The sequence below is a fragment of the Kitasatospora sp. NPDC005856 genome, assembly GCF_040629945.1.
GTDB lineage: Bacteria > Actinomycetota > Actinomycetes > Streptomycetales > Streptomycetaceae > Kitasatospora.
In genome coordinates this window covers 57,672-114,570 of the sequence record NZ_JBEXWT010000018.1, presented here as the reverse complement: position 1 = coordinate 114,570, position 56,899 = coordinate 57,672, and the positions used below count along the sequence as shown (strand labels likewise).

Sequence of the window (56,899 nt, the reverse complement as noted above, 5' to 3'; positions counted from 1 at the left end):
CCTGGTAGCGCTCGGTCAGGATGGAGCGCGGCTCGTCCGGGCCGACCCCGTGGCCGCTCTGACCGATCACCGAGTGCAGGACCACCTCGTTGCCGTGCTCGTCGACGCCGGCGGCGTCGCAGCCGAGGATCATCGGCAGCTTCTCGGCGGGCAGGCCGACGCCGCGCAGCGACCACAGGTCGTGGTGGTTGAGGCTGGCGGCCCGGACCGTCACCACGCTCCACCCGGGACGGGCCTGCGGCTCGGGGAGGTCGCCCAGCTCCAGCCCGCTCAGCGGGTCGGCGGCGTCGATACGTGCGGCGTAGGCAGCGAACATGCCCCGGACGATAGCCGCGACGGCCGGGGCCGGGAACCACGCGGAGGTGTGACGCGTGTCCCGGCCCCGGGCCGTTCGGCTGGTTCCGGCCGGATCGTCAGATCCGCGCCACGCCCTCGGCCCGGGCGGCCTCGGCGACGGCCTTGGTGACCGCCGGCGCGACCCGCTCGTCGAACGGGGAGGGGATGACCTTCTGCGGCGTCAGCTCGTCGGCCACGACGCCGGCCAGTGCCTTGGCGGCGGCCAGCTTCATGCCCTCGGTGATCCGGGAGGCGCGGACCTGGAGGGCACCCGCGAAGATGCCCGGGAAGGCCAGCACGTTGTTGATCTGGTTCGGGAAGTCGCTGCGGCCGGTGGCGACCACGGCGGCGTACTTGTGCGCGACCTCGGGGTGGATCTCCGGGGTGGGGTTGGCCATCGCGAAGACGAACGCGCCCTCGGCCATGGTCGCGACGACCTCCTCCGGCACGGTGCCGCCGGAGACGCCGATGAACACGTCGGCGCCGGCCAGCGCGTCGGCCAGCGAGCCCTTGAGGCCGGTGCGGTTGGTCCGCGCGGCGATCTCGGCCTTGACGTCGGTGAGGTCGCCGCGGCCCTCGTGGACCACGCCCTTGCGGTCGCAGACGGCCACGTCGCCGATGCCGGCCGCGACCAGCATCTTGGCGATGGCGATGCCGGCCGCGCCGGCGCCGGAGATGACGGCCCGCAGCGAGCCGATCTCACGGCCGGTCACCTTGGCGGCGTTCCACAGGGCGGCGGTGGTGACGATCGCGGTGCCGTGCTGGTCGTCGTGGAAGACCGGGATGTCCAGGGCCTCCTGGAGCCGGCGCTCGATCTCGAAGCAGCGGGGCGCGGAGATGTCCTCCAGGTTGACGCCGCCGAAGGAGGGCGCCAGCCGGACCACGGTCTCGACGATCTCGTCGACCCCGGTGCAGGCGAGCGCGATCGGCACCGCGTCCACGCCGCCGAACTGCTTGAACAGGATCGCCTTGCCCTCCATCACGGGCAACGAGGCCTGCGGGCCGATGTCGCCGAGGCCCAGCACCGCGGTGCCGTCGGTGACCACCGCGACGGTGTTGGACTTCCAGGTGTAGTCGTTGACGAGCTCCGGCTGCTCGGCGATGGCCGTGCAGACCCGGGCGACACCGGGGGTGTAGGCGAGGGACAGGTCGTCCGCGTCGCGCACCGGGACGGTCGCCCGGATCTCCATCTTGCCGCCCCGGTGGAGCGCGAAAACCGCGTCGACCGGATCGTCGGTGTCCTGGGTGCTGCTGATGATCTCCGCTGCCACGATGACCTCTTCGTCATTGATCTGGCGAGGACGCGCGGCCGACGGGCGGGACGACCCGGCCGGAGACCGGAAACCGGGTACGCCGAAGCGGACCCGGGGTCAGGGTCGGGGCGCTGCCGTCGGGCGGCGCCCTCGGATGAGGGTTTTTATGGGGCTTGTGTTGTCCGTGTTGTGCTTGCGGGCCGAGCGTAGGTCGGACGGAGGCATCGCACCTATGCCTTTTCGTCCTCGTCACGTACGGTTCATCGCCGCGCTGTCGCGTCACGGGGCCCGGCGTCACGAGGACCGGGTTCCGGCAGCGGCAACGGCATGAGCGCACGCGCACCCGTAGGAGTGAACGCAGAGCCGAGGGGATTCGGTGCCCCGGATACGGAGCCGCGTGAGGACTTCCGTTCCCGAGCACCCCGAGCCTGTCGGGGCTCGCCGGTCTGGTTCGAGCGTTCGGGGGTCACCCGGTAACGAATTCTGACACACCCGCTGCCGGGCCCGGCAGGCCGGGATGGCAGGATCGCTTGTCCGCCATTTCGCGTACACCCGCGCGTCACCGTGGCGGCCGCTCGTCCCTCCCCCAGGAGCCACCCTCATGCTTCACGTCCGCCACGCCCGTCGTCCGATCCCGGCAGCCGCCGCCCTGGCCACCGCCGGAGCCCTGCTGCTGACCGGCTGCGGCGGCGGGCAGGCCCCCCAGGACGACCCGGTCAAGGACCTCCGCGGCAAGCTGCCGAAGGCCCAGCGGTCGGCCGGGACGCTGCGGGTGGGCATGGACATCAACTACGCCCCGGTGGAGTTCCGCGGCCCGGACGGCGTGCCGACCGGCCTGGACCCGGAGCTCGCCGCCGCCCTGGGCCGGATCCTCGACGTGCGGGTCGAGCTCGTCGACACCCCCTTCGACAAGCTGATACCGAACCTCCAGGCCAAGCAGTACGACATGGCGATGTCGGCGCTCAGCGACACCCGTCGGCGCCGCGACGCCCTGGACGAGAACGGCAAGCAGGCCGGCCCGGGCGTGGACTTCGTGGACTACTTCATCGCCGGCACCTCGATCGTCGTCCCGAAGGGCAACCCCAAGGGGATCAAGACCCTGGACGACCTGTGCGGCAGGACCGTCGCGCTCCAGCAGGGCACCACCCAGGACGAGGTCATCACCCGCCAGGCGGCCGTCTGCGTCCGGGCCGGCCGCCCGCTGACCCCCCACAAGCTGGACACCGACGCCAAGGCGCTGGCCGAGGTCGCCTCCGGCGCCGCCGCGGCGGGCCTGAACGACTTCCCGGTGGCCGCCTACGCGGCGAAGACCACCGACGGCGGCGGCCGCTTCGAGGTGACCGGCGGGCAGTCCACCTCCAACCCGTACGGGATCGCACTGCGCAGGGACGACGACCAGCTGCGCGACGTGCTGGCCAAGGCGATCGACCAGCTGATCCGCAGCGGCGAGTACGACAAGATCCTGGCCAAGTGGAACGTGAGCGCGGGCGCGGCGCAGAACGCGGTGGTCAACGGGGGCATCTGAGCGGGCGGGGCGGGGGCCCGGAACGGCACGGACCGGTCCGCATACCTATGCGCAGAGTGACAGGGCCACGGAATACGTCCGAATAGCGGACAGTGCGACCCCTCGTTATCCGATTTTGATCTGGATGACGGCCATCTGACTGTCATCAGATGGCAGGATTCCCCCCATCTCGGATCGAGTCGGCCGCTGGTCGAGGCCGTCCGGTCAACGTCCACCTCGGCGGAGGGTGGCGGAAGCAGTACCTCGTACAACCCCGGGCGGCTCACCCGCGCCCGGCCACTGCACGACCCGGCCCGCACGTACGACGACGTACGGCGACACGCACCCGTACCGAGCCGCGCGGCTCGCCGTTCCGGTGCGCCGCTCCCGCGGCGCGCTCCGCCCGACCTCTCTCCCCCAGGATGGAGATCCCCCTCATGACCACCCGTATCCAGCGCAGCCGGCTCCTCGCAGCCGGTGTGGTCGCCGCCTCGGTCTCCCTCGTGCTGACCGGTTGCAGCAGCAGCAAGAACGACGGCGGCGGCGCCCCCAACGCCTCCGCCACCGTCAACGAGGTCAAGGCCGACCCCAAGCTCGCCGCGCTCGTCCCGGACGACGTCAAGTCCGCCGGCAAGCTCGTGGTGGGTGCGGACGCCTCGTACGCCCCGGACGAGTTCAAGGACGACAGCGGCAAGATCATCGGCATGGACGTCGACCTGGCCAACGCCATCGCCGCCAAGCTCGGGCTGAAGGCCGAGGTCCAGGACTCCGGCTTCACCGCGATCATCCCCGGCATCCAGTCGAACAAGTTCCAGCTCGGCATGTCGTCCTTCACGGACAACAAGGAGCGCGAGCAGATCGTCGACATGGTCACCTACTTCAACTCCGGCAGCGCCGTCGCGGTGAAGAAGGGCAACCCGGAGAAGATCGACCCCAAGGACCTCTGCGGCAAGAAGGTCGCCGTCCAGACCGGCACCACCCAGGCCGACGAGATCAAGGACACCCGCGACCCGGACTGCGCCAAGGCCGGCAAGCCGGGCGTCCAGAACGGGGGCGACAAGTTCGACCTCCAGACGGACGTCACCAACGCCGTGGTCTCCGGGCGCGACCAGGCCATGATGGCCGACTCCCAGGTCGTGGACTACGCGATCAAGCAGTCCGGCGGCCAGCTGGAGAAGGTCGGCGAGACCTACGGCGTGGCCCCCTACGGTGTCGCCCTGGCCAAGGGCTCCAAGCTCTCCCCGGCCATCCAGGGCGCCGTCCAGTCGCTGATCGACGACGGCACCTACAAGCAGATCCTCACCAAGTGGGGCGTCGAGGCCGGCGCCCTCGACAAGTCGGTCGTCAACGGCGCCGCCTGATCCCTCGTCCGCTCCATCTTCTCCCCCGAGGCCACACCGTGAACTCTCTGGACAAGGGGACGGCGCAGAAGGGGCGGCCTGAGACCATCAGGGCCGTCCCCGTCCGCCACCCCGGACGCTGGGCGGGCGCCGTCGTCATCGCCGTACTCGCGGCGATGCTGCTGAGCGCCCTCTTCACCAACCCCGCTTTCAAGTGGGACATCGTCGGTCGGTACCTGTTCCACGACAGCATCATGCACGGGCTGCTCGTGACGCTGGAACTGACCGTGCTCGCCATGCTCATGGGTGTGGTCGGCGGCATCGTCCTGGCGGTGATGCGGCTGTCCCCGAACCCGCTGCTGGCCGGCGTCGCCTGGGTCTACATCTGGATCTTCCGCGGCACCCCGGTGCTGGTGCAGCTGGTGTTCTGGAACTTCCTCGGCCTGATCTGGGCCAAGCTGTCGATCGGCGTCCCGTGGGGACCGGAGTTCTGGTCCGAGCAGACCAACGTGCTGATCCCGACCTTCGTCGCCGCGCTGCTGGGCCTCGGCCTCAACGAGGCCGCCTACATGGCGGAGATCGTCCGCGGCGGCATCCAGTCGGTGGACGAGGGCCAGAGCGAGGCCTCGCACGCGCTCGGCATGAGCCGGTTCCAGACCATGCGCCGGATCGTCCTGCCGCAGGCCATGCGGGTGATCATCCCGCCGACCGGCAACGAGACCATCTCGATGCTCAAGACCACCTCGCTGGTCTCCGTGATCTCCCTGGAGGAGATCTTCCGGGCCGGCCAGGTGATCTACTCCCGGAACTACCAGAACATCCCGCTGCTGATCGTGGTCAGCCTCTGGTACCTGTTCTTCACCTCGGTGCTGACCATCGGCCAGTACTACGTCGAGCGCCACTACGCCCGAGGTTCCAACCGCACCCTCCCGCCCACCCCGCTGCAGCGGCTGCGGGGCCTGTTCGCCGGGAAGCCCGCCCCGAAGGCGACGGCCGACGTCGTCCCGGGGCTCGAGGGAGGTGGTCACGTATGACCGATCTGACCAAGACCCCCGACGCCGCGGCCCCCGCCGAACCCATGGTCCGCGCCGAGAACGTGCACAAGTCCTACGGCCCGGTCGAGGTGCTCAAGGGCATCGACCTGGAGGTCAGGCAGGGCGAGGTGTTCTGCCTGATCGGTCCCTCCGGCTCCGGCAAGTCGACCTTCCTGCGGTGCATCAACCACCTGGAGCAGATCAACGGCGGCCGCCTGTGGGTGGACGGCGAGCTGGTCGGCTACCGGCAGAAGGGCGACCGGCTGTACGAGCTCAAGGACCGCGAGGTCGCCCTCAAGCGGCGCGACATCGGCATGGTCTTCCAGCGCTTCAACCTGTTCCCGCACATGACCGCCATCGAGAACGTCATGGAGGCGCCGGTCCAGGTCAAGGGCGAGAGCAAGGCCGAGGCCCGCGAGCGCGGCATGGTCCTGCTGGAGCGGGTCGGCCTCGCCGACAAGGCGAAGAACTACCCCTCGCAGCTCTCCGGCGGCCAGCAGCAGCGCGTGGCGATCGCCCGCGCGCTGGCCATGAAGCCCAAGCTGATGCTCTTCGACGAGCCGACCTCCGCGCTCGACCCGGAGCTGGTCGGCGACGTCCTCGATGTCATGCGCGGCCTCGCCGAGGAGGGCATGACCATGGTGGTCGTCACCCACGAGATGGGCTTCGCCCGCGAGGTCGGCGACGCGCTGGTGTTCATGGACGGCGGTGTGGTGGTCGAGTCCGGCAACCCCCGCGAGGTGCTCACCGACCCGCAGCACGAGCGCACCAGGGCCTTCCTGTCCAAGGTGCTCTGAGCCCGAACCGTCGGCGCCCGGCAGGCCGCTCCTGCCGGGCGCCGACGTTTGCCCCGCCCAGGTAATAGGCTGGAGGCAGTCAGCCCGTTACCAAATCTGGAAGGACCCCTGTGGAGCTCGCCGCCTACGCCGATCTCGCCGTTCGGCTGGTGAACACCGAGGAGCCCGAGCGCGGCACCGACGCGCTGACCTCCGTGGAGGCCGTGCGCGGCCTGTTCTCGGACTCCGCGCGGGCCGCCGCGCTCGCCGACGAATCCGACCTGCCCCGGCTGCGGGCGGTGCGGACCCGCCTGCGCGGCGTCTTCGAGGCCGCCGCCGAGGGGGACGAGACCCGCGGTGTCGACCTGCTGAACAGCCTGCTGATGGAGTACCCCGTCAGCCCGCTGGTCTCCGGCCACGACTACCTGGACGACGCCGGGCGGCCGCGCTGGCACCTGCACCTGGCCGACAACTCCCCCACCGCCACCGCGCACTTCACCGCGGTCGCCTGCATGGGCCTGGCCGTCCACCTCACCGAGCTGGGCGCCGACCGGCTCGGCATCTGCCAGGCCGCGCCCTGCCGCAACGCCTACCTGGACACTTCCACCAACCGCTCCCGCCGCTACTGCTCGGACCGCTGCGCGACCCGTGCCAACGTGGCCGCCTACCGGGCCCGCAAGCGCCAGGAGGCGGAGGCGGCGGCCCGGGACTGACCCCGGGCGCAGGGCCCGGGCGGACCCTAGAGCTCCTCCACCCAGACGCCGAGCCGTCTTGAGAGGCCCGGCACCCGGGCCAGCCGCGGGGTGAGCAGCAGCCGCTCCAGCCGGCGCCCCGGCGCCAGCCAGACCGGGCTCGGGCGCAGCCGCAGCAGCGCCCGGCCGAGCACCAGCTCGTCCGGCACGGCGCCGTAGCTGCGGCTGTCGCTGTCCACCGGACGGTTGTCGGAGAGCATCCACCAACCCGTGGCCCGGCGCCCGACGGCCCGCTTCACCACCAGCAGGTCCTGCTGGAAGGGGTGCCGGAAGAGCACCACCGCACCCGGCCGGACCGGCGCGCCGTAGCGGACCAACAGCTGGTCGCCCTCGCGCAGGGTGGGGACCATCGACGGCCCCGCCACGTCGACCAGCCCGAACGGCAGCGCACCACGGCGCTCGCGCCCCCCGGCTCCGGCGCCCTCCGGTCGCGTGCTCCGCGCCACGACTCCTCCTCCCGATCCGTCCGCCCACAGTCTGCCGTACGGACCGTCACCGGTCCGATGTCCGGATTACCCCGGTTCCTGGTCCGTCTTTCGCCCTAGGCCCACCGCCCGATCGCGAAACCGGGAGGCCGGAAGGGTAATCTCGGGCGCGGGAAGACGATCTAAGGAAGGACTCCCATGTTCTCTCGTCTGTTTGCACCGCGTGCCACCGCCCACGCCCACTGTGACCTGCCCTGCGGCGTGTACGACCCGGCGCAGGCCCGGATCGAGGCCGAGTCGGTCAAGGCCACCCAGGAGAAGTACCAGGCCAACGAGGACCCGCACTTCCGCGCCCGCGCCGTCATCATCAAGGAGCAGCGCGCCGAGGCCGTCAAGCACCACATCTCGGTGCTGTGGAGCGACTACTTCAAGGCCCCGCACTTCGAGAAGTACCCGCAGCTGCACCAGCTGATCAACGACACCCTGAAGGCCGCCTCGGCCGCCAAGGCGTCCACCGACCCGGCCACCGGCCAGGCCCTGCTGGACCTGATCGCCGAGGTCGACAAGATCTTCTGGGAGACCAAGCAGGCCTGAGCCTGACGCGTCGCCACCCGACCGCCCCCGTCCGCACCGCCGGCCGGGGGCGGTCGCGCGTCCACGACCCGCCACGCCCGAACCCGGTAAGGGTTGCCTGCCCTGAGTGGCTGTTATGCTGCCAGGGCGTCCGAGGGGGAAGTCCGGTGTGAATCCGGCGCTGACCCGCAACGGTGAGCACGGCCCGTACCAGCCCGTACGGCCGCGCCAGCCCGATCGCCCTCGGCCGCCGAACTCCCGACAACTCGCCGCGGACTGCGAGGGGAACGGCGCCCCGCCACGCCCGCGGCCGGCGCCCGCCCCGGCGCACCCTCGGCCCGAGGCAAGGCGCACCCGTGAACCGCGCACCCGTCGACCGTGCAGTCGGCCCGCCCGCTCGTCGCATACCCACCGTCCCGCTCGCCGTCGGCCTCGGCGCCGCCCTGCTGCTGTCTCTGGTCTGCGGGGTCGCCCTCGGCTCCTCCGAACTCGGCCTGCCCCGCGTACTGCGACTGCTGGGCGCCGGCCTGACGGGCGGCCGGCTGGACGCGGACGAGGCGTCCGCGTACGCGATCGTCTGGGAGATCCGGCTGCCGCGCACCGTCCTGGCCGCCGTGGTCGGCGCCGGGCTGGCCGCCTGCGGGGTCGCCGTCCAGGCCCTGGTGCGCAACCCGCTGGCCGACCCCTTCGTGCTCGGCATCTCCTCCGGCGCGGCCGTCGGCGCCAACGCCGTCCTGCTGTTCGGCGCCTTCGCCGCGCTCGGGGTGTGGGCGATCTCCGTCTCCGCCTTCGGCTCCGCCCTGGCCGCGATGACGCTCGTCTACCTCGCCGCCCGCACCGCGCACGGGCTCACCCCGCTGCGCCTGGTGCTCACCGGCACCGCCCTGTCCTACGGCTTCTCCGCCGCCACCACCCTGATGGTCTTCGCCGCCGACCGCGGCGAGGCCGCCCGGGACGCCATGATGTGGCTGCTCGGCAGCCTCGGCGGCGCCACCTGGGGCTCGGTGCCGATCGCCGCCGTCACGGTGCTGGCCGGCCTCGCCCACCTGGCCTGCGCCGCCGGGCGGCTGGACGCACTCGCCATGGGCGACGAGACCTCCGCCTCGCTCGGCGTGGACCCGGGCCGGCTGCGCCGCGAGCTGTTCGTGGTGACCGCCGCCGTCACCGGCACCGTGGTCGCGGTCAGCGGGGCGATCGGCTTCGTCGGGCTGCTGGTGCCGCACGTGGCGCGGATGCTGGTCGGCGCCGGGCACCGCCGGGTGCTGGTGATCGCGCCGCTCGCCGGGGCGCTGCTGCTGGTCTGGGTGGACATCGCCTCGCGCACCCTGCTGGCGCCGGCCGAACTGCCCGTCGGGGTGTTCACCGCGGTGCTCGGCGTGCCCGCCTTCCTGCTGATGATGCGCCGCCGCGGCCAGGCCTTCGGAGGTACCCGGTGACCGACGCGACCGACGTGACCGGACCGGTCCCGGCGCGGGGCCAGGACCTCGCCGTCGACGCCGTCTCGGTGGAACTGGCCGGCACCCGGCTGATCCACGAGGTGAGCCTGACGGCCGCCGCCGGGCAGGTGGTCGGGCTGATCGGCCCGAACGGCAGCGGCAAGTCGACCCTGCTGCGCTGCGTCTACCGGGTGCTGAGGCCGGCCGGCGGCGTGGTCCGGCTGGCCGGCGACGACCTGCACGCCCTCACCGCCCGCGACACCGCCCGCCGGGTGGCCGCGCTGACCCAGGAGCACTCCGCCGGGTTCGACTTCACCGTGGCCGAGGTGGTCGCCATGGGCCGGCTGCCGCACCGCCGCGGCTTCGGCGCCCCGTCCGACGGGGACGAGCAGCGCTGCGCCGAGGCACTGCGCAAGGTCGGGGCGGGGCACCTCGCCGAACGGGGCTTCCTCAGCCTGTCCGGGGGTGAGAAGCAGCGGGTGCTGTTCGCCCGCGCGCTGGTCCAGGAGCCGCGCCTGCTGGTGCTGGACGAACCCACCAACCACCTGGACATCGCCCACCAGTTGGAGGTGCTGGCGCTCGCCCGGGAGGCCGGCCCGACGGTGCTCACCGCGCTGCACGACCTCAACCTGGCGGCCGGCCACTGCGACCTGCTCCACGTGCTGCGGGCCGGCCGGATCGTCGCCTCCGGCCCGCCCCACGAGGTGCTCCGCCCCGCCCTGCTGGCCGAGGTGTTCGGCGTCCGCGCCACCCCGGTGCGGCACCCGGAGACCGGCGCCCTCCAGCTGCTGTTCGACCGCCTCCCCTGACCCGACCGACCCCGACCGACTCCGGACGACCCCGAACGACCTCGAACGACCTCGACCGACCCCGACCGACCCCGACCGACCGCGAAGGAACCCCCGTGCGCACCAAGGCCGTTGCCACCGCCGCCCTGCTCGTCCTCGGACTCACCGCCTGCGGCGCCGAGATCGCGCCGAAGGAGAGCGCCACCTCCTCCGCCCACTACCCGGTGACGGTGGAGAACTGCGGCCAGCGGCTCACCTTCGCGCAGAAGCCCGCCCGGGTGGTGACCAACGACGTCAACATCACCGAACTGATGCTCTCGCTCGGCCTCGCCGACCGGATGGCCGGCTACGTGATGCCCGACGACAAGGGGAAGATCGACCAGGTGGCCTGGAAGGACGGCTACCAGCAGACGAAGTGGCTCTCCGAGCAGCGGATCACCAAGGAGATCGCCCTGGACGCCAAGGCCGACCTGGTCTTCGCCGGCTGGCACTACGGCTTCGACGAGGGCACCGGCGTCACCCCCCAGGCCTTCAAGGCGCTCGGTGTCGACTCGTACGTGCTCAGCGAGTCCTGCCGCAGCGGCAGGGGCACCGAGCGCGGCGTGATGGACCCGCTGGAGGCGCTCTACACCGACCTGGCCAACCTCGGCGCGATCTTCGACGTCAAGGACCGCTCCGACAAGCTGATCGCGGACTTCAAGGCGCGGATCGCCGCCGTCCCCCCGCCCGAGCGCCGCCCGTCCGTCTTCCTGTACGACAGCGGGCAGGACAAGCCGTACACCGCCGGGAAGTTCGCCGCCGCCAACGAGATCATCGCCAAGGCGGGCGGGAGCAACATCATGGGCGACCTCGCGGACACCTGGGTCACGGCCGGCTGGGAGGGCGTGGTGGAGCGCGACCCGGAGGTGATCGTGATCAACGACTACGCGACGCCCGGGGCCGAGGAGAAGCGCAGGTTCCTCAAGTCCTTCCCGCCGCTGGCCGGCGTCTCCGCGATCAGGAACGACCGGATCTTCGTCATGGACTACGTCGACCTGGTGGAGAGCCCGCGCAACCCGGCCGCGGTCGGCGCGCTGGCCGCGTACCTGCGCACCGTGCCGCCCCGCTGACCGGACCGCTGACCGGACCGCCGGCCGGCCCCGGCCGGCAGCGATCGCGCCCCTCGGGGTCGGTGGCCGCGGGCGTACGCTCAAGGTACGAGCCGACGGAACCCGACCGGAGGAGCGAGATCATGACCACCATGGCGGCCCCCGCCGCCTTCGACACCCGCGCGCTGCGCGAGGGCATCGAGCGCTGCGACGCCGAGACCCTCCTGGCGCTCTACGCGGAGGACGCCGAACTGCGCATGGTCGATCGCAAGACCCAGCCCAGCCACCCCCTGGTGATGCACGGGCGGGAGGAGATCGGCGCCATGCTGGACGACGTCTACGGCCGCGAGATGACCCACAAGCTGGAACAGGTGGTGGTGCAGGGCGACCACGCCGCGTTCCTGGAGTCCTGCCGGTACCCGGACGGCGTCCGGGTGCTGATGTCCTCGATGGCCGTCCTGCGGGACGGCCGGATCGTCGACCAGACCTCCGTCCAGGCCTGGGACGAGACCGGTCCCGAGCAGTAGGCTCACAGGCATGATCCGCAACGCCGTCGCCACCGACGTTCCCGTCATCCATGCCATGATCCGCGAACTCGCGGACTACGAGAAGGCCCTGCACGAGGCGAAGGCCACCGAGGAGCAGCTGCACGACGCCCTGTTCGGTGAGAACCCGGCCCTGTTCGGGCTGATCGCCGAGGACGACGCCACCGGCGAACCGGTCGGCTTCGCCGTCTGGTTCCGCAACTTCTCGACCTGGCGCGGCACCCACGGGATCTACCTGGAGGACCTGTACGTCCGCCCGCAGTCGCGCGGCGGCGGCCACGGCAAGGCGCTGCTGCTGGAACTCGCCCGGATCGCCGTCGAGCGCGGCTACTCCCGGGTCGAGTGGTCGGTCCTGGACTGGAACCGGCCCTCGATCGACTTCTACAAGTCGATCGGCGCGGTGCCGATGGACGAGTGGACGGTGTACCGGCTCACCGACGGGGCACTGGCCGAGGCCGGCCGGCGCTGAACGGCCGTTCGGAGACCGGGGAAAGGGTCTGCCACCCTGCGTCGCAATGCCTTACCATGAGTAACTCCCGAACCGGGGTGCGGAAGGCAGAGCGTTGGCGGATCCGTGACGCCGGGCCCCCTTCGGGGGTAGCAAGCGGTAACAAGCGGGGTACCAAGAAAGCACAGCGCGTCACCCAGGAGGCAAGGGTGTCCCAGATCGACGGCGATCTCGGTGTTCAGGACTTCGTGGAGGTCCGGCTGCCCGCAGCCGGGGCCTACCTCTCCGTCCTGCGAACGGCGACGGCCGGGCTGGCGGCCCGGCTGGACTTCACGCTCGACGAGATCGAGGACCTGCGGATCGCGGTCGACGAGGCCTGCGCCATCCTGCTCCAGCAGGCGGTGCCCGGCTCCGTGCTGTCCTGCGAGTTCCGGCTGGTCGGCGACTCGTTGAAGGTCACCGTGGCCGCCCCGACCACCGACGGCAAGGCCCCCGAGCGGGACACCTTCGCCTGGACGGTGCTCTCCGCCCTGGCCGGCGAGGTGGACTCCTCGGTCGGCGAGGACAACACCGTGTCGATCAGCCTGAACAAGAAGCGCGGCGGTTCCGCCGCCCACTAGCCGGGCGCCGGACCGAACCGCACGACCCGAGCAGCACCGAGCAGCACCCGCGCAAGGGCCGTCCGCCGCTCCCCCGACCGGGGTCCGACGGACGGCTCCCGGTACCGCCACCCACGCGGTACGACCAACGAGACGATTCCGGGGCCGCCGGCCCCGGTGCTCCCGGAACGGAACGGGGGAATGGCCGTGAGTGATCTGGACCGTACCGGCCTCGCGACGGCGGGACCTGCCGTACCGACCCAGGCGAGCGTTCCCGGCCTCGCCGCCAACGACGAAGCGCACCCGAAGGACGCCCAGCGGATGAGCCACCCCACCGAGCCGACGTCCGAGCCGACGCCTGCCTCCGTGCCCCCGCCGGACCCGGCGGACGCGACGGACCCGGCGGACGGGGCCGAGCCGCACAGCGCCGTGCCCGTCCAGAGCACGCACCGCACCGGCGCCCCGGACCGGGAGGCCGCCCGCGCGCTGTTCGTCCGGCTGTCCGCACTGCCCGAGGGCTCCCCGGAGCGGGTCGAACTGCGCAACCAGCTGGTGCGGATGCACATCCCGCTGGTCGAGCACCTGGCCCGGCGCTTCCGCAACCGGGGCGAGCCGCTGGACGACCTGACCCAGGTCGCCACCATCGGCTTGATCAAGTCGGTGGACCGCTTCGACCACGAGCGCGGGGTCGAGTTCTCCACCTACGCGACGCCGACCATCGTCGGGGAGATCAAGCGGCACTTCCGTGACAAGGGCTGGGCGGTGCGGGTCCCGCGCCGGCTCCAGGAGCTGCGGCTGTCACTCACCACGGCGACCAGCGAGCTCTCCCAGCGGCACGGCCGCTCCCCCACGGTGCACGAGCTGGCCGAGCACCTGGGGATCTCCGAGGAGGACGTCCTGGAGGGCCTGGAGTCCGCCAACGCGTACTCCACGCTCTCCCTGGACGTGCCGGACAGCGACGACGAGTCGCCGGCCGTCGCGGACACCCTGGGCGCGACCGACGAGGCCCTGGAGGGCGTCGAGTACCGCGAGTCGCTCAAGCCGCTGCTGGCCCAACTGCCGCCCCGGGAGCAGAAGATCCTGGTGCTGCGGTTCTTCCGGAACATGACCCAGTCGCAGATCGCCGCCGAGGTGGGGATCTCCCAGATGCACGTGTCCCGGCTGCTCGCCCGGACCTTGGCCCAGCTGCGGGAGAAGCTCCTGGTGGAGGAGTAGGACTGACGGCCGCTCAGCTCGGGCTCGGCGGCCGTACGGCTCTTCGGTGCCCCCGGCCCTGCGCGCCCCTAGTCCTCGGACGGGGCGTACAGGGCCGCCGTCGACTTCGGGTTCAGCAGGGAGCCGATGCCCACCAGGCCGAGCACGCCGACCAGCGCGCCGACCGCGATCATCGCGCCGCCGCTCTCGAACATGTAGTAGGCGACCGGCAGACAGATCGAGTTGGTCAGCACCGCCGGACTGCGGCCCCAGCGGCGCTTCTTGAGCAGCGCGAGGGCGGCCAGCACCGGCAGCACGCCGAGCAGCACGATGACCGCTCCGCCGAACTCGTTCAGGGCCAGCTGCTTGGCCTGGCCGGACAGCGCGGCCACCATGTCCGAGAGGCCGACGACGGCGAGCGCGGCGCCCTCCAGGGCCGTGATGGCGGCGCCCAGGGTCAGGGAGGCCGGGCGGTCGGAGCCGGCCGAGGGTGCGGGTGCGGAGGTTTCTGCGGTCACTCCAGCAGGGTAGCCGCCGGTCGGTCCGTACCGACCCGTAGGCTTTCCCCATGCGCGCTCTCCTGGTCGTGAACCACAAGGCCACCACCACCAGTGGCCGGACCAGGGACGTCCTGATCCACGCCCTGCGCAGCGATCTCAAGCTGGACGTCGCCGAGACCCAGTACCGGGGCCACGCGCGCGACCTGGCCCGCGGGGCGGTGGAGGACGGCGCGGTCGACCTGGTGGTGGCGCTGGGCGGGGACGGCACCGTCAACGAGGTGGTGAACGGGCTGCTGGCGCACGGCCCGGGCGAGAAGGTCCCGCGACTGGCCGTGGTGCCGGGCGGTTCGACCAATGTGTTCGCCCGCGCGCTGGGCCTGCCCAACGACCCGGTCGAGGCCACCGGCGCCCTGCTGGACGCGCTGGAGCACGGCCGGGAGCGGCCGATCGGGCTGGGCAAGGCGATGACCGACGGGCTGCCGGACCGCTGGTTCACCTTCACCGCCGGCCTCGGCTTCGACGCCGGGGTGGTCGGCCGGGTCGAGGAGCAGCGCCGGGCCGGGCGCAAGTCCACCCACGCCCTGTACGTCGGCCAGGCCCTGCGGCACTACTTCACCCAGCGTGAGCAGCGCCGTTCCGGCCCGGTCTCCCTGGAGCTGCCGGGCCACGAGCGGGTTCCGGGCCTGGTCCTGTCGATAGTCAGCAACACCTCGCCCTGGACCTTCCTCGGCAACCGTCCGGTCTACCCCTCGCCGCTCGCCTCCTTCGACACGGACCTGGACGTCTTCGGCATCACCCGGATGACGGCGTTCGGCACGGCTCGAACGGTCCGTCAGATCCTGCGGTCGTACGCGCCTTCGAGTGACGGCGCCCCTCCGAAGGGCCCCTCCGGGAAGCACGTCGTCTCCTATCACGACGTCAGACACTTCACCTTGGTTTCGGAGGAACCGGCCCCGTTCCAGGTCGACGGGGACCATCTTGGAGACAGGAGTCGCGTCAGTTTCACAGGCGTACGGCGGGCACTGCGTGTGATTGTGTGACCGGAAGGGGGGTTCCCCCTTCTTCTCGAACGCACAAGCCCCCTTCACTCCATAGAAGTACTGGCTGTGAGCTAGGCGACACCGAAGAATCCAAAATTCCTCCCCGAAGGGGGTTGTATCCGAGCCCGAGGTTTGCGAACCTCTACATGGCGATCGGGACACATCGCAGCGACGGCGACTCCGGAACCACAGGAGCACCGACCGCGGGGTGTCCCTCGAATCGCCGAATCCCCCCCAGCACAGACCACCCGGGCCCGACGGGCCTTTGGTCTCTTTTGCTGTTGCGGGATTCGTGAAAGCGTTCACATTCACAAGCCATTCGATTATGCCGATCGGGCCACCCCCCGCGGCAGGAGGAGTTGGACGACCATGGACTGGCGCCACCGCGCTGTCTGCCGCGAAGAGGACCCGGAGCTGTTCTTCCCGATCGGGAACACCGGTCCTGCTCTGCTGCAGATCGAGGAAGCCAAGGCCGTGTGCCGCCGCTGTCCGGTGATGGAGCAGTGCCTCCAGTGGGCGCTCGAGACCGGCCAGGACGCCGGCGTCTGGGGCGGCATGAGCGAGGACGAGCGTCGTGCGATGAAGCGCCGCGCCGCCCGCAACCGGGCCCGCACCGCCTGATCGCCCGGCGATCACACGCCGTAGCACCAGCAGTGACCGCAGTACCGATCGACACATGATCAAAGGCTTCCCTGCACCTCCTGGTGAAGCCTTCCGCACAAAGGACCTTGCCCAGCCAGGTCCCGCGACACCGGACCCGCCCGGACACTTGATACTGTTCACTTAGAGCAATATCGTGGAGCTGTGGCGCTCACCGTGTGCAACGCACCGGCGAGGTGTCGCACCACCCAGAGCCCCCGCTCCGGCCGACTCCCCCCGACGGCCGGAACGGGTTGAGAGGCCCTGTCGACCCACCCCCCCCGGTCGACAGGGCCTCGTTTCTGTTTCCGCACTCCTACTCGGCGCCCTGACTCGGAGCGCCGACTCGGAGCCCTGACTCGGCGCTCTGGTGCGCGCTGCAACGCGCACTCTGGTTCCGCGCTCCGGCGCGTGCGGCGCGCACCCGGCGCTTCCGCCGGACACGCGCCCCGCCGCACACCTCCACGCTCTGCCGCACACCTTCACGACCGGCCGCACAGCGGATCCCGGCGGAATCCCGGCCGGCCGGGCCTCAGCGGACGGGGATCTCCAGGATCACCTTGGTCCCGCCGTTCGGCCCGGCCACCATGTCGAAGGTGCCGCCCAGTTCACCGGTGGCCAGCGTCCGGACGATCTGCAGCCCGAGGTTGCCCGCCGTCTTCGGGTCGAACCCCTCCGGCATGCCGCGGCCGTCGTCCTGCACCGTGATCAGCAGGTACTCCTCCGGCCGGGCGCCGCCGTTCCAGCTGTCCGACCAGCCCTTGCCGGTCGCCGGCGCCCGCCCGCGCAGGGCACTGACCTCCAGGTTCCCGGAGGCGGTCGGTCCGAACGCGTGCTCCAGCGCGTTCTGGAGCAGTTCGGTCAGCACCATCGACAGCGGGGTGGCCACCTCGGCGGAGAGGATGCCGAAGCTGCCGGTGCGGCGGGTCGCCACCCGGCCGTCCTGGGACAGTTCCATCACCATCGCCAGCACCCGGTCGGCGATGTCGTCGAAGGCCACCTGCTCGTCCAGCGCCTGGGAGAGCGTCTCGTGCACGATCGCGATCGAGCCGACCCGGCGCACCGCCTCGTCGAGCGCGGCCCGGCCGGACTCCGACTCCATCCGGCGGGACTGCAGCCGCAGCAGGGCCGCGACGGTCTGGAGGTTGTTCTTCACCCGGTGGTGGATCTCCCGGATGGTGGCGTCCTTGGTCATCAGCTCCCGGTCGCGGCGGCGCAGCTCGGTCACGTCCCGGCAGAGCACCAGCGAACCGGTCAGGGTGCCCTTGGGCTTGAGCGGGATCGCCCGCAGGGTCACCACTCCCCCCTGCGCCTCCACCTCGGTCTGCCGGGGTGCCCAGCCGCTCGCCAGCTTCACCAGCGCCTCGTGCACGGCCGAGCGGGACGGCGGGGCGAGGTCGGCGGTGGCCCGGCCGAGGTGGCTGCCGACCAGGTCGGTGGTGAGGCCGAGGCGGTGGTAGGCGGAGAGGGCGTTGGGGCTGGCGTAGGTGACGATGCCGTCCGCATCCAGCCGGATCAGGCCGTCGCCGACCCGGGGGGCGGCGTCCATGTCGGCCTGCTCGACGCCGGGGAAGGGGAAGGAACCGGCCGCGATCATCTGGGCCAGGTCGGAGGCGCTCTGGAGGTAGGTGAGCTCCAGCCGGCTCGGGGTGCGCACGGTCAGCAGGTTGGTGTTGCGCGCGATCACGCCCAGCACCTTGCCCTCCCGTCGGACCGGGATCGACTCGACCCGGACCGGGACCTCCTCGCGCCACTCCGGGTCGCCCTCGCGCACGATCCGGCCCTCGTCGAAGGCGGCGTCCAGCAGCGGGCGGCGGCCGCGCGGGACGAGGTGGCCGACCATGTCGTCCTGGTAGGAGGTGGGCCCGGTGTTGGGCCGCATCTGCGCCACCGAGACGTAGCGGATGCCGTCCCAGGTGGGGATCCACAGCACCAGGTCGGCGAAGGAGAGGTCGGAGAGCAGCTGCCACTCCGAGACCAGGTTGTGGAGCCATTCCACGTCGGCCCCGGTGAGGGTGGTGTGGCGGCGGACGAGTTCGTTCAGCGAGGGCACATGGCGAGGGTAGCGCCGCCGGTCCGGGCGGGGCGCGGCGGACCGGTGGGCGGGCGCGGAGGGTCCGCCCACTCCCCGGAGTTGTTTAGACCAATTTTCCGAGAGACCTGGACAACCGAGATTGGTCTAGTCCACAATGAAAGAGCACCAAGGAGAGGCCCCCGCGCAACTGCCCTGACCGCGCGCGGCCCCTCCTCGGTCGGACGCCGACGAGCGAGGACCCCGCACAGTTCTCGGTCGATCCCGGTGCCCGACGACAGCTCCGGGCTGCGGTGCCGCATGGGTTGAGGGTCCCGTGTCGGCGCCGTGGCCCGTAGTGTTTTCGGCCCCCCGAACCACGTCCGGCCGCTCAGCGATCCGGCCCCGGTCCACAGCCTGTGGACCGGGGCCGGATCGCGTCCGGGGCAGGCCTACCTGGTCTCGGTGACCTTCGCCAGGGCGCGCGGGGCGTCCGGGTCCTGGCCGCGGGCGATGGTGACCTCGTGGGCCAGCAGCTGCAGCGGCAGGATCTCCAGGATCGGCTGCACCTCCTCGGGCACGCCGGCCGGCAGTGCGAAGCCCGCCGAGGCGGCGTCCACCTGCGCCTGCTGGCCGACCACCACCAGGTCCGCGCCGCGCCCGCGCAGCCGGTCCAGCACCGGCTGGAGGGCCTCGCCGCCCTTGCCGTCCGGGACGATCGCGATGACCGGCGAGACGTTGTCCACCATGGCCAGCGGGCCGTGCAGCAGGTCGGCGCCGGAGAACGGGGTGGCCGGGATGTAGGTGGTCTCCATCAGCTTGAGCGCCGCCTCGCGGGCGGTCGGGTAGCCGTAACCGCGCGAGGTGATGACCAGGCGCTGGGCGAAGCGGTAGCGCTCGGCCAGCGCCTTCACCTCGGCCTTGCGAGCCAGCACCCCGGCGGCCAGGCCCGGCAGCTCCTCGGCGGCCGCGCCGTCGCCGCCCCGCAGGCCCTCGACCAGCAGGTAGAGCGCCAGCAGCTCGGCGGTGTAGGTCTTGGTGGCCGGCAGCGCCTTCTCCGGGCCGGCCAGCACGTCGATGTGGAACTCGGAGACCTCGGCCAGCGGCGAGTCGGCGTTGTTGGTCACCGCGAGGGTGACGGCACCGGCCTCGCGGGCGGCCTTGGTGGAGGCCACCAGGTCGGGCGAGCCCCCGGACTGGCTGACGGTGACGACCAGGACGTCGGTGAGGTCCGGCTTGGCACCGTACGCGGTGGTGGTGGACATCGAGGTCAGGCCGGCCGGCTTGCCGAGCAGGATCTCGATCAGGTACTTGGCGTACAGCGCGGCGTTGTCGGAGGTGCCGCGCGCGGTGAGCAGGACGAAACGCGGGTTGCGGGCGGCGATCTGCGCGGCGACCTCGCGGATCTTCGGGGCCCCCTCGTCGAGGATGCGCCGGAGGACGGCCGGCTGCTCGGCCATCTCCGCCGCCATGATCCGGCCGGGCACGGGAACGGTCTGCGGGTCGGACATCTGGGTCTGCCTCCGATGAGACGGTTCGACCCCGCCGGGCGGCTGCCCGGCGGGAACCTCCACGGCGGCGAGTCCGCACACTCGCTGCGGTTCTGCCGCCATCGTACGAGCGGGCCCGGGGCGTGGCACCCGTACGCCCCTCCCCGGAGTGGGCAGGGGCGTACGGGCGCCGGTGTCAGGACGCCTTGTTGATCAGCTGGTCGATCGCGGCGTCGGCCTCCTTGGTGGCCTGGTCCACCGACTTGCCCTTGAGGATCGCGGTCAGCATGTCCGGGATGACCTTCTGCTTCTCGACCGCGCCCCAGCCGGGCGCCAGCGGCGTGAACCAGGCGTCCGGGACGGCGTTGGCCGCGGCGGCGGTGGTCGGCTTGTTCTTCAGCGGGTTCAGCTGGGTCAGGTTGTTCGGCAGGATGTCCTTGTCGGCCAGCGCCTGCTCGGACTTGGTGCTGGTGAACATCCGGATCCAGTCGGTGGCCGGCGTCACCTGCTGGGACTTGGCGGTGACGGCGAGGTCGGAGCCGCCGATGAAGGTCGGCAGCGGCTTGCCGTCGGGGCCGGGCATGGTGGCCACCTTGACGGCGTCCTTGATGCTCGGATCGCCGGTGACCGGGGCGGTGACGCTGGCCGCCTCGTAGCCGTTGCCGTAGAAGGACGCGGCGTGCCCGCGGGCCATCGACTCGTACTGGTTCTGCTCGTTCACCGTCAGGTCGCCCTTGTTGTACTTGCGCACCAGGTCGACGAAGTGGCTGATGCCCTGCTGGGACTTGGCGTCGTGCAGGGTGCCGTGCCAGTTGCCGGAGCCGTCGAACTTGGCGATGCTGCCGCCGTACGCGGCCACGTAGCTCATCGCGGCGTACCAGTAGGGGCCGGGCAGGTAGAGCGGGGAGTAGGTCCTGTCGGCCTTGTTGCGGTCCGCGATCTTGTCCAGCGCGACCAGCAGCTCCGCCTCGGTCTTCGGGAAGTCGGCGCTGCCGGTGGCCTGCTGGAAGGCGGCGGAGTTGTAGATGGCGACCCGGGAGCCGGCGTAGTAGGGCACGCACCAGAGCTTGTCCTGGTAGGTGCAGGTGTTGGCGAGCGCCTTGATCCAGCTGTCGGAGTTGTCGAAGGTGCTGCGGTCCACCGGGGCCAGCGCACCCGAGAGCACGTACTTCATGGTCTCGGTGTTGCCGAGCTCGACGACGTCGGGGGCGTTGCCGTCGGCGATGGCCTTGTCGAGCTTGCCCACCTTGTCGGCCCAACCCTGGTAGACCAGCTTGAGGCTGACGTTCGGGTACTTCGCGGCGAACTCGTCGTTGACCCGCTGGACCAGGTCCGGCCAGTTCTTCTGGGCGTCGTCCATCAGCCAGACGGTGACGGTGCCGCCGGCGGCCTTCGGGTCCGCGGAGCCGCCCGTACCGCCGTCGCCCGCGGGCTTCGCGGTCGAGGAACAGGCTGTCAGGGCGACCGCCAGTGCCATGGTCCCGAGCGTCGACATGAGCTGACGCTTCTTCACGCCATCCTCCGAGGGGTGTAGAGCCGTGTTGCCCGCCGGCAGCGTGATTGGCGCCCGCGGCGGAGAGTCCGGACAGGGGGCGGCGAAGAGCTTCGGGGAGGGCCGATACCACATCCGGCGAGGTTGAATCTCGAACCGGATGACTGGACTCTGGCCTAGACCATAGGTGGTGTCAACGACCAAATGCCCTACTTGGGGCGGCCGTTGCAGAGCTGTTGTACCGCGTGGCGGGCCGTCGCCGTTCCATCACCCTAAGTAGGACTTAAGGTGGATTTAAGGCCCACTTGAGGGAACACCGTCATCCGGAGGATCCGCAGGTAGACGCCGGGGAAACGGAACGGGCCCGCCATGCGACATGCGCATGACGGGCCCGTGGACCGACGCCACCGGACCGGGCCGGTGACGTCTCGTCGAACGGTTCAGCCGACCGCTCCCGGCTGCCCGGTGAGGACCTCCACGGCCGCCAGCCCGCAGACCCGGGCGGCGCCGTGGGTGGCGATGTGGAGGGCGCCGACCGGCTCCGACTGGGGCAGGCCCATCTCGACCACGGCGGCGTCCGGGCGGGCCGCCACCAGACGGCCCAGCGCGGCGGCCATCCACGCGTACCGGTGCGCGTCCCGGACCACCAGCACCAGGCGGCGGCCCTCGGCGCCGGCCAGCACCTCCTGGACCAGCGCGTCCAGCAGCTCCGGCGCGGCCTCGGCCGCCGACACCTCGCGGGTGCGGGTGCCGGGGAAGCGGTCGGCCAGCATGCCGGCCACACCCCACGGGGTGGCGTCGCCGACGGCGATGTTCGGCTCGTCCGAGAACGAGGCCACGTACGGGCGCTCGCTCACCGGCGGCACCGCCAGGCCCGGCGCCCGGACCACCCGCAGCGCCCGGCGCGCGGCCCGCAGGCCGACCGCGAGGTCCGGCTCGCCCCGCTCGCCCTGGGCCGCGATCCGGCCCCAGCTGCCCAGCGCCCGGACCCGGTCGGCGGCGTCCGCCAGCCGCTCCTCGGCGAGCCGGCCGGAGCGCACGCCCGCCACGATGGCGTCGCGCAGCATCAGCACGGTCTCCTCGTCGGCGAGCCCGCCGCCGACGCAGATCGCGTCCGCGCCGGCCACCAGGGCCAGCACGGTGCCCTCGCCCATCCCGAAGGTGTCGGCGATGGCGCCCATCTCGATCGCGTCGCTGACGATCAGGCCCTGGTAGCCGAGGCCGCCGTCGGCCGGGGCCGCGCGCAGCAGGTCGCGCAGCACGGTCGGGCTCAGGGTGGCGGGCAGCTTCGGGTCCAGCGCCGGGATCATGATGTGGGCGGTCATCACGGCCTTGGTGCCGGCCGCGATCGCGGCCTGGAACGGGATCAGGTCGCGGGCCCGCAGCACGTCCAGGTCGACGTCGATGACCGGCAGGCCGTGGTGCGAGTCCACCGCGGTGTCGCCGTGGCCGGGGAAGTGCTTGGAGCAGGCGGCCACGCCGGCCGACTGCAGGCCCTCGACCCAGGCGGCGGTGTGCCGGGCGCACAGCTCGGGGTCGGCGCCGAAGGAGCGGACGCCGATGACCGGGTTGCGCGGGTTGGAGTTGACGTCCGCGGTGGGCGCCCAGTTGTAGTTGACGCCGGCCGCGGCCAGCGCCCGGCCCAGCTCGCGGGCGACGTCCCGGGTCAGCGCCGGGTCGTCGATCGCGCCGAGGGCGAGGTTGCCGGGCCAGGACGAGCCGGAGCCCGCCTCCAGCCGGGTGACGTCGCCGCTCTCCTCGTCGATGGCGATCAGCAGGTCGGGGTTCTCGGCGCGCAGCGCCCCGGTGAGCGCGGACAGCTGGTCGAGGTCGACCACGTTGCGGTCGAACAGCGCGACCGAGCCGAGGCCCGCGGCGAGGTGGCGGCGCAGCCACTCCGGCGGCTCGGTGCCGACGAAGCCGGGCTGGAGGACGGTCAGGGCGTCACGGTGCAGCTGGTCGCTGTCCGCGATGGTGGGAACGAGGATGCTCACGTTGACTCAGCCCTTCACGGCGCCGTCGGTCATTCCGCTGACCGCCTTGCGCTGCAGGAAGATGAACAGGATCAGGATCGGCACGGCGAAGAGGGTGGACGCGGCCATGGTCGCGCCCCAGTCGGTGCCGAACGCGGTCTGGAACGAGGAGAGCCAGAGCGGAAGGGTCTGCGCCATCTCCTTCTTGTTCAGCATGTTGACCAACGGGAACTCGTTCCACGCGGTGATGAAGCCGAACAGCGAGGTCGACATCAGGCCGGGGGCGAGCAGCGGGAAGATCACCTTCACGAAGGCCTGGGTGCGGGTGCAGCCGTCCACCATGGCCGACTCCTCCAGCTCCTTGGGCACGGCGGCGATGAAGCCGCGCAGCGTCCAGATCGTGAAGGGCAGCACCATCATCAGGTAGAAGGCGGTCAGCGGCACCAGGCTGTTGAGCATGTCGTTGTCGCGGACGATCAGGTAGGCCGCGATGACCATGACCTCCCACGGCGCCATCTGGGCGGCCATCACCACCAGGACGAAGCCCTTGCGGCCGCGGAAGCGCATCCGGGCGATCGCGAAGGCGGCCAGGGTGGCGATCACCAGCGAGCCGAGCACCGCGCCGACGGTGACGATCAGGCTGTTGGTGACGTACGTCCAGAAGTGCGGGACGTGCACGGCCCGGTCGAAGTGCTCGAACGTGCCGTCCAGCGGCAGGAAGACCGGGTCCCGGCTGACGATGTCCTTGTTCTGCTTGAACGCCGTCGAGAACATCCAGTAGACGGGGAAGATGAAGAAGACGAAGAGGACGACCGCGATCAGGTTCGGCCAGGTGCGTCCGAAAAGCGAGCGCCTCACAGCTCGTCCTCCTGCTTGAGAATGATGCGGAAGTAGTAGGCCATCAGCGCGGCCAGCATCAGGATGGTGAGCACCGCGATGGCGGAGCCGACGCCGAAGTGCTGGGACCCGATGCCTTCGAGGAAGGCGTGCACCGGCAGGGTGCGGGTCAGGCCGTCCGGTCCGCCCTTGTTGATCAGGTAGACCTGGGTGAAGGCCTTGAACACCCAGATGACTTCGAGGAAGGTCGTGGCCAGGAGGAACGGCTTCATGATCGGGTAGATCACCGAGGTCCAGATCTTGGCCGAGCCGGCGCCGTCCATCCGGGCGGCCTCGTAGAGCTCCTTGGGGATCGTGGTCAGGCCCGCGTACATGTTGAACGCCACGAACGGGACCGACTGCCACACGATCAGCAGGATGATCACGAAGAAGGTGGAGTACTGGCCGCTGGTCCAGTTGAAGTGGGCCATGGAGTGCCAGCCCAGCTTGTCCAGGAACCAGTTGACGACACCGAAGTTCTGGTCGAAGAGCCAGGTGTAGACGGTGGTCGCGGCGACCACCGGCATCGCCCAGGCCAGCAGCAGGCCGACCGAGAGCAGCAGCCGCATCCCCTTGCCGAGGGTGTTGAGCAGCAGGCCGACCAGCGTGCCGAACACCATGATCAGCACGACGTTGACCGCCGTGAAGACCACCGTGCGCAGGGTGATCGTCCAGAACTCCGAGCTGCCGAGCTGGTCGGTGTAGTTGCTGAAGCCCGTCCACTCGGTCAGGTGCTGGATGAACTGCCGCTTGTTGAGGTTCTGGAACGACACCACGGCCGTCTCGACCAACGGCCAGAGCAGCAGGACGAGGGTCGCCGCGATGGCCGGCAGCAGCAGCAGGTAGGGGGCGAACCTGGACGCGACGCTCGGCCCGTCCGACGGTCTGCTCCTCCTCGGGGTGCGCTCGGCACCGGGGGTGGTGGGCCCGTCTGTCGACGCCACCACGGAATTCGTTGGCTCCGGGGACTGTGTCTGCACCCGTTCCGACTGCGCAGCCATCGTTCTCTCTTCCTTGCAAACCCGACCACGACGGAAGGCGTCGCCCACCGGCCCCCCGCCGGGAGCCGGTGAGCGACGCCGCTCGACTGCCTTACTGCTTCTGGTTGAGACGCTTCGCGATCTCGTCGTCGGCCTTCTTGGCCGCGGCGGCGTAGTCGCCGCTCAGCGCGGAGGTCAGGAAGTCCTTGATCGGGTTCGGCTCGTTCTCGACGTTGGTCCAGGTCGGAACGTTCGGGGTGGTCGCACCGTTGGCCGAGGCCGGCAGGGCGGCCTTGGCGAAGTCGCCGGTGACCTTGCTGTTGAGCGAGACCTTGTTCGGGATGAGGCCGGAGGAGGCGACCAGGCCCTCGTTCTTGTCGCTCATGGCGATCTTCAGGAAGCCCTTGGCGAGCTCGGGGTTCTTGCTCTGCTGGGCGATCGCCAGGTTCGAGCCGCCGAGGAAGACGCTGGACGGCTTGTCCGCGGTGGCGCCGGGGAGCGGGAAGTAGCCGATCTTGTCGGCCGCCAGCTCCTCGGGCTTCGGGACCTCCCAGCCGAGGCCGATGATGGTGCCGATGTCACCCTTGGCGAAGACGTCCTTCTGCTGCGGGGTGGCCTCGTCCTTGTCCTTCGGCGCGGAGGTCGAGTGGCTCTGCAGCTTCTTGTAGGTCTCGAACGCCTTCTTGGCCTCGGGGCTCGACAGGCCGCCGACCCACTTGTCGCCGTCCTTCTTGGCGAGCTTGCCGCCCTCGCTGGTCAGCAGGCCGAAGTAGACGTACCACTCCTGGCCGGGCATGTAGAGGGCGTCGTTGACGCCCGGGACGGCCTTGACCTTGTCCAGGTCGGTGTAGAACTCCTCCAGGGTCTTCGGCGGGGTGGTGACGCCGGCCTTGGTCCAGATGTCCTTGTTGTAGGTCACCACGCGGTTGGTGAAGTACCACGGGGCGGCGTACTGCTTGCCGTCGATGATCGAGGACTCGCTCAGGTTGGCGGCCCAGTCGGCGCCGCCCAGCTCGGCCTTGTCCTTGGTGATGTCGAGCAGACCACCGGTGGCCGCGTAACCCGCGGTCTGGGTGTTGCCGATCTCCAGGACGTCCACCGAACCCTCGGAGAGGGCGGCGGTGACCTTCTGGCCGATGCCGTTCCACTTCTGGGTCTGGATCTCGAGCTTGGCACCCGGGTAGGCGGCGGCGAAGTCGGCCTTGACGCCGTCCTCCCAGCCCTTGGGGGCGGAGCCGTCCATCAGCCACACGGTCAGGGTCTTGCCGTCGTAGTTCTTGGCCGCCGAGGACGAGCCGCCCTCGCTCTTCTTGCCGTCCGAGCCACAAGCCGCCAGGCCGACGACCATTGCTGCGACGCCGACCGCCGCGATGAGCTGACGCTTCACGCCATCCTCCTGAGGGATGCCTGGGTTGCCCCCGTCGGGCGGCAGCGGCAGACCCACACAAAGCGGGGGGAAAGGTGCCGCGGACCCCTTCGAACGGGTGGGGGGATTCATAGTTACCGGCCTAGTGGTGTAGACCAGCTGCCTGGAGCTTGGCCTAGACCAATGGGCCTGTCAACGGCTGTTCGACCGATCTCGACCACCCGTTATCAAGCCGACACCGCACATCGTTCATCGCGTGATGAGGTATTCGTTCCGTAGCCATACATGCAACGATGTGAGCCGTTAACGATGTGGCGGGGTCTCCGAGGGCCCCGCGAGAAGCGGGAGAACAGGTCCGATGAGCAGCGACGGGGGATCCACCGCCCAGGTCAACGACCCCGAGGTGAACAGCCTCCCGACGCAGGCCGGCGCCGACCCGACCGCGCGCGTCCCCAAGTACTACGGACTGAAGCGGCACCTGCTGCAGCTCACCGAGACCCAGCCCGCCGGCACCCCGGTCCCGCCCGAGCGCGCACTGGCCGCCCAGTTCGACACCTCGCGCACCACCGTCCGCCAGGCGCTCCAGGAGCTGGTCGTCGAGGGCCGGCTGGAGCGCATCCAGGGCAAGGGCACCTTCGTCGCCAAGCCCAAGGTCGCCCAGGCCCTCCAGCTGACCTCCTACACCGAGGACATGCGGGCCCAGGGTCTGGAGCCCACCTCCCGGCTGATCGAGATCGGCTACATCACCGCCGACGACCGGCTCGCCCCGCTGCTCGACATCAAGCCCGGCGGCCGGGTCCTGCGGATCGAGCGCCTGCGGCTGGCCAACGGCGACCCGATGGCCATCGAGGTCGCCCACCTGTCCGCCAAGCGCTTCCCGGCCCTGCGCCGCAACCTGGCCAAGCACAACTCGCTGTACGCGGCACTGCGCGAGGTGTACGGGGTCACCGTGGCCGAGGCCGAGGAGACCATCGAGACCACCCTGGCCAACCCGCGCGAGGCCGGCCTGCTCGGCTCCGACCTCGGCCTGCCGATGCTCCAGCTCTCCCGGCACTCCTTCGACGCCGAGGGCGATCCGGTGGAATGGGTCCGCTCGATCTACCGCGGCGACCGCTACAAGTTCATCACCCGACTGAAGCGTCCGGAGTAGCCGCACTCCCCCTCCGCACTTCGGGCACCGGCGCGCGCGACCCGCGCGCCGGTGCCTTTTGCGTTCCGCGTTCCGCGTTCTGCTTCTGCTTGCGCTTCTGCTTGCGCTTCCGTCTCCGCCTCCGCTTGCGCTTTCCGTGGGGCCTCTCCCGCCCGGGCGCGGCACCGCGTTTCCGTCGCCCGGGCGGTGAGGATCGGTCGGTTACGTCCGGCAGGTGGGAAGTTGCGCCAATTCCGGTGACATGGATCACCCCATGCTCTAGATTGCGCAGCCGTACGACCTGACTGCCGATCACCGATGGTGCTGCTCGGCGGGCCCGTGCGGCGCTCGTCGCCGACCGGGCTGCGGCGCCGACGGGGAACCCCTCCGGAGCGGAGCCGAAGATGCCGTCTGATCCCCCCACCTTCGAAGATGTCATGCCCGAGCCAGCCGGGAGTCCCGTCCCGGCCGTGACGCCCGAGCGAGTGCTGGCCGGCCTCGCCCTGCTCGTGCCGATCGTCGCGATGCTCTGGGTGTCCTCGTACGACAAGAGCGACCCGGCGGTGGCCGGGATGCCGTTCTTCTACTGGTACCAGCTGCTCTGGGTGCCGGTGTCGGCCGTGTTCACCGTCGCCGCCTACCTGCTGATCACCCGGGACGAGAAGGCCCGCAAGGCGGCCCGGAAGGGCGGTGCGCGATGAAGGACGTCAACGTGCCGGCCCTCGTGGTCTTCGTGCTGTTCTTCGCCCTGGTCACCGTGATGGGCTTCCTCGCCTCGCGCTGGCGCCGCGCGGACGACGCCGCGCACCTGGACGAGTGGGGCCTGGGCGGGCGCAGCTTCGGAACCTGGGTGACCTGGTTCCTGCTCGGCGGCGACCTCTACACCGCGTACACCTTCGTCGCCGTGCCCGCGGCGGTGTACGCGACCGGCGCGGCGGGCTTCTTCGCGGTGCCGTACACGATCATCGCCTACCCGCTGGTCTTCCTCTTCCTGCCCCGGCTCTGGTCGGTCTCCCGGGTGCACGGCTACGTGACCCCGGCCGACTTCGTGCGCGGCCGGTACGGCTCGCGGCCGCTGTCGCTGGTGGTCGCGCTCACCGGCATCCTGGCCACCATGCCGTACATCGCCCTGCAACTCGTCGGCATCCAGGCCGTGTTGGACGTGCTGGGGGTCGGCGGCGGGGAGAACGCCAACTGGTTCGTCAAGGACCTGCCGCTGTTCATCGCCTTCGGCGTGCTGGCCGCCTACACCTACTCCTCCGGCCTGCGCGCCCCGGCGCTGATCGCCTTCGTCAAGGACGCCCTGGTCTACATCGTGATCATCGTCGCGGTGATCTACATCCCGATCCGGCTCGGCGGCTACGGGCACATCTTCGACTCGGCCGCCCAGCACTTCAAGGAGGCCGAGGCCGGCTCGCTGACCATCCCCGAGAACAAGCAGTGGACGTACGCCACGCTCGCCATCGGATCGGCGATGGCGCTGTTCATGTACCCCCACTCGGTGACCGGCGTACTGGCCTCCAAGTCCCGCAAAACCGTTCGCCGCAACATGGCGATCATGCCCGCGTACTCGCTGATGCTGGGCCTGCTCGCGCTGCTCGGCTTCATGGCCCTCGCGGCGGGCGTCGGCAAGGGCGTCAAGGGCTACAACTCCCAGCTGTCGGTGCCGCAGCTGTTCGCGGACATGTTCCCGGACTGGTTCACCGGCGTGGCCTTCGCCGCGATCGGGATCGGCGCGCTGGTGCCGGCCGCCATCATGTCCATCGCGGCGGCCAACCTGTTCACCCGCAACGTCTACAAGGACTGGCTCAAGCCCGCCGCCACCCCCGCCGACGAGACCAGGGTCGCCAAGCTGGTCTCGCTGCTGGTGAAGGTCGGCGCCCTGGTCTTCGTGCTCGGCATGGACAAGCAGGCCGCGATCAACCTCCAGCTGCTGGGCGGCCTGTGGATCCTGCAGACCTTCGTGGCGATCGTCGGCGGCCTGTTCACCCGCTGGTTCCACCACTGGGCGCTGTTCGCCGGCTGGGCGGCCGGCATGGTGTACGGCACCTGGGAGGCGTACGGGATCTCCAGCAAGGCCACCAAGCACTTCGGCGGCAACGCGGCCGAGATCCCCGGCATCGGCGAGATCGGCTACATCGGTGTGACCGCCTTCGCGCTCAACCTGATCGTCGCGGTGGCCCTCACCCTGGTGCTGCGGGCGGTCAAGGCGCCGGTGCTCCCGGACGAGACCAGGCCGTCCGACTACAGCGCCGAGGCCGGTGACGAAGAGCTGGAGAACGCGCCGGAGCCCGTAGCGGCGCACTGATTCGCGCGGTACGCGCCCTGTGATCGCGCCGCCTTCTCCGTGAACACTGGAGAAGGCGGCGCGATCATATGTATGAACAGGCGTGCACGCCGGGCACCACCAGACCGGACCGGCAACCGGCCGGAACCTGATCGACCACGGGGAGCTCGCGGCCATGGCAGAACTCGGTACCACCCTCAACGGCCAGCACCAGTCCACCCAGAGCCAGCACCACCACGTCACCACCCAGGGCCAGCACGCCGGCGGCCAGGCGCAGCACCCCGCCGGTCACGGACAGCCCCCCGGCGGCCACGGCCAGCACGGCGACGCCCACCGCCCGGCGGCGGCCGGACGGCTGCCGTCCCTGCTCATCGCCACCCGGCACGGGGAGTCCACCGCCAACGTCGAGTTCCAGCTGGCCGAGGCCGCCGGGGCGCTCAGTGTCCCGATCAGCTGCCGCGACGCCGACATCCCGCTGTCGCTGAACGGCCGGCGGCAGGCCCAGGCGCTCGGCCACTGGTGGGCCGCCCTGCCCGGCGCGGACCGCCCGCGCAGCGTCTGGTGCTCTCCGTACGTGCGCACCGCCGAGACCGCCCGGATCGCGCTCGCCCAGGCCGCCGGGCTCGGCGCCGTCCCGGTCACCCTGGCCGTCCGCTACGACGAGCGGCTGCGCGACCGCGAGCTCGGCGTCCTGGAGATGCTGCCGAAGGCCGCGATCGAGGCCAAGCACCCGGAGGAGGCGGCCCGGCGGCGCAAGATGGGCGAGCTGTACTACCGCCCGCCGGGCGGCGAGTCCTGGGCCGACGTCGCGCTGCGGGTGCGCAGCCTGCTGCGGGACCTCTGCGAGGAGGAGGCCGGACGGCCCGTCCTGCTGGTCGCGCACGACTGCACGGTGCTGATGCTCCGCTACGCGCTGGACCGGCTCACCGAGGAGCAGCTCACCGCGCTCGGGCCGGTGCACAACTGCTCCACCAGCCTCTGGCGGGCCCAGGACGGGCGGCTGCGGCCGGACGGCTGGAACGGGGTCGGGCACCTGGCGGTCGGGGAGGACTGACGGCCCGCCGGCCCGCCCGCGGGGTCCGGGCCGGCTCGCCGCGCGCCCGGCGGGTGCCCCTCCGCCGGCCGTCCTCCCGGCCCGCGTCCCCCTGCTCGCGTCCCCCTGCTCGCGTCCTCCCGGTCGCGTCCTCCCGGTCCGTTCGACCCCGGAGCACCGCCCCGCGCAGCGCTCCGGCACACTGGCCCGATGGACTTCCTCATCCGCCAGGCCCTTCCCGAGGACCTCACCGACGCCGGCCGGATCACCGTCGACGCCTTCGTCGGCGACGGCTTCACCAAGCCCACGAGCGGCTACGTCGAGCTGCTGCGCGACGCCGGCCGACGGGCCCGGGAGGCCGAACTCCTGGTCGCCGTCGACTCCGCCGGAGCCGGGGTCCTCGGCTGCGTGACCTTCGCCGTCGGCGGCACCGAGTGGGCGGACATAGCCGCCCCCCAGGAGGGCGAGATCCGGATGCTCGCCACCTCCCCCGCCTCCCGCGGCCGCGGCGTCGGCGAGGCCCTGGTCCGCGCCGCCGTCACCCGCAGCCGCGAACTCGGCCTGGCCGGCATGGCCTTCTCCACCCGCCCGGAGATGACCACCGCCCACCGGATCTACGAACGCGTCGGCTTCCTCCGCACCCCCGAGCGCGACTGGGCCCCGTACCCGGGCATGGACCTGATGGTCTACACCATGGCGTTCTGAGCGGGCGGCCCGCCCTGAACGCCCGTCACGGCCTCTTGTCGTACCCGGGTGCCACGTAGACGGTGTACCGGCCGTGCTTCCCGCTCGTCACCACGGTGACCACCCGGTACCCGGCGGCCTTCAGGGTGGGCTGGATCGCCTTGTCGATGGCCCCGGTCTGGGTGAAGTCCAGGACCACGACCTTCCACTCGTGGGCCTGGATGCCGGCCTGGATCGCGGGCACCCCGTTCTGCATCTCACCGGTGGCCGGGTCCCGGCGGAAGACGGCCACCAGGTCGTGCCACTGCTGCCAGTTGGTCTGCTTGCGCAGGTAGTACGCGGGGACGTTGTAGTTCTCGACCAGGTACCGGTCCTCGCCCTTGACGATGTACGGCTCCAGGGCGGCCACGAACTCCTTCGAGTTCGACCACTCGCCGTACATCTCCCGGCCCTGGGCCGAGCCCATCCAGGCGAGCGGGCCGACCACCAGGACGGCGGCCGCCACCCCGGCCACCAGGTGCAGACGGCCCTTCAGCCAGAGCACCGTACGGGCCAGGACCAGACCCACCACGATGCAGGAGAACCAGGCGCCGAAGTCGACGTGCTTCTGCAGGGACAGCCAGGTGTGGATGCGGATCTGGTTCACCGGCGCCATCAGTCCGGCCAGCAGCAGGAGCAGCGCCAGCCAGAACTCGGGCCAGGCCGCACCGCCGCGCCGCCGCGCCCGCACCAGCTGCACCAGCGCCCCGGCCAGCGCCACCACCAGCAGCGGGCCGACCCAGCGGGCGGCCTCCGAGGCCACGTAGGAGTACGAGTCGTGGCCCGGGGCGCGCTTGAGCGTGGTGTGGTTGAAGCCGTTGACGTACTTCTCGCCGGCCGCCAGCGCCGCCGCGCCGACCGCCACCACGAAGGTCAGCAGCACCAGCAGCCCCCGCCGCCAGGCCTCCCAGCTGCGCAGCGACCCGCGCGGCCCGGCCAGCACCGCGATGCCGCACACCACCGGCACCCACAGCAGCGCGGCGTACTTGGTGGCGCCGGCCAGGGCCAGCAGCAGCCCGGAGGCGATCAGGCTCGGGTGGCCGCCGCCCGTGGTCAGCCGCACCGCGAAGTACCCGGCCCAGGCGAGGACCGCCAGCGCCATCGCGTCGTAGGTGGCCAGGCCGCCGAGGAACTGGGTGGGGCCGAGCGCGACGAAGGCCGTCGCCGCGCAGAACGCCGCGAGCGAGCCGTGCAGCCGCCGGGTGGCCAGGTGGACGGCGACGGTGGCGGAGAGCATGAACGCCAGGCTCAGCAGCCGGGCACCGTTCAGCCCGCCGAGGAAGTCCGCGACGGCCACCACCACCGGGTAGATCAGCGGGGAGCCGGAGAAGAAGGTCTCGTACGTCGCCACCGGGGTGCCGTGCCGCAGGTGCGCGATCTCCTGGTAGCCCGCGTAGATGTAGGTGCCCTCATCGATGAAGGCGGTGTTGCTGAGGATCAGGTGGTACGAGAGCGCCGCCTGGACCAGCAGGACGGCCGCCAGCGGCAGCCAGTCGGCCCGCAGCGCCGGCCGGGCCGGGTGCGGCACCCTGGGCAGCCCGGGCTTGCGGCGGCGCCGGTCGGCCGCCGGGTAGGCCTGCGCCGCCCCGGGTGTCGTCCGGTCGCGCTCGCCGAGCGCCGCCCCGGCCGGCCTGGCCCCGCCGAGGACGGGCTTGCGGGTGGACTCGGGCCGGATCCAGCGGCCGTCCGCGCTCATCAGTACTGCTCCTCATCTGGGACTTCGCATCCGGACGGGCCCTGGAGCCCGCGTCCCGGGGCGCGATTCGGCCGCCGCCCCCACTCCCGGGGGCGGCGGCCGGACGTTCACGAGGGCCGGTCGGCCCTGCGGCGGGTCCTGCGGGTCGTGCTCACCGGACCGCGGGACCCGCCACCGGCGGGCTCAGCCGCCGAGCCAGGCGGCGATCGGCGCGATGGACGGCGGCGAGCTCGGGCCGGCGACGATCTTGACGATGTCGGCCTCCGGCAGCACCTGGTCCCACACCTGGATGTCCGCGACGGCACCGTGCCAGGGGTCGGCCCACTGCGAGTTGGAGCTCAGCCGGCCGACCTGGAGGGAGTTGGTGCCGCTCGGCTGCACCCCGGCGGACTTGGCCGAGGACTGCGGAGCGCCGTTGACGTACAGGGTGAGCTGGCCCGACGGGTCGTCGTACACGCCGGTCAGCAGCACCCACTGGTTGACCGTCGCATCGCCCTTGGACCAGGCGATCGCCGAACCGCCGCCCGGCACCTGGACCTTGAAGTACCACTGGTCGTGCCCGTTGTTGCCGGCCCGGCCCAGCGAGTACGAGTAGTACTGGCCGTCACCCTGGCTGACCGCGCTGCGGTTGCCGTTGGGCACGTCGACCAGCACCCTCACGGAGACGGTGAAGCTCTTGTTCACGTCCATGATCGAGGTGGACGTCGAGGCGAACGAGTCCTGGCCGCTGGGCAGTTTGAGGACCTGCCCGGAGAAGCCGGTCATCGTCCCCTGCTTGGCGTCGGCCCCCAGGTTGAGCGCGGCAGAGCCCTTCTTGGCGGGCAGCGTGCCGACGGTCGGCGGGCTGTCGATGCCCTTGACCGGCGGTGCGCTCACCGGCGGGCTCGACGGACCGGGGGACGTCGGGCCCGGCTTGTCGGGCCCCTGGGCCACCGGCTCCTTCTCCTTGCCGTGCTGGAAGTACCAGTACCCGCCGCCACCGGCGGCGGCCACCACGACCACGGCGGTCACCACGCCGATCAGCTTGAGCCGGCGGCCGCGCTTGGCGGACTGCTCGTTCTGCTCGGCCAGCGCCTCCCAGTCCGGTGTGCCGGACTGGGCGACCGGCAGGCCGGACGGGGGGACCGGCGGCTGGAAGCCGCCCTGCTGCTGCCAGTGCGCCACCGGCTGGGCCGACTGCGCGCCCGGCGCAAAGGGCTGCTGGCCGGGCTGCGGCATCGGCGCCTGCGGCTGCGACTGCACGGGCTGCGGCTGGACGGGCTGTGCCTGTTGCGGCGTCACCGGGCCGGCCTGCGGCACGACCGGACCGGGCTGCGGCGTCACCGGGCCGGGCTGCACCGGCCCCGGCGCCAGCGGAGCCGGTCCCCCGCCCGGCTGCGGCACCGGCGGCACCGGCTGCGCGGCCGGATGCGGCGTCGGCTGCTGGGGCTGCGCGGGCGCGGCGGACGGCGGCCCGTAGCCGGACGCGGGGCCGAAGGCTCCGCTCGGGAACTGCGGTGGCACACCGGTGGCCGGAGCGGACCCCCCGGCCGGTGCCTGCTGCGGTGGCGTGGGGGTCTGGCCCGGCTCGCCACTCGGTACCGGTCGATCGCTCATGGCCCGAATGCTAGGGCATCCACCCCGCCACGCCCATGGGGGGTGCGCGGACGAAACGTCAGCGCGGCCGCGGTCTACCGCACGCGACGCCGACTCACGCGACTCCGTTGTACGGCAGCTTCCAGCGCTGCGAGACGGTGTCCGCGCACGGCCTCAGGAGCACCGTCGTACCGTCCGCGAGCGCACCGCCCGCGGTACCCAGGCACAGCCCGGTGTCCTGGTGCTTCAGCCGCTGCCCGGGGGCGGTGACCCAGCGCTGCGCCGTACCGCCGGTGCACTCGGCCAGCGTCACCGAGGAGCGGTCGGCGGCCGGTGCCAGACAGGCCGCTCCGCCGCGCAGCGAACCGTCGTTGCCCACCGTCCACCCGGTCGAGACGGCCTGGTCTCCGCAGGATCCGACGGTCACCGGCGTCCCGGCGATCCCGCCGCCGCCGTGCCGCAGGCAGATCCCCGGAGCGCCCGCCGGGACCTCGCCGGCCGGCAGGCCGACCCGGTTGTGGAAGGCGAAGGAGTTGCTGCGCAGACCGGTCCCGCCGCTCCAGACCTCGAAGCCCGCCTGCACCCGGCACAGGTAGGACCCCTTGGGGACGTACCCGCGCGCCATGGCGTCGGCGGTGAACAGCCGCAGGTTGAGGCCACGGGTGGTGTGGGTCGGCGCCGCGCGGACGTAGCTGATCACACTGTGCGGGCCGGTGATCGGCGCCTGGTAGACGTGGTAGCTGGCGTCGCCGAACGGCAGGGCGTCCGACACCTTGTCACCGGCGGGCCGCACGTTGTCGGTGGCGTCCAGCCAGATCATCACCTCGGCGCTCTCCCCCGGGAGGCAGTTGTCCGGGCTGGAGCCGTACCAGAGGTCGAAGGAGAGGTTGAAGGAGCCGCTCACCCGGCCGTTGGCGTCCCAGTCGGCGGTGGCGTCGCCGAGGGCGCTGACCGGCACCGGCAGTCCGCTCGCGCCCGGGGCGGTGGACACGTTGGGGTAGGCGCCGGGGGCGAGCGGGTTCTTCGGGACGAAGTCGTCGGTCCGGGACAGCGTGAACCCGCTCTCCCCGACCGGGTCCACGCAGACCGTGCCGGCGGTGTTCCACGGGTTCGGTTCGAGGACCTTGGTGCCGCTGTCCAACGCCAGCTTGGGGAAGGGCTCCTGAGCCGTCGAGCAGAGGCCCGGCCCGGACGCCGCCGTCGTGGCGGGCGGCGGCTCCACCGCCCCGACCTCGCCACTGCACCCGGCCAGCAACGCGGCGACCGCACCGAACGCGGCGACCGCCCGCAGGCCGCGCGCCAAGCGCCCGGCCTTGCCGTCCTCGATGATCATCACTCTTCCCCGACCCGTCCTCGACCGTCGAGCGGACAACCGTACACAAGCGCTCCGGCCGCACCCCCGTTCACATCACGATCGGAACTCGATATCGGTTCCGGATGGCCGACGGAAGAGGGGGGAGCGAACTCCGAGCGATCGGTCCCGTACGATCCTGGCGTCCCCTGGTGCCCGAGCGACAACGGCTGCCGCGCGGGGACGGTTCAGACTCAGTACGGCTTCGGGGGAGTAGAGCACGTGACTGTCACCGAGAGCGCGCGACTCGCGGGAGGCGGTCAGCCGCCGGTCTCACGACGCCGGAGCCGGCGCGACCCGGCCGCCCGCAACCGGTGGGGCCTGCTCCCCCAGCCTCCCGACAACACCGAGAAGTACCTCTACGCCCGCACCAACCTGTGGGTGCTGACCTGCTTCTCCCTCATCAGCTTCGTGTGCATGGTGGCCAGCGAGATCGGGCTGCTGAGCGCGACGCCGTGGTTCCTCTTCTTCATACCGCCGCTCGCCTTCACCATCGTCTACTACCTGATCTCCCGTTGGGTGCACGGCTTCAACGAGACCTTCGACCTGTCCGCCCACCGCGCCCTGGTCAAGTCCTGGCAGCCCGAGCGCTATCCGACCGTCGACATCTTCCTGCCCGTCGCCGGCGAGCCGATCGAGGTGCTGCACAACACCTGGACCCACGTGGCCCGGCTGCGCGACCAGTACCCGGGCGAGGTCACCCCGTACGTCCTCGACGACAGCAACAGCCCGCAGCTCGCGCAGATGGCCGTCGACTTCGAGTTCGTCTACGGCACCCGCGACAAGCTCGGCTGGTTCAAGAAGGCCGGCAACCTCCAGTTCGGCTTCCGCAACTCCGACAGCGACTACATCCTCATCCTGGACGCCGACTTCGCGCCCCGGCCGGACCTGCTGAACGAGATGCTCCCCTACATGGAGGCCAACCCGCGCCTCGGCATCGTCCAGTCCCCGCAGTTCTTCCGCATCCTCGACTCGCAGAACTGGATCGAGCGCGGCGCCGGCGCCGTCCAGGAGTTGTTCTACCGGACGGTCCAGGTCTCCCGGCAGCGCAACGACGGCGCCATCTGCGTGGGCAGTTGCGCGGTCTACCGGCGCGAGGCGCTGGAGGAGAACGGCGGCACCACCCTGATCGGCCACTCCGAGGACGTGCACACCGGCTTCGACCTGCGCCGCCTGGGCTGGGACCTCCAGTACATACCCGTCGCGCTGGCCACCGGCGTCTGCCCGGACAACGTCGGCGGCTTCTTCAACCAGCAGTACCGCTGGTGCACCGGCTCGATGAGTCTGCTCGGCAGCAGGAAGTTCTGGCAGACCAAGCTGCGGCCGATCACCCGGGCCTGCTACCTGTCCGGCTTCTTCTACTACATCCACACGGCGCTGTTCACCATCGTCTCCCCCCTCATACCGATCGTCCTGCTGCTCGCCCGACCCGACCTGATCCGCTGGGAGAACACCGCGCTGGTGCTGCCCGGCCTGATCTACGCGACGATCGTCTTCCCGCTCTGGCACCGCAACCCCTACCGGCTGGAGGCCTGGGCCGCCCGCATGATGTACGGCTGGGCGCACGTCTTCGCCATCTGGGACATCGTGCGCCGCAACCGGATGGCCTGGCAGCCGACCGGCTCCAGCGGCGCCAAGTCGAACAAGACCCGCCGGTTCTGGATCGGCGTCATCGCCTGGGGCGGCGGAACGGCCCTGCTCTGGGTGCTGCTGAGCATCTGGCGGATGCTCACCATGGGCCCCCTGAACTTCGCCCTCGTCCTCGCCTCCGGCCTCTTCTACGCCACCATCGTGGGCCGGGTCCTCGTCCAGCCGCGCCCCACGGAAGCAGTGTGATCGCCATGACCGCCCCCCTCCGGCGGGCCGGCCGGCTCCGTCGCCGGCTGGCGCTCCCGCTGCTGACCGCCGCCGGCCTGCTGCTCGTCACCGCGTGCGGCCCCGAGGACCCCGGCTTCGCGATGCAGAAGGACCTCGCCCAGGCCGCCCCCGCCGCGACCCCCGGCGCCGCCGGAAGCACCGCACCGGCGGCGCCCGTCCAGCCCAAGGCCCTGCCGACCGGCGTCCCTTACGACGTCACGCCGCTGCTCAAGCCGAGCCACAAGTACCTCGGCGCCGCCCTGCCCGACGTCCCCGCCACGATGGACGCCCTGCCCGGCTACAGTGCCGCGATCGGCAAGCAGCCCAACATCCTGGAGTACTACGCCCACTGGAAGGGCGGCTTCGACACCTCCGGCGTGCGCCGGATCCACGAGGCCGGGGCACTGCCCTTCATGGCCTGGGAGCCGCACGACCGCTCGCTCGCCTCGATCGCGGCCGGCGACACCGACGACTACGTGCGCGGCGTCGCCAAGTCCGTCGCCAAGCTCAACCTGCCGATCGCCATCAGCATCGCCCACGAGATGAACGGCGACTGGTACCCGTGGGGCCGTCAGGCCGCCACCCCCGAGGACTTCGTGGCCGCCTGGCGCCACGTCCACGACATCTTCGACCAGGCCGGCGCCACCAACGTGATCTGGGTCTGGAGCCCCAACATCACCGTCCCCGCGCCCAACACCCGCCTGGCGCCGTACTACCCCGGCGACACCTACGTCGACTGGGCCGGCATGACCGGCTACTTCACCAACGACGGCCCCAAGACCTTCGAGGCCCTGTACGGCCCGACCATGGCCGAGATCCGCACCTTCTGCAACAAGCCCTTCTTCATCAGCGAGACCGCCGCCGAGCAAGGCAGGCACCAACAGGCCTTCGTCGACCAGCTGTACTCCGGGATGGAGGCGCACGACGACATCGTCGGCTTCATCTGGTTCAACATGATCAAGCGGGCGGACTGGCGGGTCGAGACCGTTCCGGACACCCTCGCCGCCTTCAAGAAGCGGGTGTCCGCCCCCCGCTACGGCTTCGACATCCGGAACCCATGATGAACAGCGACCTCTCCCCCACCCCGGACCACCCCGCCGACCCGGTGTCGGACGTCCCCCCGCCGGACGGCCCGGAACCCCGTACGCGCCGTACGCCCGTGCCCGTCGACAACCCCGGCGGCGTCGAGCTGGCCCCGTACACCATCCCGCAGGTCCCCGCGATCGGCTGGGACCCGGGCGCCAGCCCCCGCCGCCGCCGGATCGCCCTCGGCCTGCTGGGCGCCGTCCTGACCGTCCAGGCCGCGCTCTCGCTGCGCCTGCTGGCCGCCGCGCACCCCGACGAGGCCGCCGCCATGGTCGCCGGGCGCCAGCAGCTGGCCCACCTCCTGCACGGCACCCCCGTCACCACCGACCTGGTCGACCGGGTGCACGGCTCACCCTGGCTCTACCCGCCACTGGCCGGCGCCGCCGCCGACGCCAACGGCATCTGGGGCGCCCGGCTGCTCAGCCTCGGCTTCGCGCTGCTCACCACCGTGCTGCTGTACTCGCTGACCCGGCGGCTGTTCAACGAGCGGGTCGCCATCTGCGCCATCGCCGTGTACGCCGTCCTCCAGTCCACCGTCGTGGTCGGCTTCTACGCCGCGCCCGAGTCCCTCGCCGTCCTGCTGGTCGCCCTCGCGGCCTGGACCACGGTGTTCACCGCGAGACGGCATCCGGCCCTGGCCCTGCTCGCTGCCCCGCCCACGGCGCTGGCCTGCGCCGTGGCCTACTCCGCGGCCTTCGCCGTCCCCGCCCTGGTGGCCCTCGCCTTCGCCTGCGCCCGGCCGTACCACCGGGCCGGGCCGGCCGCCCTGCGCGCGCTGCTGGCGGCCCTCGGCACCTTCGTCCTGTTGCTCCCGTACGGCATCCTCGGCAAGGTCGCCGGATGGTCGCCCTCCCACGGCAACGCCCCCGGCTCGGCCGGCTCGATCCTGCTCGCCACGCTCCGGTGGGCCGGCCTCTTCACCGCCCTCGCAGTGGCCGGCACCATCGCCTACGCGCGCCGCGAACAGATGAACGAGCACGACGCGCCGGAGAAGGACGCCGTCCCCACCACCCGGGGCCTGCGCGCCCTGCTCGGGGCCACCCTGACCGTCACCTCCCTGCTGATCCCCGCCGCCCACCTGTGGACGGGCACCTCCGGCGCGCTGTTCCGCCACCTCGGCTACGGCATGCTGCTCGCCGCCCCGCTCGCCGGGGTCGGCCTGACCCGGCTGGTGGGCGCCCACTTCCGCCATCCCCAGCTCGGCATCCTGGTCTGGGTCGCCCTGCTCGCCCTCGGCCTGGAGCAGTCCGCACTGCGCTACCAGAACGGGCCCGACTCCGGCCGCCTGCTGGCCGTCCTGCGGGCCCACACGCAGCCCCAGGGCCGCTATCTCACCGAGGTCGACGGACTCGCCGAGTACTACCTCGGCAGCGTCTCCAAGCCCGAGCAGTGGGTCTCCGCGCACACCGGCACGGAGTACCGCGACGGGGCCGGCGTCCAGCACCACGGCGACGACGGCAGCGTGGCCGCGATCCGGGACGGCTGGTTCACGATGGTCGTCCTCGACAGCACCGCGCCGAGGGCCACCGACCGGGCCCTGAGCGAGGCCCTGACCACCGCCGGGCACTACCGGCTGGTCGCCCAGTTCACCTCGCCGACCGGCGATTCGAGTACGTACAAGGTCTATCTCAAGCACTGACCCGCCGCCCGGCCCACGCACATCCGCGACACGACAGGCACAACATATGGTGCCGCCGCAGTGAGGCGGCACAACATGTATGCTCGCTTCTGCTGTCGATGCAGGGGAACCCGGTGCGAATCCGGGACTGCCCCGCAGCGGTGTGCGGGCGGCTCCAGCAGCCGTACCGCGAGTCCGATGACCTGCCGAACAGCGTGCGCCACGGCCCTCCCGCAGAGGCCGCGCCGGCACGAGCAGTACCCCTCCGGGCCTCGCGGGCGGGCCGGGGAGTCACCGTCGCGCGACGCCGTCTGCGTTCGTGCCGTGCTCCCCTGCCCCGATCGGCCCGGTGGCCCCCGATCACCGCCGCCGATCGCCGCCAGGAGAGAGCGCCTTGACCATCGCCGCCTCAGCCACCCTGCCCGCCCAGGGCACCGGTACCGCCTTCACCGACCCGACGGTCTCCGACCCCGGCGGTGCCCTGCTGCGGCTGCTCACCGATCGCAGCACCGACCTCACCGAGGTCGACCCCGGCCATGTCGCCGCCGCCGCGCTGCGCGGCCGCCACGCCGGCTCGGACTTCGCCGAGCTGCGCGGGCTGGCCGTGGACGCCGCCGCGTCGATGATCGCCGAGGACCCCCAGTACTCGAAGCTCGCCGCCCGCCTGCTCGCCCTGGAGATCGTCGACGAGGCGAACAGCCAGGGCTCGGTGTCCTTCTCCGCCTCGATCGCCGTCGGCCACGCCGAGGGCCTGATCGGCGACACCACCGCGGCCTTCGTCGCCAAGCACGCCGCCGCCCTGGACGCGCTGATCGACACCGCGGGCGACGACCGCTTCGAGTACTTCGGCCTGCGCACCGTGCAGTCCCGCTATCTGCTGCGCCACCCGATCACCCGCAAGGTGATCGAGACCCCGCAGCACTTCCTGCTCCGCGTCGCGTGCGGCCTGGCGGTCGGCGACAGCGAGCAGTCGGTGCGCGAGGTGGCCGAGCTGTACGGCCTGATGAGCCGCCTGGAGTACCTGACCTCCTCGCCGACGCTCTTCAACTCCGGCACCCGCCACCCGCAGATGTCGAGCTGCTACCTGCTCGACTCGCCGCTGGACAACCTGGACTCGATCTACAACCGCTACGCGCAGATCGCCCGCCTGTCCAAGCACGCCGGCGGCATCGGCCTGTCCTACTCGCGCATCCGCTCGCGCGGCAGCCTGATCCGCGGCACCAACGGCAAGTCCAACGGCATCGTGCCGTTCCTGCGCACCCTCGACTCCTCGGTCGCCGCCGTCAACCAGGGCGGCCGCCGCAAGGGCGCGGCCTGCGTCTACCTGGAGACCTGGCACGCCGACATCGAGGAGTTCCTGGAGCTCCGCGACAACACCGGCGAAGAGGCCCGCCGCACCCACAACCTCAACCTGGCGCACTGGATCCCGGACGAGTTCATGCGCCGGGTCAACGCCGACCAGGACTGGTCGCTGTTCTCCCCGGCCGACGTGCCCGAGCTGGTCGACCTGTGGGGCGAGGAGTTCGACGAGGCCTACCGCAAGGCCGAGCTGGCCGGCAAGGCCGTGCGCACCATCCCGGCGCAGACCCTGTACGCCCGCATGATGCGCACCCTCGCGCAGACCGGCAACGGCTGGATGACCTTCAAGGACGCCTCCAACCGCGCCGCCAACCAGACCGCGCTGCCGGGCCGCACGGTGCACTCCTCCAACCTGTGCACCGAGATCCTGGAGGTCACGGACGACTCCGAGACCGCCGTCTGCAACCTGGGCTCGGTCAACCTGGGCGCCCACGTCGCCCCGGGCGCCTCGGCCGCCGACCTCCTCGGCGCGATGGACTGGGAGCGGCTGGACGCCACCGTGCGCACCGCCGTCACCTTCCTCGACCGCGTGGTGGACATCAACTTCTACCCGACCACCGAGGCCGGGACGTCCAACTCCCGCTGGCGGCCGGTCGGCCTGGGCGTGATGGGCCTGCAGGACGTCTTCTTCAAGCTGCGGATCGACTTCGACTCGGCCGAGGCGAAGGCCCTGTCGACGCTGATCTCCGAGCGCATCATGCTCACCGCGTACGAGCGCTCCGCCGACCTGGCCGAGCAGCTGGGCCGCCACGAGGCGTACGGCGAGACCCGCGCCGCCCGCGGCGAGCTGCACATCGACCACTTCCCGAGCGCCGCCCCGCAGTGGGCCGACCGCTGGACGGCGCTGCGCGCCCGGATCGCCGAGACCGGCCTGCGCAACTCGCTGCTGCTGGCGATCGCGCCGACCGCGACCATCGCCTCCATCGCCGGCGTGTACGAGTGCATCGAGCCGCAGGTGTCCAACCTGTTCAAGCGCGAGACGCTGTCCGGCGAGTTCCTCCAGGTCAACCCGTACCTGGTGCGCGAGCTCAAGGAGCTCGGCGTCTGGGACCAGCAGACCCGCGACGCCCTGCGCGACGCCAACGGTTCGGTCCAGGAGCTGAACTGGCTGCCCGCCGAGGTGCGTTCGCTGTACCGGACGGCCTGGGAGCTGCCGCAGCGCGCGCTGATCGACCTGGCCGCGGCCCGCATGCCGTACCTGGACCAGAGCCAGTCCCTGAACCTGTTCATGGCGGCGCCGACCATCGGCAAGCTCAGCTCGATGTACGCCTACGCGTGGAAGGTCGGTCTGAAGACCACCTACTACCTGCGTTCGCGCCCGGCCACCCGGATCGCCCAGGCCGCGTCCGGCACCGCCCGCGCCGCGGCGCCCGCGCCCGTGCCGGTGAACACCCCCTCCCTCACCCCGGAGCAGGAAGCCGCCATCGCCTGCTCCCTGGAGAACCCCGAGTCCTGCGAGGCCTGCCAGTGAGCACCCCCGAAGACCGCAAGATGCTGCTCGACCCCGGCTTCGAGCTGACCCTGCGCCCGATGCGCTACCCGTCGTTCTACGACCGGTACCGGGACGCGATCAAGAACACCTGGACCGTCGAGGAGGTGGACCTGCACTCCGACGTCGCCGACCTGGCGAAGCTCAGCGAGGGCGAGCGCCACCTGATCGGCCGGCTGGTCGCGTTCTTCGCCACGGGTGACTCGATCGTCTCCAACAACGTGGTGCTGAGCCTCTACAAGCACATCAACTCCCCGGAGGCGCGGCTGTACCTGTCGCGCCAGCTGTTCGAGGAGGCCGTGCACGTCCAGTTCTACCTGACGCTGCTCGACACCTACCTGCCCGACCCGGAGGACCGCAACGCGGCCTTCGCCGCGGTGGAGAACATCCCCTCCATCCGCCAGAAGGCCCAGTTCTGCTTCAAGTACATGAACGCGGTCGACCACATCGACTCGCTGCAGACCAAGGAGGACCGCCGCGCGTTCCTCCTGAACCTGATCTGCTTCGCGGCGTGTGTGGAAGGTCTGTTCTTCTACGGCGCGTTCGCGTACGTGTACTGGTTCCGCAGCCGGGGCCTGCTGCACGGCCTGGCCACCGGCACCAACTGGGTGTTCCGCGACGAGTCCATGCACATGGACTTCGCCATGTCGGTGGTCGACACCGTCCGCGAGGAGGAGCCCGACCTCTTCGACGACGAGATGGCCAAGCAGGTGACGGAGATGCTGGAGGAGGCCGTCGAGGCCGAGCTCCAGTTCGCCCAGGACCTGTGCGGCGACGGCCTGCCCGGCATGAACACCGCGTCGATGCGGGAGTACCTGGAGGCGGTGGCGGACCAGCGCCTGGCGCGACTCGGCCTGCCGATCCGCTACGGGTCCACCAACCCGTTCGGCTTCATGGAGCTCCAGAACGTCCAGGAGCTGACCAACTTCTTCGAGCGCCGCGTGTCGGCGTACCAGGTGGCCGTCGAGGGCTCGGTCGCCTTCGACGACGACTTCTAGGTCGATATCGTCCGGCGAAACAGCGGAGCCGCCGTCACGGTGGCTCCGCTGTTCGCTGTCCGCTGTTCAGGGGGGTAGCCCAGGCATGTCCAGGCTCCAACAACGTGTGATCGACGGCCCGTTCGGGCCGATACAGGTCGGTTACGACCGCTGGCCGTCCGTCGTGGCGCGGGTGCAGGGGTCGGGGGTGCCCACCGTCACGGTGGTTCCCGACCGCGACCACGGCGCGATCAACGTCAACGGCCACAACGTGCCGACCACCCGGAAGTCGCGCACCCGCACCGCCGTTCTGGGCGACCGCGGCTACGAACTGAGGTCGACCGGCCTCCGCCGGGCGGAGCTGCGGCGCAACGGGGAGCTCATCGCCCGCGCCCGCGGCACGTTCCGGTCGTACGCCCCCGGCCGCACCGTCCCGGGCCTGGATGCCGAGGTGACGTGGTCCCAGGGCATCGACCCCACGGATGTCGCGGTCGGCCAGGCCATGGTCCTCGCCTTCGGCGCCGGCGCCCCGGGCGCCGTCCTGCGGACCGTCTTCTTCTGGTACGACAACCTCAGCTGATGTCACAGGGGTGCCCCGCACGGCCACAGCCCGTGCGGGGCGCCCCTGTGACATCAGTCGGTCGAAAACTCCCCGGACTTGACCCCGGCGAGGAAGGAGGCCCAGGCATCCGCCGGGAAGAGCAGCGCCGGGCCGCCCGGATCCTTCGAGTCACGCACCGGCACGACATCGGTGACACCGGCTGCGATCTCCACACAGTTGCTTTGCGCGCCTGAGAACGAAGACTTTCGCCAGATGCGGTCGGCAGCGTCCGCACCCTGCGGGGTGCTACTCATCGCCGCATCCTCCTTTCGCCATGCGCTTGATCAGCGCGATCGATTCCTTGCGCGGCAGAGACTCGGCCAACGCTCGACGGAACAGGTTGGAGTACTTGAAGACCTCGCCCGGCTCCTCGATGTAGAGCGTGCTGAGGAGGCTGTCCACGTACACGAGTTCGTCTGGTGCCACATCTCCCCCGAGGCGGCCGCCGCGTGAGCGCCGTCCGGGCCGGGATCGCCGGCATCCTGCTCCCGACCGACTTCCCCAGCCTCGACCCACGCCCTCCCGATCCTGTGGGAGCGCGTCCGCGCCCTCCCCGTCCGCGAGGCGCACCGGGACTTCATCCGGATCTGCATCGGCCCCGGCGGCGGCGGGGGCGTCGCCAACTGCCTCGCCCGCAACGACACCTGGAGCACCACCCTCTACGTCGGCGGGATGACCGACTGGACCGCCCACCCGATCACCATCACCGCCACCCGGCAGCCCTGAACTCCCCCGGCCCGCCCGGCGTGAACGCCGGGCGGGGCGGCCGCAGGTCCACGCGCGCCCGTCCGGATGAACTCCCGGGCCGCACCGGCATTCCACGCCTACGGACGACCGAGCCCGGACTACGGTCCGGCGCACAGCCGAACGAAAGGGGTACACCGTGGCGACGACCGGCATCCTGGACTACGAGAGCGACGCGATCGTCCAGCTCATGAACATCACCGAGGAGGACTGGACCGAGCAGGAGCTCAAGGACGCCCTCCAGCGGGCGATCATGCTGGAGCTCTCCACCATCCCGCCCTACGCCACCGCGCTCTGGTCGATCACCGATCCGAACGACGGCAACCCGGTCCGCAGCACGATCCGCGAGATCGTCTTCGACGAGATGTCGCATTTCGGCCTGGTCTGCAACATGCTCACCAGCATCGGCGGCCGCGTCGTCCTCACCGACCCGCTCGCCGTCCCCAAGTACCCCGGCGAGCTGCCCGGTGGAGTCAACCCGGGGCTGGAGGTCTTCCTCAGCGGGCTGACCCGCGAGTCGGCCGCCCTCTTCTCCGACATCGAGAAGCCCGAAAACCCGCTGGCGTTCGCCGCCGACGGCAACACGATCGGCGCCTTCTACCAGCGCATCGCCGATGTGTTCCCGAGATTCGCGCACCTGCTGACCGGGAACAACCAGGTGACCTTCCCGCTCGGGGCGATCGGCCACGGCGCCGGCAACGACGTCGTCGCGATGAACACCATCGACGACGTCCTGCAGGCGCTCGACGTCATCCGGACCCAGGGCGAGGGCACCGACACCTCCCCGGACAACCCCTTCTTCGGCGAGCCGGGCGAACTCGCCCACTACTACGCCTTCAAGGAGATCGCCGTCGGCAGGAAGCTCGTGAAGAACCCCACGACGGGGGGGTTCGAGTTCACCGGTCCCGACGTCCCGCTCCCGCTCACCGCGCCCGTCGCCCGCGTCCCCGCCGGCGGCTGGGCCAACGACCCCGACAACGTGCCCGACCAGGCCACCGCCGACCGGCTGCGCGAGTTCAACACCACGTACAGCACCATGCTGGACAATCTCCAGAAGGCCTGGGGCGGCGAGAAGGACCGGCTGTTCGACGCGATCGGGAACATGACCGATCTGGGCGCCACGGCACAGGCGTTGAACACCGTCGCACTCCCCAGCGACCCCCACCGCACCTACGGCCCGGAGTGGCTCCTCGTCCCGTAGGAATCCTGGACCAGGACCAGGACCAGGGCCGGTGCGGACGGGTGGGTCCGCACCGGCCCCATTCCTGTCCGCCCGATATTTCACCCGGACGGACGCGGTTCCGCAGGCCTGGAGCGCGGGGGTGTTCGCGGGCTGATATATCGAATATATGCTCGAAGAATACGACAAGGTATTGGTGTCGGGCGGATTGGGTTTCGTCGGAAGGCACCTGACCAGCGCTCTCCTCTTCCTGGGGAAAGAGGTGTCGATCATCGACAACGCCCGGACGGCAACGAACATCTCCGCGCCGTCCGGGACCACCCTGCACCTGCTGGACATCCGCGAGGTCGAGGCCGTCGCCGAGGCCGTGGACGACGCCGACCTGGTCTTCCACGTCGCCGCGAACGCGAACGGCACGCTGTCGGTGACGCAGCCGCGCCTCGACTTCGAGATCAACGCACTCGGCACGCTGATCTTCGCCGAGGCCCTCCTCAAGGCGCCCGTCCGTCGGGTCGTCTACGTCTCGTCCGCGTCCGTCTACGGAACGCCCCGGAGATTCCCCATGGACGAGGAGCACCCGACCCGCCCCTTCGTGCCGTACGGCGCGTCCAAGCTCAGCGGCGAGATCACCTGCCTGGCACTCCACCGCGCCTGCGGTCTCCCGGTGGTGGTCGGCCGCCCGTTCTGCGTCTACGGGCCGGGCGAGAACCCGCACGAGGCGATGGTGGAGGTCGGCCGCTTCCTGCGCTGGCACCTCAACCACCAGCCCATCCAGATCGTGGGCGACATCGACCGGAAGACCCGCGACTTCGTGCACGTCACCGACCTGGTCCAGGGGCTGCTGACGATCGCCGACCGCGCCGACCTGGGCGAGGTGTTCAACATCGGCTCCGGCACGGAGGTGTCGATGCGCGAACTCGTCGACACGATCGGGGAGGCCACCGGCAAGACCCCCGAGGTCAGCGTGATCCCGGAGATCGAGGACGACACCTACCGGCTGGTCGGCGACATCTCCAAGCTCTACGGCCTGGGGTACCGGCCGGCGGTCTCGCTGGCCGAGGGGGTGCGCGACCTGGCCGACCACCTCGGCGCCAACCCGGAACTCCCCGGCAGTCCGACCATCTTCTCCCGCGGCCAGCACGGCGAGTCCTGACCCGCCGCCCGGCGAGCCGACCAGGACACCGGAACGCCGCTGCCCCGCACGGAACTCCCGTACGGGGCAGCGGCGTTCGATACGACTACGCGTTCGGCACGGTCGCGTACTTCGGGGTGCCCTCGGCCATCTGCTGCAGGGCGTCCTTGCGGTCCCGCTTCGACAGCTTGTCGATGTAGAGGGTGCCGTAGAGGTGGTCGGTCTCGTGCTGGAGGCAGCGGGCGAAGAAGCCGGTGCCCTCGACGCGGATCGGCTTGCCGTCCTTGTCGACGCCGGTGACGGCGGCGTAGTCCGGGCGGGCCAGCTCGGCGTACGCGGTGGGGACGGACAGGCAGCCCTCGTTGCCGTCGTCCAGCACGCGGCGGCGGTCGGCCGGGTACTCCTCCAGCACGGGGTTGATCACGTGGCCGATGTGGCGCACGCCCTCGTCGTCCGGGCAGTCGTAGACGAAGACCTTGAGGTCGACGCCGATCTGGTTGGCGGCGAGGCCGACCCCCTCGGCGGCGTACATCGACTGGAACATGTCGTCGACCAGCGCGGACAGCTCGCCGTCGAAGGCGGTGACGTCCTTGACCTCGCGGTGCAGCACCGGGTTGCCGACGACGGTGATCGGGCGTGCGGTGCCCTTGCTGAGGTCGGGCTCCTCACCGATCACCTTCACGGGCGTCTCGGGCGCCGTCCCCTCCACGTCGTGCTCGTGCTCGTGCTGCTCGGCCTGCTCCGCCATGTCTTCCGCTTCCATAGGTCTACGCGTTACCTCACCAGGGTACTCAGCACACTTCTTCGAGGTCCCGGTAAGCCCGGCTTCCCGGGGCGGCCGCGACCCAGCGGTCCAGCAGGGTACGCACCAGGTGGGCCGGTGCGGCGATCCCGCACTCGCGCTCGACCAGCCAGGACATCCCGGCCGCGCCGCCCTGGCTGAGGTGGCTGAGGTGGCCGGGGTGGGCGGCGTCGCCGTCGTCGTGCGGGTCGTGGTGGGCGGCGACGCCGTCGTCGGAGGCCATCCGGCTCTCCGAGCAGGCGCGGCACAGCAGCCGCACCGAGGAGGTCCAGTCCTCGGCCGCGTAGCCGGCGTCGGCGACCAGCCGCTCCAGCGCGTCCCGGTCGCCGGCGGTGGCGGCCTGGAGCAGCACCACGTAGGTCGGCACCGGGGAGGGCGCCCACAGCTCGATCTCGTCGAACACCGGGTAGGCGACGCCGTCGGTGACCCGCTCGCCGTGCGGGGCGCCGTCGTGCAGCACCACCTCGCCCCAGCGGCGGCCGGAGGAGGGCAGCGGGATGGACAGCACCTCGATCCGGGCCGGGTCCAGCCGGCGGCCCCAGACCACCTCGGACTCGCCGTCCGGGGAGAGCCTCACCGGGGTGGTGCCGAGGTCCAGGCTGACCGGGCCGTCCTGCTTCCCGCCGGGGCCGCCGGGCAGCTTCAGCCCGTACGCCTGCCAGGCGCGGCGGGCCAGCGGCCAGTCCTGGAGCGCGGTGGCGGTGATGCCGAGGTTCCACCAGTCCGGGGCGCCGTGCTCGCGGTCCAGCAGGGCGACGGCGCGCAGGCCGGCCGAGCGGGCCTGCTCCCAGTCCCGGCGGAACTTGTGCAGCAGGGCGAGGTTGAACCAGGAGTCGGAGAGCCACGGCTCCAGGTCGGCGGCCATCACCAGCAGCGCGCCGGCGTCCTCGTAGCGGCCGTCGCCGATCAGCGTGAAGGCCCGGTCGGTCGTCTGCCGCCAGGTGGCGGACGGCCGGTGCCGTGCCCGGTGGAAGATCCTCACGTTCGTCCCTGCCGTCGTCGTCCGCTCAAGTCCCGTGCCACCGTGCCCTACCGCCTCGGACGGCGTTCGGAGCCCGGTGTCCCGGGTCGGTGTTCCACGCTACGACCGCATCCAACCACGCCCGCCCCCGCCCGCGCTCCCCACCGCCGAGGTTGGGGTCCGCCCCTCCCCAGCCTGCCCGCCCGATCCCACCCGCTCAACCCCTGACGGTCGGGACCCGGTTCCCGGGGCCCGCGGCGAGGGCGGACGGCCCCCGCCGTGCGGGTCCCGCCCGGGCCCGGTCCGCCCCTCAACGGCGGGCCTGACCGCCCACCCTGGCGAGGGCGTCCACCACGCGGGCGTCGTAGACCCGGCCGCGGCCCAGCCGCAGCGCCTCCAGGGCCTCCAGCCGCCCGACGGCCTCGCCGACGCCGCGGCCGCGGGCTGCCGTGAGCAGGTCGTCGTGGGCGTTGGCGACCCGGATGATCCGGGACGCGAGCGGCACCGGCCCCTCGCCGGTGGCGGGTCCGGGGTGGGGATCGGCCAGCCGGGCGACCTGCTCGGCGACCTGCCGGGGCACCCCGGTGCGGCTGATCACCTCGCTGCCGAGGCGGGCGATCCGCTGCTGTTCGGCACCGGGCAGCAGGGCGGTGGCGCCGTCCGGCACCGGTTCGACCAGGGAGAGCTGGCCGACGTCGTGCATCAGTGCGGCGTACTCCAGCAGGGCGAGCTCGCGGGTGCCCATACCCAGCTCGCGGCCGAGCGCGCACGCCGTGTCCGCGACCCTTCGCGCGTGCCCGTGCGGGGTGTAGCCGGCCACCTCGGTGGCCCGGGCGAGGCTGGCGATGGTCTGCCCGGTGGTGGCCCGCACGGCGGCGGCGCGCCGGAAGGACACCTGGGCGAGCAGCAGCGGGGTGCAGAACAGCGGCAGCGCCCACAGCCCGACCTCGCCGGCCGCGAGGCTGACCAGCATCCCGGTGGCGACGATCGCCGAGCCGATGCCGAACAGCGAGCGCAGCTCGTCCTCCAGCGCCGCCGGGAACCGCAGCCCGCCGCCGGAGCGGCGCAGCAACGCCGCCAGGGTCGCGTCGCAGAGCGCGGCCAGCGCGGCGACGGCGGTCAGGAACACCCCGTACGCCGGGCCCTCGGGCGAGAAGCGGTCGACCGCGCCGCCGTTGTAGAGCGGCTGGAAGACGGCGGCCGCGAAGCCGACGGCGAGCAGCCGGCGGGCGGCGCCGTCGCGGCGGACCGGGTCGGCCCAGGGCGGACGACCGTGCGGACGGCCGGGGCCGCCCGGCGGGACTCGGCGCGGCAGGACGATGCGCGGCAGGACGTGGCAGGCCAGCCAGCCCAGCAGCAGACCGGCCCCGGTCACCGCGACCACCTGGAGCGTCCCGTGCGCGGTCGGCACCCCGCGCAGCGGCCCGAGCAGGGCGTACGCCAGCGCGCCGGCCGCCCCGATGGGCGCCTGTTCCCGATCCCCCGGAAGGGTGATCCGGACGCACTCGCCGAGCGCGATCAGCGCGGTGAACGCCAGTACGACCCCGGGCTCCGCGATCCCGCGCACCGCGACGGCGCCCAGCGCGAGCGCCAGCAGGGCGGCGGCCGCCGCGTGCACCGCGCGCGCGGTGCGCCCGCAGGGCGTACGGCCGAGGAGCACGCGGCGCAGGGTCAGGGGGCCGAACGCCCCCGGCCCGAACACCGCACGCCCGGAGAACCCTCGCCCGGCACCGGCCCCGTCGACACCGCCGGCCCCGTCGCCGGCCGCCCGCCCCCGGGCCGCGCGCCCGGTGGCCCTCACGGCTGCCCGGCCGCGGGGACGCCCTCGCCCTGGGGCGGTACCCGGCCCGGCGCCGCCCGGGCCGGCTCGGGCACCCCGAGCGGGATGTCCGGCACCGCCTCGATGCAGTCCTCCGAGTGCACCACCGGCTGCCAGTCGTGCTCGGCCAGCGCGTCGATCAGCGCCCGCACCATCACCGGGTCGAACTGGCTGCCCGAGCAGCGGTCCAGCTCCGTGATCGCCTCGCCGACCGGGCGGCCGCGCCGGTAGGAGCGGGTGGAGGTCATCGAGTCGAAGGCGTCGGCGACCGAGATGATCCGGGCGAACTCGGGGATCTGCTCGCCGGCCAGGCCGCTCGGGTAGCCCCGGCCGTCCATCCGCTCGTGGTGGTGCAGGATTCCGGCGTGCGCCTCGCGGAGGAAGTCGATCCCGCGCACCAGCTCGTACCCGTACACCGGGTGGATCTCCACCGCCCGGCGCTCCTCCTCGGTGAGGGGACCGTTTCTGCGCAGCAACTCGGTGGCCACCCCGAGCTTGCCGACGTCGTGCAGGATGCCGGCGAAGCGCAGGGTGCGCAGCCGCTCGGCCTCCATGCCGAGCTGGGTGGCGATCAGCACCGAGGCCCGGCCGACCCGTTCGCTGTGGCCCCGGGTGTAGGAGTCCTTGATCTCCACGGCCTGCACCAGCGACTGCACGGTGGCCTGGTGGGCGTCGCGCTCGCGCTGGCCCTGGGCGAACACCCAGGCCGAGATGGACAGCGGCAGCAGCGCGAGCAGCGCCGCGAACGCACCGTACGGGCCCTGCCAGAGCACCGCGACCATCAGCCCGCCGGCCGCGTGCACCAGCACCGGCAGCCCGCACACCGAGTGCGCCCCGCGCAGCAGCACCCCGGGGCGGCGGCCCTCGCTGAGCATCAGCATGACGCCCACCACCACCCCGTTGACCAGGCAGAACACCGCGACGGCGGCGAATCCCGGCAGCAGTGCGGCCGGGAAGCGGGAGCCGAGCAGCAGCTGCGGGCCGTGCAGCAGGTGGAAGACGGCCGAGGAGGCGAAGGCGCACAGCGCGAGCTGGGAGCCGTTGAACAGCTGGCGCGGGCGGCAGCCGCGCCCGTTCGGCCCGCCGAGCAGCGCGGCCGGGGCGGCGACCAGGGCGGAGGCGGACGGCGCGAGCATCAGCACCCCGGCGAACAGCACCGGGAAGAAGGCGTTCACCCCGGGCCGGGCGGGCGTCCGCTCGGGCAGCGCCGGCCGGCGCAGCAGCCGGCGCACCAGCACCAGACAGGGCGTCGGCAGGCCCTGGGCGAGGGACTCCCAGCAGCCGTGCAGGAAGGCCAGCAGCCCGACCTTGGGCCAGTCCACCGGCGCGCCGAGCCAGTGCGGCAGCCGGGGGGTGAGCGCGGTGGGCAGCAACGGCACCAGGCAGCACAGCGCCACCACCGGAACGGCCACCAGGTAGCGCGTCGCCCCTCGCGGCAGGGTCGATCCTCCACAGTCGGTAGCGATCTCGACCTCCCCGCCGTACGGACCCCGTGTTGCCTCGACGCGTCGGGCGGACCGACGGTGAGTGTCCGTCAGGAGAATAGGCCGCCGTCCGGACATGGGGACGCATGATGGCGCAACGGCGCAGTTGGCGCACCGCCAACTCACTCGAACGAGTGATGGCGCATGCGAGCGGAACAGGAGCGGCCCCGGGAGCACACACTCCCGGGGCCGCTGTATTCCTTGCCCGAACTGCCGGAACCGCCCTGACGGTGCCGACCGACCCGGCCGACCACCGCACGGACGTTCGCCGCACCGGTGTTCGCCACGCGGGCGTTCGCCCGAGGGGCCGTCACTCCACCTGGGCGCCGGCCTCGACCGGCGCGCCGGGGCGCTCCGTCGGCTCCTGCTCGGCCGCCACGCCCGGCCTGGGCGCCGGACGGGCCGACTCGGCGTGCAGCTCGACGGTGGCCTCCACCGCGACCACCACCTGCTCGCCCGAGCGCTGCCCGGCCCGGATCGAGTCGATCCTGGCCAGCACCTTGCTACGCAGGTCGGTCGGGGTGTCGTCGCACCCGCAGGAACGCTTGATCAGCGCCTTGATCGCCTGCTCCAGCCCGTACTGCTTCAGGCAGGGCGAGCACTCCTCGAAGTGGACGCGCAACTTGGCGCAGTCGCCCTCGGGCATCTCGTTGTCGAGGAATTCATAGAGGTGGTCGAGGACCTCGCCACACTCGGTTTCGTGCGGATCGCCGCAGCTCATGAGCCCGAGCCCTTCGCTTCCTGCCCTGCCCCGCTGCCGGCCGGGACGAGCCCGCGCTCACGGGCGTAATCCTCCAGCATGCCGCGCAGCTGACGGCGGCCGCGGTGCAGCCGGGACATCACCGTACCGATGGGAGTACCCATGATGTCCGCGATCTCCTTGTACGCAAAGCCTTCTACGTCCGCGAGATAGACGGCGATCCTGAATTCCTCCGGGATGGCCTGGAGCGCGTCCTTCACATCGCTGTCGGGAAGGTGGTCGAGCGCCTGGGTCTCGGCCGAGCGCAGACCGGTCGACATGTGCGACTCGGCCCTGGCCAGCTGCCAGTCCTCGATCTCCTCCGCCGCGGTGCGCTGGGGCTCCCGCTGCTTCTTGCGGTACGAGTTGATGAACGTGTTGGTGAGGATGCGGTACAGCCAGGCCTTGAGGTTGGTGCCCTCGCGGAACTGGTGGAAGGACGCGTACGCCTTGGCGAACGCCTCCTGGAGCAGGTCCTCCGCGTCGGCCGGGTTGCGCGTCATGCGCAGCGCCGCCGAGTACATCGGATCCAGGTAGCCCAGGGCGTCGCGCTCGAAGCGCTCCCGCCGGGCCTCCTCGCTCTCCTCCGCCGACACCCGGTAGGTGTCCTCACCGATCGCCTCGGCCAGCTCCTCACCGGTGAGCGCCTCGCCCGCGGGCAGGGCGTCGCCCGGGCCACGGCCCGGATCGGCCTCGTGCTCGGTCCCGACGACCGGACCCACCTCCTCGGCATGACGGGAACGGCCCACGGCGGGCCGCCCAGAAATGGAGGATATCGGGCTGACGGGCTTCTCGCCCGCGTCGAGCCACTCCGACCACGAGGGAGCGAACGCCGTGGTGGCCTCGCGCTCCTCAGGCCGCTCGGGGCACGCGATCGAACCCATCTGCCCTGCCTCTCTCACCGGTGACTCGTGCTGACGGACACGACAACCACACCGGCACCGCCCGCATTCCCGCCCCCGGGCACCGTTCACTCGCACGAGTGAGCGAGTGGAGACTCCCCGCTCACGGGCCGCAGGGCTCACGGGCCGTAGGGCTCACGGCCCGCAGGGCCGCCCCGACTCGCCGCCCCCGGCCTCACACCAGCCGCAGCACCCAGTCCCCCACCGCCGAGCAGATCAGGTCCAGCACCTCGTCCTGCCCCATCGGCGCCCGCTTGGGCACCTCGAACCCGTGGCTGCCGTACGGCACCGCCACCAGCTCGTGCCCCGCCGGCAGCTCCGGGAACTCCGCCGGCCCGCCGAACGGATCCGCGGCGCTCTGCACCACCAGCGTCGGCAGCCCGGACTCCAGCAGCTCCTCGGCCCGGCTCTTCTCCGGCTTGCCCGGAGGGTGCAGCGGGAACGCCAGCGCCACCACCCCGACCGCCCCGGTCCGCGCGCCCGTCCGGCAGGCCACCCGCGCCCCCGCGCTGCGCCCGCCCACCACCAGCGGCACCCCCTGCCCGGCCAGCCTCTCGGCCACCGGCCGCCAGCCGAGGTCCAGCGTCCTCGGCGCCGGGCCGAGCTTCTTGCCCGCCACCCGCCAGGGCTGCTCGACCAGCGCCACGGTGATCCCCCGGGCCGGCAGCCTCCCGGCCAGCGCCACCAGGTCCCGGGCCTCGATCCCGCCGCCCGCACCGTGGCCGAGCGCCAGCACCGCCCTGGGCTCCGCGGCGCGGTGGTAGCTGATCCGGGCCTCCCCGGCCTCGGTGGGGACCGGTTCGGTCGGGACCGGTTCGGTGGTGCTCATCGCGGTGACTCCCAGCATGGTCAGAACAGGGTGGTCTCGTACTCGACCTCGGTCCACGGCTCCTTGAGCTCCGGGCCGTTGTTGCGGATGCTGCCGACCGCCGGCGACACCGGGGTGGCCAGCAGCGCGCCCGGCGGCGGGGGTATCAGCAGCCGGCGCAGCCCGTCCGGGTCGGTCAGCCGTGGGTCCAGCCACTCGTCCCAGTCCGCCGGGTCCAGGAACAGCGGCATCCGCTCGTGGATCGGCGCCAGCGCCTCCTCGGCGTCCGTGGTGACGATCGTGAACGTCACCAGCCAGGCCTCCGGGTGCCCCGGCGGCACCGCCCGGTTGCGCCAGAACTCGTACAGCCCGGCCAGCGCCAGCGGGGTGCCATCGGCCCGGGAGACGAAGTACGGCTTCTTGCGGGCCTTGCCGCGCTCCCCCGGCACCGTCTGCCACTCGTAGTAGCCGTCCACCGGCAGGATGCACCGGCGCGCGGCGAAGGCCTGCCGGTACGAGGGCTTCTCGTGCACCGTGTCCGACCGGGCGTTGATCATCTTCACCGCCGTCTCGGGCGAGTTCGACCACTGCGGCACCAGCCCCCAGCGCAGCACCCGCAGCTGCCGCACCGGCCGCGGCCGCTCCTTGCCCAGCCGCTCCAGCACCACGAAGGCGCCATCGGTCGGCGCGACGTTCCAGTTCGGATCCAGGGTCTCCTCCGGATCCCAGTGCTCGACGTCGAACAGCTCGACGACGTCCTCGGGCTTGTTGCTGGCTGCGAACCGACCGCACATGCGGGCCAGCTTGCCATGCCACCGGTCCTCACGACCTCTTCATCAGCGGACCAGAACCGCCCGCCGCCCGGCGCCCGTCCCCGCATGGGAGGCTGCCCCGAACGGCCCAACGCGACGACCCGACGCGACGACCCGACGCGACGACCCAGTGCGACGACCCAGTGCGGCGGACGGAGGCGGAGAGACACCGATGAACGCGAACGACCACACCCTCGGCGACCTGTGGAACCAGGTGACCGGCACCCAGAGCGCCCCGCCCGGCTGGCTGGTCCTGGCCACCGCGGCCGCCGCCCTG

53 protein-coding genes and 2 riboswitches (2 of these 55 only partly in view) are annotated in these 56,899 nt (G+C 71.7%); of the genes, 29 read left to right on the top strand and 24 right to left on the bottom strand.

The annotated features are described in order from the left end of the window. Positions 1-316, bottom strand: partial view of a zinc-binding dehydrogenase gene (locus ABZ449_RS14215; protein WP_360345231.1) — the start only. It extends 647 nt beyond the left edge of the window; 316 of the gene's 963 nt are visible here — the first part of the coding sequence; it begins with the start codon at positions 314-316; its stop codon lies beyond the left edge, outside the window. A gap of 97 nt (positions 317-413) precedes the next feature. Next, complete coding sequence (locus tag ABZ449_RS14210; RefSeq protein WP_360345229.1) at positions 414-1,607, bottom strand: NADP-dependent malic enzyme; 1,194 nt, start codon at positions 1,605-1,607, stop codon at positions 414-416. Positions 1,608-2,190: 583 nt separating this feature from the next. Here ABZ449_RS14210 and ABZ449_RS14205 point away from each other — a divergent pair. From ABZ449_RS14205 to ABZ449_RS14185, 5 genes are all read left to right on the top strand, one after another. Beyond that, positions 2,191-3,114 (top strand): ABC transporter substrate-binding protein, encoded by a 924-nt coding sequence (locus ABZ449_RS14205; protein WP_360345227.1) that lies wholly within the window; start codon positions 2,191-2,193, stop codon positions 3,112-3,114. A 416-nt stretch (positions 3,115-3,530) separates the two neighbouring features. Continuing rightward, a complete protein-coding gene (locus ABZ449_RS14200; RefSeq protein WP_360345225.1) occupies positions 3,531-4,454 on the top strand; it encodes an ABC transporter substrate-binding protein in 924 nt (307 codons plus the stop codon). Positions 4,455-4,492: 38 nt separating this feature from the next. Then, positions 4,493-5,467: an amino acid ABC transporter permease gene (locus ABZ449_RS14195; RefSeq protein WP_360345223.1), complete on the top strand. Its 975-nt coding sequence runs from the start codon at positions 4,493-4,495 to the stop codon at positions 5,465-5,467. After that, positions 5,464-6,264, top strand: coding sequence for an amino acid ABC transporter ATP-binding protein (locus ABZ449_RS14190; protein ID WP_360345221.1), 801 nt, complete (start codon positions 5,464-5,466; stop codon positions 6,262-6,264). Before ABZ449_RS14195 ends, ABZ449_RS14190 begins: the two co-directional genes overlap by 4 nt. Before the next feature lie 110 nt (positions 6,265-6,374). Continuing rightward, positions 6,375-6,956, top strand: coding sequence for a CGNR zinc finger domain-containing protein (locus tag ABZ449_RS14185; RefSeq protein ID WP_360345219.1), 582 nt, complete (start codon positions 6,375-6,377; stop codon positions 6,954-6,956). Between the two features lie 26 nt (positions 6,957-6,982). Here the strand turns inward: ABZ449_RS14185 and sodX are convergent, their stop codons facing one another. After that, a complete protein-coding gene (sodX, locus tag ABZ449_RS14180) occupies positions 6,983-7,381 on the bottom strand; it encodes a nickel-type superoxide dismutase maturation protease (RefSeq protein ID WP_360345256.1) in 399 nt (132 codons plus the stop codon). Positions 7,382-7,618: 237 nt separating this feature from the next. On the opposite strand from sodX, the gene sodN reads away from it, so the two are divergent. From sodN to ABZ449_RS14140, 8 genes are all read left to right on the top strand, one after another. Continuing rightward, complete coding sequence (sodN, locus tag ABZ449_RS14175) at positions 7,619-8,014, top strand: superoxide dismutase, Ni (RefSeq protein WP_350628137.1); 396 nt, start codon at positions 7,619-7,621, stop codon at positions 8,012-8,014. A 93-nt stretch (positions 8,015-8,107) separates the two neighbouring features. Next, a riboswitch (cobalamin riboswitch) is annotated at positions 8,108-8,257 on the top strand. Between the two features lie 92 nt (positions 8,258-8,349). Then, complete coding sequence (locus tag ABZ449_RS14170; protein WP_360345217.1) at positions 8,350-9,429, top strand: iron ABC transporter permease; 1,080 nt, start codon at positions 8,350-8,352, stop codon at positions 9,427-9,429. Between the two features lie 14 nt (positions 9,430-9,443). Continuing rightward, positions 9,444-10,238, top strand: coding sequence for an ABC transporter ATP-binding protein (locus ABZ449_RS14165; RefSeq protein ID WP_360345254.1), 795 nt, complete (start codon positions 9,444-9,446; stop codon positions 10,236-10,238). 95 nt (positions 10,239-10,333) lie between these two features. Continuing rightward, a complete protein-coding gene (locus tag ABZ449_RS14160; RefSeq protein ID WP_360345215.1) occupies positions 10,334-11,326 on the top strand; it encodes an ABC transporter substrate-binding protein in 993 nt (330 codons plus the stop codon). 122 nt (positions 11,327-11,448) lie between these two features. Continuing rightward, positions 11,449-11,832, top strand: coding sequence for a nuclear transport factor 2 family protein (locus ABZ449_RS14155; protein ID WP_360345213.1), 384 nt, complete (start codon positions 11,449-11,451; stop codon positions 11,830-11,832). 10 nt (positions 11,833-11,842) lie between these two features. Then, the gene (locus tag ABZ449_RS14150; protein WP_360345211.1) at positions 11,843-12,319 is read left to right on the top strand and encodes a GNAT family N-acetyltransferase; all 477 of its coding nucleotides are present in this window, start codon (positions 11,843-11,845) and stop codon (positions 12,317-12,319) included. Between the two features lie 188 nt (positions 12,320-12,507). Further along, positions 12,508-12,918, top strand: a complete 411-nt coding sequence (locus ABZ449_RS14145; RefSeq protein ID WP_360345209.1) for an anti-sigma regulatory factor — start codon at positions 12,508-12,510, stop codon at positions 12,916-12,918. Between the two features lie 186 nt (positions 12,919-13,104). Then, the gene (locus tag ABZ449_RS14140) at positions 13,105-14,112 is read left to right on the top strand and encodes a SigB/SigF/SigG family RNA polymerase sigma factor (RefSeq protein WP_360345207.1); all 1,008 of its coding nucleotides are present in this window, start codon (positions 13,105-13,107) and stop codon (positions 14,110-14,112) included. A gap of 68 nt (positions 14,113-14,180) precedes the next feature. On the opposite strand, the gene ABZ449_RS14135 is transcribed toward ABZ449_RS14140, so the two are convergent. Further along, the gene (locus ABZ449_RS14135) at positions 14,181-14,609 is read right to left on the bottom strand and encodes a hypothetical protein (protein ID WP_360345205.1); all 429 of its coding nucleotides are present in this window, start codon (positions 14,607-14,609) and stop codon (positions 14,181-14,183) included. A gap of 50 nt (positions 14,610-14,659) precedes the next feature. On the opposite strand from ABZ449_RS14135, the gene ABZ449_RS14130 reads away from it, so the two are divergent. Further along, complete coding sequence (locus ABZ449_RS14130) at positions 14,660-15,631, top strand: diacylglycerol kinase family protein (protein WP_360345203.1); 972 nt, start codon at positions 14,660-14,662, stop codon at positions 15,629-15,631. A gap of 369 nt (positions 15,632-16,000) precedes the next feature. Beyond that, positions 16,001-16,252, top strand: a complete 252-nt coding sequence (locus ABZ449_RS14125; protein WP_014138019.1) for a WhiB family transcriptional regulator — start codon at positions 16,001-16,003, stop codon at positions 16,250-16,252. Between the two features lie 550 nt (positions 16,253-16,802). Here the strand turns inward: ABZ449_RS14125 and ABZ449_RS14120 are convergent. The 7 genes from ABZ449_RS14120 to ABZ449_RS14090 form a co-directional block, all read right to left on the bottom strand. Then, complete coding sequence (locus ABZ449_RS14120; RefSeq protein WP_360345201.1) at positions 16,803-18,323, bottom strand: PAS domain-containing sensor histidine kinase; 1,521 nt, start codon at positions 18,321-18,323, stop codon at positions 16,803-16,805. A 410-nt stretch (positions 18,324-18,733) separates the two neighbouring features. Next, complete coding sequence (locus ABZ449_RS14115; protein ID WP_360345199.1) at positions 18,734-19,792, bottom strand: SIS domain-containing protein; 1,059 nt, start codon at positions 19,790-19,792, stop codon at positions 18,734-18,736. 175 nt (positions 19,793-19,967) lie between these two features. Then, positions 19,968-21,284 carry an extracellular solute-binding protein gene (locus ABZ449_RS14110; protein ID WP_360345197.1) on the bottom strand — a complete coding sequence of 439 codons (1,317 nt, stop codon included), beginning with the start codon at positions 21,282-21,284 and terminating at the stop codon, positions 19,968-19,970. A 419-nt stretch (positions 21,285-21,703) separates the two neighbouring features. After that, a complete protein-coding gene (locus ABZ449_RS14105; RefSeq protein WP_360345195.1) occupies positions 21,704-23,257 on the bottom strand; it encodes a glycoside hydrolase family 3 protein in 1,554 nt (517 codons plus the stop codon). Positions 23,258-23,263: 6 nt separating this feature from the next. Further along, positions 23,264-24,094 carry a carbohydrate ABC transporter permease gene (locus ABZ449_RS14100; RefSeq protein ID WP_360345193.1) on the bottom strand — a complete coding sequence of 277 codons (831 nt, stop codon included), beginning with the start codon at positions 24,092-24,094 and terminating at the stop codon, positions 23,264-23,266. Beyond that, positions 24,091-25,056 (bottom strand): sugar ABC transporter permease, encoded by a 966-nt coding sequence (locus ABZ449_RS14095; protein WP_360345191.1) that lies wholly within the window; start codon positions 25,054-25,056, stop codon positions 24,091-24,093. The genes ABZ449_RS14100 and ABZ449_RS14095 overlap by 4 nt, the downstream gene beginning before the upstream one ends. 148 nt (positions 25,057-25,204) lie before the next feature. Next, positions 25,205-26,479, bottom strand: coding sequence for an extracellular solute-binding protein (locus ABZ449_RS14090; protein WP_360345189.1), 1,275 nt, complete (start codon positions 26,477-26,479; stop codon positions 25,205-25,207). A gap of 337 nt (positions 26,480-26,816) precedes the next feature. On the opposite strand from ABZ449_RS14090, the gene ABZ449_RS14085 reads away from it, so the two are divergent. From ABZ449_RS14085 to ABZ449_RS14065, 5 genes are all read left to right on the top strand, one after another. Further along, positions 26,817-27,608: a GntR family transcriptional regulator gene (locus tag ABZ449_RS14085; protein WP_360345187.1), complete on the top strand. Its 792-nt coding sequence runs from the start codon at positions 26,817-26,819 to the stop codon at positions 27,606-27,608. 416 nt (positions 27,609-28,024) lie between these two features. Further along, complete coding sequence (locus ABZ449_RS14080; protein ID WP_360345185.1) at positions 28,025-28,288, top strand: DUF3311 domain-containing protein; 264 nt, start codon at positions 28,025-28,027, stop codon at positions 28,286-28,288. Beyond that, a complete protein-coding gene (mctP, locus tag ABZ449_RS14075; RefSeq protein WP_360345183.1) occupies positions 28,285-29,895 on the top strand; it encodes a monocarboxylate uptake permease MctP in 1,611 nt (536 codons plus the stop codon). The genes ABZ449_RS14080 and mctP overlap by 4 nt, the downstream gene beginning before the upstream one ends. A 154-nt stretch (positions 29,896-30,049) precedes the next feature. After that, the gene (locus ABZ449_RS14070) at positions 30,050-30,928 is read left to right on the top strand and encodes a histidine phosphatase family protein (RefSeq protein WP_360345181.1); all 879 of its coding nucleotides are present in this window, start codon (positions 30,050-30,052) and stop codon (positions 30,926-30,928) included. 189 nt (positions 30,929-31,117) lie between these two features. Continuing rightward, a complete protein-coding gene (locus tag ABZ449_RS14065) occupies positions 31,118-31,612 on the top strand; it encodes an N-acetyltransferase (protein WP_360345179.1) in 495 nt (164 codons plus the stop codon). A gap of 25 nt (positions 31,613-31,637) precedes the next feature. Here the strand turns inward: ABZ449_RS14065 and ABZ449_RS14060 are convergent, their stop codons facing one another. The 3 genes from ABZ449_RS14060 to ABZ449_RS14050 form a co-directional block, all read right to left on the bottom strand. Then, complete coding sequence (locus tag ABZ449_RS14060) at positions 31,638-33,326, bottom strand: hypothetical protein (protein ID WP_360345177.1); 1,689 nt, start codon at positions 33,324-33,326, stop codon at positions 31,638-31,640. A gap of 183 nt (positions 33,327-33,509) precedes the next feature. Beyond that, entirely contained in the window at positions 33,510-34,922 is a 1,413-nt protein-coding gene (locus tag ABZ449_RS14055) for a LamG-like jellyroll fold domain-containing protein (protein WP_360345175.1), read from the bottom strand. Positions 34,923-35,016: 94 nt separating this feature from the next. Continuing rightward, positions 35,017-36,234, bottom strand: a complete 1,218-nt coding sequence (locus tag ABZ449_RS14050) for a ricin-type beta-trefoil lectin domain protein (protein ID WP_360345173.1) — start codon at positions 36,232-36,234, stop codon at positions 35,017-35,019. Between the two features lie 435 nt (positions 36,235-36,669). Between ABZ449_RS14050 and ABZ449_RS14045 the strand changes: the two genes are divergently transcribed. The 6 genes from ABZ449_RS14045 (at position 36,670) to ABZ449_RS14020 (ending at position 45,218) form a co-directional block, all read left to right on the top strand. Beyond that, positions 36,670-38,088: a glycosyltransferase family 2 protein gene (locus ABZ449_RS14045; protein ID WP_360345252.1), complete on the top strand. Its 1,419-nt coding sequence runs from the start codon at positions 36,670-36,672 to the stop codon at positions 38,086-38,088. A gap of 5 nt (positions 38,089-38,093) precedes the next feature. Next, positions 38,094-39,170 carry a glycosyl hydrolase gene (locus ABZ449_RS14040; RefSeq protein ID WP_360345171.1) on the top strand — a complete coding sequence of 359 codons (1,077 nt, stop codon included), beginning with the start codon at positions 38,094-38,096 and terminating at the stop codon, positions 39,168-39,170. After that, positions 39,167-40,834: a glycosyltransferase family 39 protein gene (locus ABZ449_RS14035; RefSeq protein WP_360345169.1), complete on the top strand. Its 1,668-nt coding sequence runs from the start codon at positions 39,167-39,169 to the stop codon at positions 40,832-40,834. Before ABZ449_RS14040 ends, ABZ449_RS14035 begins: the two co-directional genes overlap by 4 nt. 72 nt (positions 40,835-40,906) lie before the next feature. Continuing rightward, positions 40,907-41,039: riboswitch (cobalamin riboswitch) on the top strand. 192 nt (positions 41,040-41,231) lie between these two features. Further along, a complete protein-coding gene (locus tag ABZ449_RS14030) occupies positions 41,232-43,643 on the top strand; it encodes a ribonucleoside-diphosphate reductase subunit alpha (protein WP_360345250.1) in 2,412 nt (803 codons plus the stop codon). Between the two features lie 20 nt (positions 43,644-43,663). After that, positions 43,664-44,659: a ribonucleotide-diphosphate reductase subunit beta gene (locus tag ABZ449_RS14025; RefSeq protein ID WP_049652375.1), complete on the top strand. Its 996-nt coding sequence runs from the start codon at positions 43,664-43,666 to the stop codon at positions 44,657-44,659. Between the two features lie 85 nt (positions 44,660-44,744). After that, entirely contained in the window at positions 44,745-45,218 is a 474-nt protein-coding gene (locus ABZ449_RS14020; RefSeq protein ID WP_360345167.1) for a hypothetical protein, read from the top strand. 53 nt (positions 45,219-45,271) lie between these two features. On the opposite strand, the gene ABZ449_RS14015 is transcribed toward ABZ449_RS14020, so the two are convergent. Together ABZ449_RS14015 and ABZ449_RS14010 are read right to left on the bottom strand one after the other, a co-directional pair. Continuing rightward, complete coding sequence (locus tag ABZ449_RS14015; RefSeq protein WP_360345165.1) at positions 45,272-45,493, bottom strand: DUF397 domain-containing protein; 222 nt, start codon at positions 45,491-45,493, stop codon at positions 45,272-45,274. Further along, positions 45,486-46,139 (bottom strand): Scr1 family TA system antitoxin-like transcriptional regulator, encoded by a 654-nt coding sequence (locus ABZ449_RS14010; RefSeq protein ID WP_360345163.1) that lies wholly within the window; start codon positions 46,137-46,139, stop codon positions 45,486-45,488. Before ABZ449_RS14010 ends, ABZ449_RS14015 begins: the two co-directional genes overlap by 8 nt. Here ABZ449_RS14010 and ABZ449_RS14005 point away from each other — a divergent pair. Next, the gene (locus ABZ449_RS14005; protein WP_360345161.1) at positions 46,123-47,184 is read left to right on the top strand and encodes a ferritin-like protein; all 1,062 of its coding nucleotides are present in this window, start codon (positions 46,123-46,125) and stop codon (positions 47,182-47,184) included. The genes ABZ449_RS14010 and ABZ449_RS14005 overlap by 17 nt on opposite strands. A gap of 148 nt (positions 47,185-47,332) precedes the next feature. Continuing rightward, the gene (locus ABZ449_RS14000) at positions 47,333-48,316 is read left to right on the top strand and encodes an NAD-dependent epimerase/dehydratase family protein (RefSeq protein WP_360345159.1); all 984 of its coding nucleotides are present in this window, start codon (positions 47,333-47,335) and stop codon (positions 48,314-48,316) included. 85 nt (positions 48,317-48,401) lie between these two features. Here the strand turns inward: ABZ449_RS14000 and def are convergent, their stop codons facing one another. The 8 genes from def to ABZ449_RS13960 form a co-directional block, all read right to left on the bottom strand. After that, positions 48,402-49,043, bottom strand: a complete 642-nt coding sequence (gene def, locus ABZ449_RS13995; RefSeq protein ID WP_360345157.1) for a peptide deformylase — start codon at positions 49,041-49,043, stop codon at positions 48,402-48,404. A gap of 43 nt (positions 49,044-49,086) precedes the next feature. After that, positions 49,087-50,079: a hypothetical protein gene (locus tag ABZ449_RS13990; protein WP_360345155.1), complete on the bottom strand. Its 993-nt coding sequence runs from the start codon at positions 50,077-50,079 to the stop codon at positions 49,087-49,089. A 289-nt stretch (positions 50,080-50,368) separates the two neighbouring features. After that, positions 50,369-51,718: an HD domain-containing protein gene (locus tag ABZ449_RS13985; protein ID WP_360345153.1), complete on the bottom strand. Its 1,350-nt coding sequence runs from the start codon at positions 51,716-51,718 to the stop codon at positions 50,369-50,371. A 137-nt stretch (positions 51,719-51,855) separates the two neighbouring features. After that, positions 51,856-53,289 (bottom strand): HD-GYP domain-containing protein, encoded by a 1,434-nt coding sequence (locus ABZ449_RS13980; RefSeq protein ID WP_360345151.1) that lies wholly within the window; start codon positions 53,287-53,289, stop codon positions 51,856-51,858. Between the two features lie 382 nt (positions 53,290-53,671). Beyond that, positions 53,672-54,082, bottom strand: coding sequence for a mycothiol system anti-sigma-R factor (gene rsrA / locus ABZ449_RS13975; protein ID WP_360345149.1), 411 nt, complete (start codon positions 54,080-54,082; stop codon positions 53,672-53,674). After that, the gene (locus tag ABZ449_RS13970) at positions 54,079-54,717 is read right to left on the bottom strand and encodes a sigma-70 family RNA polymerase sigma factor (RefSeq protein WP_224285424.1); all 639 of its coding nucleotides are present in this window, start codon (positions 54,715-54,717) and stop codon (positions 54,079-54,081) included. Before ABZ449_RS13970 ends, rsrA begins: the two co-directional genes overlap by 4 nt. A gap of 460 nt (positions 54,718-55,177) precedes the next feature. Continuing rightward, on the bottom strand, positions 55,178-55,831 hold the full coding sequence (locus ABZ449_RS13965) for an alpha/beta family hydrolase (RefSeq protein WP_360345147.1): 654 nt from the start codon (positions 55,829-55,831) through the stop codon (positions 55,178-55,180). A 20-nt stretch (positions 55,832-55,851) separates the two neighbouring features. Continuing rightward, positions 55,852-56,604, bottom strand: coding sequence for an SOS response-associated peptidase (locus ABZ449_RS13960; protein WP_360345145.1), 753 nt, complete (start codon positions 56,602-56,604; stop codon positions 55,852-55,854). Positions 56,605-56,794: 190 nt separating this feature from the next. Here ABZ449_RS13960 and ABZ449_RS13955 point away from each other — a divergent pair, with 190 nt between their 5' ends. Beyond that, a protein-coding gene (locus tag ABZ449_RS13955; protein WP_360345143.1) for a M50 family metallopeptidase crosses the window boundary here: on the top strand, positions 56,795-56,899 show its beginning. Its footprint extends 621 nt past the window's final position; 105 of the gene's 726 nt are visible here — the first part of the coding sequence; the start codon lies at positions 56,795-56,797; its stop codon lies off the right edge, out of view.

What these genes read in the sequence shown, in the direction of transcription:
- ABZ449_RS14205 (WP_360345227.1), top strand. Translation starts at nt 2,191, where the DNA reads ATGCTTCACGTCCGCCACGCCCGTCGTCCGATCCCGGCAGCCGCCGCC.
- ABZ449_RS14200 (WP_360345225.1), top strand. Translation starts at nt 3,531, where the DNA reads ATGACCACCCGTATCCAGCGCAGCCGGCTCCTCGCAGCCGGTGTGGTC.
- ABZ449_RS14190 (WP_360345221.1), top strand. Translation starts at nt 5,464, where the DNA reads ATGACCGATCTGACCAAGACCCCCGACGCCGCGGCCCCCGCCGAACCC.
- sodN (WP_350628137.1), top strand. Translation starts at nt 7,619, where the DNA reads ATGTTCTCTCGTCTGTTTGCACCGCGTGCCACCGCCCACGCCCACTGT.
- ABZ449_RS14155 (WP_360345213.1), top strand. Translation starts at nt 11,449, where the DNA reads ATGACCACCATGGCGGCCCCCGCCGCCTTCGACACCCGCGCGCTGCGC.
- ABZ449_RS14150 (WP_360345211.1), top strand. Translation starts at nt 11,843, where the DNA reads ATGATCCGCAACGCCGTCGCCACCGACGTTCCCGTCATCCATGCCATG.
- ABZ449_RS14130 (WP_360345203.1), top strand. Translation starts at nt 14,660, where the DNA reads ATGCGCGCTCTCCTGGTCGTGAACCACAAGGCCACCACCACCAGTGGC.
- ABZ449_RS14125 (WP_014138019.1), top strand. Translation starts at nt 16,001, where the DNA reads ATGGACTGGCGCCACCGCGCTGTCTGCCGCGAAGAGGACCCGGAGCTG.
- ABZ449_RS14115 (WP_360345199.1), bottom strand. Translation starts at nt 19,792, where the DNA reads ATGTCCGACCCGCAGACCGTTCCCGTGCCCGGCCGGATCATGGCGGCG.
- ABZ449_RS14085 (WP_360345187.1), top strand. Translation starts at nt 26,817, where the DNA reads ATGAGCAGCGACGGGGGATCCACCGCCCAGGTCAACGACCCCGAGGTG.
- ABZ449_RS14080 (WP_360345185.1), top strand. Translation starts at nt 28,025, where the DNA reads ATGCCCGAGCCAGCCGGGAGTCCCGTCCCGGCCGTGACGCCCGAGCGA.
- mctP (WP_360345183.1), top strand. Translation starts at nt 28,285, where the DNA reads ATGAAGGACGTCAACGTGCCGGCCCTCGTGGTCTTCGTGCTGTTCTTC.
- ABZ449_RS14070 (WP_360345181.1), top strand. Translation starts at nt 30,050, where the DNA reads ATGGCAGAACTCGGTACCACCCTCAACGGCCAGCACCAGTCCACCCAG.
- ABZ449_RS14065 (WP_360345179.1), top strand. Translation starts at nt 31,118, where the DNA reads ATGGACTTCCTCATCCGCCAGGCCCTTCCCGAGGACCTCACCGACGCC.
- ABZ449_RS14060 (WP_360345177.1), bottom strand. Translation starts at nt 33,326, where the DNA reads ATGAGCGCGGACGGCCGCTGGATCCGGCCCGAGTCCACCCGCAAGCCC.
- ABZ449_RS14055 (WP_360345175.1), bottom strand. Translation starts at nt 34,922, where the DNA reads ATGAGCGATCGACCGGTACCGAGTGGCGAGCCGGGCCAGACCCCCACG.
- ABZ449_RS14050 (WP_360345173.1), bottom strand. Translation starts at nt 36,234, where the DNA reads ATGATCATCGAGGACGGCAAGGCCGGGCGCTTGGCGCGCGGCCTGCGG.
- ABZ449_RS14045 (WP_360345252.1), top strand. Translation starts at nt 36,670, where the DNA reads ATGGTGGCCAGCGAGATCGGGCTGCTGAGCGCGACGCCGTGGTTCCTC.
- ABZ449_RS14040 (WP_360345171.1), top strand. Translation starts at nt 38,094, where the DNA reads ATGACCGCCCCCCTCCGGCGGGCCGGCCGGCTCCGTCGCCGGCTGGCG.
- ABZ449_RS14035 (WP_360345169.1), top strand. Translation starts at nt 39,167, where the DNA reads ATGATGAACAGCGACCTCTCCCCCACCCCGGACCACCCCGCCGACCCG.
- ABZ449_RS14025 (WP_049652375.1), top strand. Translation starts at nt 43,664, where the DNA reads ATGCTGCTCGACCCCGGCTTCGAGCTGACCCTGCGCCCGATGCGCTAC.
- ABZ449_RS14020 (WP_360345167.1), top strand. Translation starts at nt 44,745, where the DNA reads ATGTCCAGGCTCCAACAACGTGTGATCGACGGCCCGTTCGGGCCGATA.
- ABZ449_RS14015 (WP_360345165.1), bottom strand. Translation starts at nt 45,493, where the DNA reads ATGAGTAGCACCCCGCAGGGTGCGGACGCTGCCGACCGCATCTGGCGA.
- ABZ449_RS14010 (WP_360345163.1), bottom strand. Translation starts at nt 46,139, where the DNA reads ATGCCGGTCGTCGCCACGGTGTACCCCTTTCGTTCGGCTGTGCGCCGG.
- ABZ449_RS14000 (WP_360345159.1), top strand. Translation starts at nt 47,333, where the DNA reads ATGCTCGAAGAATACGACAAGGTATTGGTGTCGGGCGGATTGGGTTTC.
- def (WP_360345157.1), bottom strand. Translation starts at nt 49,043, where the DNA reads ATGGCGGAGCAGGCCGAGCAGCACGAGCACGAGCACGACGTGGAGGGG.
- rsrA (WP_360345149.1), bottom strand. Translation starts at nt 54,082, where the DNA reads ATGAGCTGCGGCGATCCGCACGAAACCGAGTGTGGCGAGGTCCTCGAC.
- ABZ449_RS13965 (WP_360345147.1), bottom strand. Translation starts at nt 55,831, where the DNA reads ATGAGCACCACCGAACCGGTCCCGACCGAACCGGTCCCCACCGAGGCC.
- ABZ449_RS13960 (WP_360345145.1), bottom strand. Translation starts at nt 56,604, where the DNA reads ATGTGCGGTCGGTTCGCAGCCAGCAACAAGCCCGAGGACGTCGTCGAG.